This window comes from Pararhizobium sp. P1_E7, from assembly GCF_056405855.1.
Genome location: NZ_JBFUBH010000005.1, coordinates 112030 through 169700 on the forward strand (window position 1 = coordinate 112030; position 57671 = coordinate 169700).

The 57671-nt window shown below is 61.1% G+C and carries 49 protein-coding genes (2 of these 49 only partly in view); 31 read left to right on the plus strand and 18 right to left on the minus strand.

The window, feature by feature from the left end; genetic code table 11:
* Positions 1–186: the final stretch of a 5,6-dimethylbenzimidazole synthase gene (gene bluB / locus AC1D17_RS07830; protein ID WP_477564841.1), read on the plus strand. 507 nt of this gene lie to the left of the window's left edge; the window shows 186 of its 693 coding nt (coding positions 508–693); its start codon lies off the left edge, out of view; the stop codon is at positions 184–186.
* 31 nt (positions 187–217) lie between these two features.
* On the opposite strand, the gene AC1D17_RS07835 is transcribed toward bluB, so the two are convergent.
* From AC1D17_RS07835 to AC1D17_RS07850, 4 genes are all read right to left on the minus strand, one after another.
* On the minus strand, positions 218–1339 hold the full coding sequence (locus AC1D17_RS07835) for a DUF2865 domain-containing protein (protein ID WP_477564842.1): 1122 nt from the start codon (positions 1337–1339) through the stop codon (positions 218–220).
* Positions 1340–1543: 204 nt separating this feature from the next.
* Positions 1544–2188 (minus strand): acyl-homoserine-lactone synthase, encoded by a 645-nt coding sequence (locus AC1D17_RS07840; RefSeq protein ID WP_477564843.1) that lies wholly within the window; start codon positions 2186–2188, stop codon positions 1544–1546.
* Between the two features lie 199 nt (positions 2189–2387).
* Positions 2388–3125 (minus strand): LuxR C-terminal-related transcriptional regulator, encoded by a 738-nt coding sequence (locus AC1D17_RS07845; protein ID WP_477564844.1) that lies wholly within the window; start codon positions 3123–3125, stop codon positions 2388–2390.
* Between the two features lie 173 nt (positions 3126–3298).
* Positions 3299–5611 (minus strand): NADP-dependent malic enzyme, encoded by a 2313-nt coding sequence (locus AC1D17_RS07850; protein WP_477564845.1) that lies wholly within the window; start codon positions 5609–5611, stop codon positions 3299–3301.
* Positions 5612–5804: 193 nt separating this feature from the next.
* On the opposite strand from AC1D17_RS07850, the gene AC1D17_RS07855 reads away from it, so the two are divergent.
* Complete coding sequence (locus AC1D17_RS07855; RefSeq protein WP_477564846.1) at positions 5805–6650, plus strand: UDP-2,3-diacylglucosamine diphosphatase; 846 nt, start codon at positions 5805–5807, stop codon at positions 6648–6650.
* 93 nt (positions 6651–6743) lie between these two features.
* On the plus strand, positions 6744–7964 hold the full coding sequence (locus AC1D17_RS07860; RefSeq protein WP_477564847.1) for an MFS transporter: 1221 nt from the start codon (positions 6744–6746) through the stop codon (positions 7962–7964).
* On the opposite strand, the gene dgcA is transcribed toward AC1D17_RS07860, so the two are convergent.
* Positions 7916–8899, minus strand: a complete 984-nt coding sequence (gene dgcA, locus AC1D17_RS07865) for an N-acetyl-D-Glu racemase DgcA (protein WP_477564848.1) — start codon at positions 8897–8899, stop codon at positions 7916–7918. The two genes, AC1D17_RS07860 and dgcA, sit on opposite strands and share 49 nt — an antisense overlap.
* A gap of 139 nt (positions 8900–9038) precedes the next feature.
* On the opposite strand from dgcA, the gene AC1D17_RS07870 reads away from it, so the two are divergent.
* The 4 genes from AC1D17_RS07870 (at position 9039) to AC1D17_RS07885 (ending at position 13354) form a co-directional block, all read left to right on the plus strand.
* The gene (locus AC1D17_RS07870) at positions 9039–10181 is read left to right on the plus strand and encodes an MlaE family ABC transporter permease (protein ID WP_477564849.1); all 1143 of its coding nucleotides are present in this window, start codon (positions 9039–9041) and stop codon (positions 10179–10181) included.
* 17 nt (positions 10182–10198) lie between these two features.
* The gene (locus tag AC1D17_RS07875; protein ID WP_477564850.1) at positions 10199–11032 is read left to right on the plus strand and encodes an ABC transporter ATP-binding protein; all 834 of its coding nucleotides are present in this window, start codon (positions 10199–10201) and stop codon (positions 11030–11032) included.
* 124 nt (positions 11033–11156) lie between these two features.
* On the plus strand, positions 11157–12527 hold the full coding sequence (locus AC1D17_RS07880; RefSeq protein WP_477564851.1) for an MlaD family protein: 1371 nt from the start codon (positions 11157–11159) through the stop codon (positions 12525–12527).
* Positions 12528–12739: 212 nt separating this feature from the next.
* A complete protein-coding gene (locus AC1D17_RS07885; protein ID WP_477564852.1) occupies positions 12740–13354 on the plus strand; it encodes an ABC-type transport auxiliary lipoprotein family protein in 615 nt (204 codons plus the stop codon).
* Between the two features lie 14 nt (positions 13355–13368).
* On the opposite strand, the gene AC1D17_RS07890 is transcribed toward AC1D17_RS07885, so the two are convergent.
* Positions 13369–13632, minus strand: coding sequence for a BON domain-containing protein (locus tag AC1D17_RS07890; RefSeq protein ID WP_477564853.1), 264 nt, complete (start codon positions 13630–13632; stop codon positions 13369–13371).
* A gap of 156 nt (positions 13633–13788) precedes the next feature.
* On the opposite strand from AC1D17_RS07890, the gene AC1D17_RS07895 reads away from it, so the two are divergent.
* The gene (locus tag AC1D17_RS07895; protein WP_477564854.1) at positions 13789–14046 is read left to right on the plus strand and encodes a hypothetical protein; all 258 of its coding nucleotides are present in this window, start codon (positions 13789–13791) and stop codon (positions 14044–14046) included.
* Positions 14047–14116: 70 nt separating this feature from the next.
* Here the strand turns inward: AC1D17_RS07895 and hemF are convergent, their stop codons facing one another.
* Complete coding sequence (hemF, locus tag AC1D17_RS07900; protein WP_477564855.1) at positions 14117–15028, minus strand: oxygen-dependent coproporphyrinogen oxidase; 912 nt, start codon at positions 15026–15028, stop codon at positions 14117–14119.
* A gap of 212 nt (positions 15029–15240) precedes the next feature.
* On the opposite strand from hemF, the gene AC1D17_RS07905 reads away from it, so the two are divergent.
* Both AC1D17_RS07905 and AC1D17_RS07910 read left to right on the plus strand, forming a co-directional pair.
* Positions 15241–15501, plus strand: coding sequence for a hypothetical protein (locus tag AC1D17_RS07905; RefSeq protein WP_264218612.1), 261 nt, complete (start codon positions 15241–15243; stop codon positions 15499–15501).
* Positions 15502–15596: 95 nt separating this feature from the next.
* The gene (locus AC1D17_RS07910; protein ID WP_477564856.1) at positions 15597–16793 is read left to right on the plus strand and encodes an MFS transporter; all 1197 of its coding nucleotides are present in this window, start codon (positions 15597–15599) and stop codon (positions 16791–16793) included.
* Positions 16794–16806: 13 nt separating this feature from the next.
* Here the strand turns inward: AC1D17_RS07910 and soxR are convergent, their stop codons facing one another.
* A complete protein-coding gene (gene soxR, locus AC1D17_RS07915) occupies positions 16807–17286 on the minus strand; it encodes a redox-sensitive transcriptional activator SoxR (protein ID WP_477564857.1) in 480 nt (159 codons plus the stop codon).
* A gap of 74 nt (positions 17287–17360) precedes the next feature.
* On the opposite strand from soxR, the gene AC1D17_RS07920 reads away from it, so the two are divergent.
* Positions 17361–17930 carry an NADPH-dependent FMN reductase gene (locus AC1D17_RS07920; protein ID WP_477564858.1) on the plus strand — a complete coding sequence of 190 codons (570 nt, stop codon included), beginning with the start codon at positions 17361–17363 and terminating at the stop codon, positions 17928–17930.
* 16 nt (positions 17931–17946) lie between these two features.
* Here AC1D17_RS07920 and AC1D17_RS07925 read toward each other — a convergent pair whose 3' ends face one another.
* Positions 17947–18411 carry a tRNA (cytidine(34)-2'-O)-methyltransferase gene (locus AC1D17_RS07925; protein ID WP_477564859.1) on the minus strand — a complete coding sequence of 155 codons (465 nt, stop codon included), beginning with the start codon at positions 18409–18411 and terminating at the stop codon, positions 17947–17949.
* Between the two features lie 393 nt (positions 18412–18804).
* On the opposite strand from AC1D17_RS07925, the gene AC1D17_RS07930 reads away from it, so the two are divergent.
* The 7 genes from AC1D17_RS07930 to AC1D17_RS07960 all read left to right on the plus strand — a co-directional run bounded on the left by AC1D17_RS07930 (position 18805) and on the right by AC1D17_RS07960 (position 27178).
* Positions 18805–20670, plus strand: a complete 1866-nt coding sequence (locus tag AC1D17_RS07930) for an ABC transporter ATP-binding protein (RefSeq protein ID WP_477564860.1) — start codon at positions 18805–18807, stop codon at positions 20668–20670.
* Positions 20671–20712: 42 nt separating this feature from the next.
* Complete coding sequence (locus AC1D17_RS07935; protein ID WP_477564861.1) at positions 20713–21096, plus strand: hypothetical protein; 384 nt, start codon at positions 20713–20715, stop codon at positions 21094–21096.
* 111 nt (positions 21097–21207) lie between these two features.
* Positions 21208–23076, plus strand: coding sequence for an ABC transporter ATP-binding protein (locus AC1D17_RS07940; protein ID WP_477564862.1), 1869 nt, complete (start codon positions 21208–21210; stop codon positions 23074–23076).
* A gap of 369 nt (positions 23077–23445) precedes the next feature.
* Positions 23446–24024: a ubiquinol-cytochrome c reductase iron-sulfur subunit gene (gene petA, locus AC1D17_RS07945; protein WP_477564863.1), complete on the plus strand. Its 579-nt coding sequence runs from the start codon at positions 23446–23448 to the stop codon at positions 24022–24024.
* A 14-nt stretch (positions 24025–24038) separates the two neighbouring features.
* Positions 24039–25310: a cytochrome b gene (locus AC1D17_RS07950; RefSeq protein WP_477564864.1), complete on the plus strand. Its 1272-nt coding sequence runs from the start codon at positions 24039–24041 to the stop codon at positions 25308–25310.
* 29 nt (positions 25311–25339) lie between these two features.
* Entirely contained in the window at positions 25340–26224 is an 885-nt protein-coding gene (locus AC1D17_RS07955; RefSeq protein ID WP_477564865.1) for a cytochrome c1, read from the plus strand.
* A gap of 291 nt (positions 26225–26515) precedes the next feature.
* On the plus strand, positions 26516–27178 hold the full coding sequence (locus AC1D17_RS07960) for a carbon-nitrogen hydrolase family protein (RefSeq protein ID WP_477564866.1): 663 nt from the start codon (positions 26516–26518) through the stop codon (positions 27176–27178).
* Positions 27179–27307: 129 nt separating this feature from the next.
* On the opposite strand, the gene AC1D17_RS07965 is transcribed toward AC1D17_RS07960, so the two are convergent.
* Positions 27308–33691, minus strand: coding sequence for an apolipoprotein A-IV repeat region-like domain-containing protein (locus AC1D17_RS07965; protein WP_477564867.1), 6384 nt, complete (start codon positions 33689–33691; stop codon positions 27308–27310).
* A 654-nt stretch (positions 33692–34345) separates the two neighbouring features.
* Here AC1D17_RS07965 and AC1D17_RS07970 point away from each other — a divergent pair.
* Both AC1D17_RS07970 and AC1D17_RS07975 read left to right on the plus strand, forming a co-directional pair.
* Positions 34346–34714, plus strand: coding sequence for an Hpt domain-containing protein (locus AC1D17_RS07970; protein WP_477564868.1), 369 nt, complete (start codon positions 34346–34348; stop codon positions 34712–34714).
* Between the two features lie 237 nt (positions 34715–34951).
* Complete coding sequence (locus AC1D17_RS07975) at positions 34952–35272, plus strand: 2Fe-2S iron-sulfur cluster-binding protein (RefSeq protein WP_477564869.1); 321 nt, start codon at positions 34952–34954, stop codon at positions 35270–35272.
* Positions 35273–35769: 497 nt separating this feature from the next.
* On the opposite strand, the gene AC1D17_RS07980 is transcribed toward AC1D17_RS07975, so the two are convergent.
* Positions 35770–36393, minus strand: a complete 624-nt coding sequence (locus tag AC1D17_RS07980) for a DUF922 domain-containing Zn-dependent protease (RefSeq protein WP_477564983.1) — start codon at positions 36391–36393, stop codon at positions 35770–35772.
* A 206-nt stretch (positions 36394–36599) separates the two neighbouring features.
* Between AC1D17_RS07980 and folP the strand changes: the two genes are divergently transcribed.
* The 3 genes from folP to folK are packed head-to-tail and all read left to right on the plus strand — an operon-like array spanning position 36600 to position 38375.
* Positions 36600–37481, plus strand: coding sequence for a dihydropteroate synthase (folP, locus tag AC1D17_RS07985; protein ID WP_477564870.1), 882 nt, complete (start codon positions 36600–36602; stop codon positions 37479–37481).
* Entirely contained in the window at positions 37478–37846 is a 369-nt protein-coding gene (gene folB, locus AC1D17_RS07990; protein WP_264218628.1) for a dihydroneopterin aldolase, read from the plus strand. Before folP ends, folB begins: the two co-directional genes overlap by 4 nt.
* A 1-nt stretch (position 37847) precedes the next feature.
* Positions 37848–38375, plus strand: a complete 528-nt coding sequence (gene folK, locus AC1D17_RS07995; RefSeq protein ID WP_477564871.1) for a 2-amino-4-hydroxy-6-hydroxymethyldihydropteridine diphosphokinase — start codon at positions 37848–37850, stop codon at positions 38373–38375.
* A gap of 51 nt (positions 38376–38426) precedes the next feature.
* Here the strand turns inward: folK and AC1D17_RS08000 are convergent, their stop codons facing one another.
* Positions 38427–38978, minus strand: a complete 552-nt coding sequence (locus AC1D17_RS08000) for a hypothetical protein (RefSeq protein WP_477564872.1) — start codon at positions 38976–38978, stop codon at positions 38427–38429.
* Positions 38979–39238: 260 nt separating this feature from the next.
* Between AC1D17_RS08000 and AC1D17_RS08005 the strand changes: the two genes are divergently transcribed.
* Positions 39239–40102 carry a cytochrome b/b6 domain-containing protein gene (locus AC1D17_RS08005; RefSeq protein ID WP_477564873.1) on the plus strand — a complete coding sequence of 288 codons (864 nt, stop codon included), beginning with the start codon at positions 39239–39241 and terminating at the stop codon, positions 40100–40102.
* Positions 40099–40890 carry a molybdopterin-binding protein gene (locus AC1D17_RS08010; protein ID WP_477564874.1) on the plus strand — a complete coding sequence of 264 codons (792 nt, stop codon included), beginning with the start codon at positions 40099–40101 and terminating at the stop codon, positions 40888–40890. Before AC1D17_RS08005 ends, AC1D17_RS08010 begins: the two co-directional genes overlap by 4 nt.
* Here the strand turns inward: AC1D17_RS08010 and AC1D17_RS08015 are convergent.
* The 3 genes from AC1D17_RS08015 to AC1D17_RS08025 all read right to left on the minus strand — a co-directional run bounded on the left by AC1D17_RS08015 (position 40887) and on the right by AC1D17_RS08025 (position 44083).
* On the minus strand, positions 40887–41966 hold the full coding sequence (locus AC1D17_RS08015) for a YcjF family protein (protein ID WP_477564875.1): 1080 nt from the start codon (positions 41964–41966) through the stop codon (positions 40887–40889). The genes AC1D17_RS08010 and AC1D17_RS08015 overlap by 4 nt on opposite strands.
* The gene (locus tag AC1D17_RS08020; protein ID WP_477564876.1) at positions 41963–43438 is read right to left on the minus strand and encodes a YcjX family GTP-binding protein; all 1476 of its coding nucleotides are present in this window, start codon (positions 43436–43438) and stop codon (positions 41963–41965) included. The genes AC1D17_RS08015 and AC1D17_RS08020 overlap by 4 nt, the downstream gene beginning before the upstream one ends.
* 108 nt (positions 43439–43546) lie before the next feature.
* On the minus strand, positions 43547–44083 hold the full coding sequence (locus AC1D17_RS08025; RefSeq protein ID WP_477564877.1) for a SixA phosphatase family protein: 537 nt from the start codon (positions 44081–44083) through the stop codon (positions 43547–43549).
* A 483-nt stretch (positions 44084–44566) separates the two neighbouring features.
* On the opposite strand from AC1D17_RS08025, the gene dksA reads away from it, so the two are divergent.
* Positions 44567–44986, plus strand: a complete 420-nt coding sequence (dksA, locus tag AC1D17_RS08030) for an RNA polymerase-binding protein DksA (RefSeq protein WP_477564878.1) — start codon at positions 44567–44569, stop codon at positions 44984–44986.
* A gap of 105 nt (positions 44987–45091) precedes the next feature.
* Here the strand turns inward: dksA and AC1D17_RS08035 are convergent, their stop codons facing one another.
* Positions 45092–46066: a flagellar biosynthetic protein FliO gene (locus AC1D17_RS08035; RefSeq protein ID WP_477564879.1), complete on the minus strand. Its 975-nt coding sequence runs from the start codon at positions 46064–46066 to the stop codon at positions 45092–45094.
* 361 nt (positions 46067–46427) lie between these two features.
* Here AC1D17_RS08035 and cckA point away from each other — a divergent pair, with 361 nt between their 5' ends.
* Entirely contained in the window at positions 46428–49028 is a 2601-nt protein-coding gene (gene cckA, locus AC1D17_RS08040) for a cell cycle histidine kinase CckA (protein ID WP_477564880.1), read from the plus strand.
* A 340-nt stretch (positions 49029–49368) separates the two neighbouring features.
* Positions 49369–50442, plus strand: coding sequence for a D-alanine--D-alanine ligase family protein (locus tag AC1D17_RS08045; protein WP_477564881.1), 1074 nt, complete (start codon positions 49369–49371; stop codon positions 50440–50442).
* A gap of 52 nt (positions 50443–50494) precedes the next feature.
* Here AC1D17_RS08045 and AC1D17_RS08050 read toward each other — a convergent pair whose 3' ends face one another.
* On the minus strand, positions 50495–51418 hold the full coding sequence (locus tag AC1D17_RS08050; RefSeq protein ID WP_477564882.1) for a pseudouridine-5'-phosphate glycosidase: 924 nt from the start codon (positions 51416–51418) through the stop codon (positions 50495–50497).
* Between the two features lie 135 nt (positions 51419–51553).
* Positions 51554–52501, minus strand: a complete 948-nt coding sequence (locus tag AC1D17_RS08055) for a carbohydrate kinase family protein (RefSeq protein WP_477564883.1) — start codon at positions 52499–52501, stop codon at positions 51554–51556.
* 236 nt (positions 52502–52737) lie between these two features.
* Between AC1D17_RS08055 and recA the strand changes: the two genes are divergently transcribed.
* From recA to AC1D17_RS08070, 3 genes are all read left to right on the plus strand, one after another.
* On the plus strand, positions 52738–53829 hold the full coding sequence (gene recA, locus AC1D17_RS08060) for a recombinase RecA (RefSeq protein ID WP_477564884.1): 1092 nt from the start codon (positions 52738–52740) through the stop codon (positions 53827–53829).
* A 222-nt stretch (positions 53830–54051) separates the two neighbouring features.
* Positions 54052–56715 (plus strand): alanine--tRNA ligase, encoded by a 2664-nt coding sequence (alaS, locus tag AC1D17_RS08065; RefSeq protein WP_477564885.1) that lies wholly within the window; start codon positions 54052–54054, stop codon positions 56713–56715.
* Between the two features lie 163 nt (positions 56716–56878).
* Positions 56879–57671, plus strand: partial view of an AraC family transcriptional regulator gene (locus tag AC1D17_RS08070; RefSeq protein ID WP_477564886.1) — the 5' portion only. It continues 59 nt past the right edge of the window; the window shows 793 of its 852 coding nt (coding positions 1–793); the start codon lies at positions 56879–56881; its stop codon lies beyond the right edge, outside the window.

Consider the following 57671-nt stretch of genomic DNA (forward strand, 5'->3'; position numbering starts at 1 on the left):
CACGAGCGCGATATCAAGGCCGTGCTCGGTATTCCCGATCCTATCGAGATCATCGCCTGGCTGTGCCTTGGCTATGTCGATACGCTTTATGCAGAGCCGGAACTGGCGGTCAAAGGCTGGCGCCAGCGGTTGCCGCTCAAGGATCTCGTCTTCGCCGATGCCTGGGGCGTCAGCCCCGCGGAGTGATTGGAGCGCTTCCGGTTGAGGATGAAGCGCTCTAGTTTGTCTGTTGCTGTTGCTGTTGGTATCCGGGGCCGGCCGGATGCCTCAGGTCGATCGAGGTTTCCTGCGAAGGCAGGAAGCTCGGACCGACGACGCGGACCTTGCTGTCCCGCGGATTGTAGGGGCGGTCCGCAATCGCGCTCTTCACCTCAGCCGGGGTAGCCTTATTGCGCGTGCGAAACTCGATAACGCCCTTGCCGTTGTCCGGCGTACTCTGTTGCGTCGCCGTGCGCCCGACCGGAGAGCAGCCGCACTGGCCGGGCTGGCTGAGGTCGCGGGTCTTGTAGGCGAAAGCCGACGGCAGATCGGCATACGGTTCGCCGGTGGCTGCGGAGACCATCTGGTCGGTCTCTTCGGTCGCCAGCGCATGATAGTAGAGCGCCGTCTCCGCTCCCGGGCACCGCCGCTGGCAGGCTTCGGCATCGCGCTGGAAATCGGCCGGGGACGCATTTGAGGAGATCGGGAAGAACGCCCCGTCGCAGGTGCGCACGCACAATGTCCGCAGGCTGCCGGGGTAATCGTCGCTCGGCGCAAAGCCATCATCCGGCGTTGTGAAATCGGATACGTCATTGCTGTCGCGCATATCGAGATAGTCTTCGCTGATCGGCGGCAGGTCCTTCAGGATATTGCGACGGGTTTCCGGTTCCTCGACGGCGGCGCTGACGACTTCATCCTGTTCTTCAGAGCAGCGATTGACGTCGAGGGCGGCGAGGATCCGCCGCCGGGCGATCTGGCTGTCGCCTCCCGTTGCGAGGTTCTGGCGGCGTGCCTTCAGCGTTTGGAGGTCCATTTCCATCTGCGAGATTTCAGCAGCCAGGCTCTCGCAGGCTCCGTCATTCGGCCCACCGACAATGACGACGCTGTCTGAGCTGCATCCCATCCGCCTGAGATCGCTACGGGCTTGGCGCAAATCCAGGTTCTGGCGCGAGATCGCGCCGGTGTAGTCGCGCAGATTGGCATTGGAGGCGACGATTTTCGGCAGGCTGGCAAGGCGCGCATTCAGCCGTTCGCACACCGCCGAGGCGCCGGCCGTGGCCGTCATGGCCAGAAGAAGCGGGGCTATCAGCGCCGCGAAGGATATCGAACGGAGGATCACGTGTTTCTCTCGCCTGAGCATACCGGCACCTTGGCCGTGTACGAAGGAATATCCTGCGCACTCTGACTTTAGGTCTATCATAGCGCCATTCGAAGGTGGCGCAACGCAGTCCGTGCGCCAGCGTTAATGCGATGCGGGAGAATCATGCCGGGCGAGGCGGGAGAGCCACAATCGGCGGCTCTCCCGGCGCAAGGCAATTATATCAAGTCTCGACGATAGAGACCATTAAGCCGCCCGGGCGGTTTCCAGGGACATTGGCCGCTCCAGCACCGATCCGTCGATCTCGGCGACAGCCTTCATCGTCTCCAAAAGATCGGGCGTGACCTCCCAGGCTACGGCAACGGCGTAGACGGAGCCGATGCGCTGCGGTTCGCCGATGCGTTCGCCAGGGCAGCCCATCCGCCGGAACATGCGCTCCAGAAAGACGTCGGTGACGGTGACGATATGGCTGAGACCGGATGACAGGCCGAGCTCTCCGACACCGCACATCAGTTCTGCTGCGGCGATGGTCACCTGATTGGAACCGCGATCCTGCGAGATGGCCGGATCGATGCAGAAGCGGCTGGATTCCCAGACGGTGGCGCTGCGCACCTGCGGATTGCCGCCGAGCAGGATCGGAAACGTATCATCCAGCATGTTCGGCCCAAGCGTCGGCAACAGCCGCAGCGCGCCGCGCAGACGCCCCGTCTGGTCCGAATAGGACAGCACGTAGAGCGGATTGGCGTCGTCATAATGATCGATCTCCCAGTCGCCGCGAACCGATACGTCCCATTTCAGCACATCGTGAAAGACGCGCTTGCGCAGCTGGAACATGGCGTCGATATCGCGGGGATGCAGTTTGCCGGTGTTGCGGTTGAAAATCCTGATCATTGTCTGCTCCTGTGTTCGTAGGCGAGGAGCAAATGCTGTCAGGGATCTTCTGTTGTCGTAACTGTCGGTAGTGACAGGTTTCGAATGCACGCGGACTGTGCTTCCTTTGACAGGACGTCCGAGAGGACGTCCTGTCAAAGGAAGCACTTGCGGGGGAAGGTGGTGTGATTGCTGAACCGGAGCCTTGCCCGGGGGGAAATCAGAATGTCTGGATGAGATCACGCCGCACGGCCTGGGCGACGGCCTGCGTGTTGGAGACGACATTCAACTTGCGGCGGGCGTTGGTCATGAAGAAACGAACGGTGCGTTCGGAAATGCCGAGGATCGTGCCGATCTCCCAATAGCTCTTTCCCGCTGCGGTCCAGCCGAGCACTTCTGTCTCACGATGGGTCAACGTCTTGGCGCCCTGCTGCGAAAGCTCGATCCGGTTGTCGTTTTCCAGGAGGGAGGCATGGAAGAGGTTGGCCAGCAGTTGAAAGTCGCGCAGATGGTTGCGCCGGTAGGCCGGCCACTCTTCAGCCGAGACATCGGCATGGATTGCCAAAAAGGCCAGGCGGCGTGTGGGGGTCGCAAGTGGCAGCGTGACGCCATCTACGCCAAGCCCCAATCGCATAGCGGCGGAAAAGAGCGGTTCGCTTTCGGGGTGGAGTTCGCGGGCGGTCGCCCAGTCCACCGGCCGGATGCCGCCCATGGTGAGCCGAAGGACAGGATCGATCCGGTAAAATCCTTCATCGAGATAGGTTCTCACCGCACAACCGCTGAAGGTATAATGTAGCCGGTGAAACGCGAAGCCCGTCGCCAGAATGTCGACATCGGCGTAAAGCAGATTTGCAATGCTGAATGTGCTGCGCATCAGGGCGAAAAACCGTTTTGCTTCAACGAGTTTCTCGTTTTCCATAATGTCCAGCAGGTCAAAGAATGCCTGTTGGTCAGTCATGTTGCAAATACCCTGTTATTTAAGGGAATTTACCATGATAACTGTTTTTAATGTTTGTCTAGCGCAATCTTTGGTTAACAGAAATTTCCTAAATTTTACAATTTTAAATTGTAATTTTGAGCAAAATTATAACCAGATTGAGCCGGGACTCGACCGACTCAATCTGGTTCGAATCAAGCCGGGTATGAGGCTTCCACCACAGCCAGCGCTGCCATGTTGACGACGCCGCGCGATGTCACCGATGGCGACAGGATATGCGCGGGCAGGGCTGTTCCGAGCAGGATCGGCCCCACATGCAGGCTGTCGGTCATCGTCTTGACCACGCCGAGCGTGATGTTGGCGGCGTCAAGATTGGGGAAGACCAGCAGATTGGCTTCACCGGCCAGCGTACTATCGGGCATCACCCGCTTGCGCAGAATTTCCGAAATGGCGGAATCGCCGTGCATTTCGCCGTCCGCTTCGAGATCCGGCTCCAGTTCCCGGACGATCTGCATCGCCTTGCGCATCTTGAAGGCGCTTTCCGAATCCCGCGATCCGAAATTCGAATGCGACACGAGGGCTGCACGCGGCGTAATACCGAAGCGGCGGATTTCCTGCGCGGCCATCACCGTCTTCTGGGCGATTTCCTCGGCCGTCGGATCGAAGGTCACATAGGTATCGGTGAGGAAGGTGGCGCCGCGCTGCGAGATCAGCAGGCTGAGCGCCGAGAAATCCAGGACGCCCTCGCGCTTGCCGATGATCTGGGAAACGGCCCGCAGATGGGCGCTGTAGCGGCCTTCGACACCGCAGATCAGCGCATCGGCTTCACCGCGCCGGACAGCGAGCGCGCCGATGACGGTCTGGTTGGTACGGACGATGGTACGGGCAGCTTCCGGGATGACGCCGAGGCGGCCGACCAGTGCGAAATAGTCATCGACATAATCGCGGAAGCGCGGATCGCCTTCCGGGTTGACCACTTCGAAGTCCACGTCCGGGCGAATGCGCAGGCCGTAGCGCTTCAGTCGCGTCTCGATGATGTGAGGACGGCCGATCAGGATCGGGCGGGCCGTGCCGTCTTCGAGCAGCACCTGGGCGGCGCGCAGCACGCGCTCATCCTCGCCTTCGGAGAAGATCACCCGGTTCTTCTGGGCATTCTTGGCGGCGGCGAAGATCGGCTTCATGATGAAGCCGGAGCGGAAGACGAAGCGGTTGAGCTGGTCGAGATAGGCGTCGAAATCGGCAATCGGCCGGTTGGCGACGCCGCTGTCGGCGGCCGCCTTGGCAACGGCCGGCGCAATGCGCAGGATCAGGCGCTGATCGAACGGCGAGGGGATCAGGTAGTCCGGGCCGAAAACCGGTGTCTCGCCGGAATAGGCACGGGCAGCAACATCCGACGGCTCTTCGCGGGCGAGGGCTGCGATGGCGCGCACGGCCGCCATCTTCATTTCCTCGTTGATCGTGCGGGCACTGCAGTCGAGCGCGCCGCGGAAGATATAGGGGAAGCAAAGAACGTTGTTGACCTGGTTGGGAAAGTCCGAACGGCCGGTGCAGATCATCGCGTCGGGGCGGGCAGCGCGCGCCACTTCCGGCATGATTTCGGGATTGGGGTTGGCGAGCGCCATGATCAGCGGCTTTTCCGCCATCTGCACCAAAAGCTCGGGCTTCAGAACGCCTGCGGCCGAAAGGCCGAGGAAGACATCGGCACCGGCAATGCTGTCGGCCAGAACGCGGTTTTCGCTGTCCTGCGCATAGATCGACTTCCACTCGTCCATCAGCACTTCGCGGCCGGCATAGACGAGGCCTTCGAGATCGTGGACCCAGATGTTTTCGCGCCGCGCACCGAGCGTCACCAGAAGATTGAGGCAGGCGAGTGCGGCAGCACCGGCGCCCGACGTGACGATCTTTGCCTTGGCGATGTCCTTGCCGGCGAGTTCGAGGCCGTTGAGGATGGCGGCGGCGACGATGATCGCGGTTCCGTGCTGGTCGTCATGGAAAACCGGAATGTCCATCTTCTCGCGCAACCGGCGTTCGACCTCGAAGCACTCCGGCGCCTTGATGTCTTCCAGGTTGATGCCGCCGAAGGTGGGTTCCAGCGCTGCGATGACATTGACCATCTGGTCGATCTCGGGCGCATCGATCTCGATATCGAAGACGTCGATCCCTGCGAATTTCTTGAACAGGACGGCCTTGCCTTCCATGACCGGCTTGGATGCAAGCGGACCGATATTGCCAAGCCCGAGCACCGCCGTGCCGTTCGAAACGACCGCGACAAGATTGGCGCGCGCCGTGTAGTCGGCGGCGGTCGATGGATCGTCGCGGATGGCAAGGCAGGGGGCTGCAACGCCCGGAGAATAGGCGAGCGCCAGGTCGCGCTGGTTGCCGAGCGGCTTGGTCGGCTGGATCTCGAGCTTGCCGGGGCGTGGATAACGGTGGAAGAACAGCGCCTGCTCATCGAGGTCGCCGCTTGCTGGAGCCGCTGGTGTCTTGGCCTTGTCGCCGGTGCTCATTTTCTTATTCCCTACGTGTTCGTCGCGGCTCTTTTTGCATGAAACGGCGGTTGCGTACAGTTTCGAAACGGGCGTTTATCACCGGTTTTCGGGAACAGGTGTTTCGCCGGGACCGCGGCTCGTTCCACAGGCTGTCATTCTCCTGAAACAAGAGTCTGTTTTTGAAGGCTCTTAAGAGAGGCACGATAGACCGTTGCGAGGCAGCATGACCGAGAAAGAGCAAGAACCCCAGCGTTTCAGGACCCTGTTCATTTCCGACGTTCATCTGGGATCGAAGGCCGCGAAGACCGACTACCTCCTCGATTTCCTGCGTGTCACCGAGGCGGAGACGATCATTCTGGTCGGCGATATCGTCGACGGCTGGCGATTGAAGCGCAGCTGGTACTGGCCGCAGGCTTGCAACGATGTCGTCCAGAAGCTGTTGCGCAAAGCGCGCAAGGGCAGCCGCATCATCTACATTCCAGGCAATCACGACGAGTTCATGCGCGATTTTCCGGGCGTGCATTTCGGCGGTATCGAGGTTGCCCAGCGCCACATGCACGAGGCTGCCGATGGCCGCAAATATCTTGTGCTGCATGGCGACGAGTTCGACGTCGTGGTGCGCAATGCCCGTCTGCTGGCCTATCTCGGCGACTGGGCCTACGACATGGCGATCGTCATCAATATCGGGCTGTCGGCCATCCGCCGCCGCCTCGGCATGCCCTACTGGTCGTTCTCGGCCTGGGCGAAGCTGCAGGTCAAGCACGCGGTGAATTTCATCGGCGAGTTCCAACGTGTCGTTGCCGACGAAGCGCGACGGGAAAATGCCGACGGCGTCATCTGTGGCCACATCCATCACGCCGTCATCGAGGATATCGGCGGCATCCGCTATATCAATACCGGCGACTGGGTGGAGAGCTGCACAGCCATTGCCGAGCATCACGACGGCACGATGGAACTGATTACCTGGCGCCAGTTGAGCGGAGCACCCGTCGTGCGTGAGGACACATCCGAGGTCGAAGTGATGATGGCCCGGGTTCTTTCGCAACAGGCGGCATAAAACCGCCGACGTCGAAGACAGTAGGGAAATCTAGCTTCTAGCGCCGCACTCCGGCGCCGTGATAAATCATGGACGCAACTGTCAGGTCCTTCCATGATTCCCTCATCTCCGCCTCCCTTTCGCGAGGAAGCGCCGGCCTATTTCGTGCCGCGTATCGCCTTGCTCTTCTGCGCGCCTCTCGTCGTCAACGGTTTCGCCATGCCGTATTTTCCGGTCTGGCTGACGACGTTGTCGCTGAGCGATTTCGAAATCGGCATCATCCTTGCCGTGCCGATGTTCGTGCGCGTCATCACGGCACCGCTGGTCGGACTTCTGGCCGACAGGATCGGCGAGCGCGCCGAAGTTCTGATCTGGTCGGCGGTGTTGTCGCTGCTGACGGCGCTGGCGCTGTTCGTTTCCCACAGTTTCTGGTTCGTCCTGATCATCTATGCTTTGCAGGGCGGTGTCTATTCGCCCTATGTTCCGATCGTCGAGGCGATTGCGCTGACCGGCGTGCGCCGCTGGGGCTACGACTATGCGACCATGCGCGTCTGGGGGTCCGTCGCCTTCATCGGGGCGACGATGCTGGGCGGCGTGATGATCGGCCTCTACGGCGGCTCGATGGTGCTGCCCGCCATGGCCGGCGGTTTCCTCTTGATGATCCTCATGACCTTCATCGCGCCGCGGGTCGGGCGGCCACGCCGGCCCTCGACACTGACGACGCTGACGGAGCCGCCGCCAAAGGCGCTGCGCAAACTCGATCTGCAACTGCTTTTGATCGGCGTGACGCTGGTCAACGGCAGCCATGCGATGCTGTTCGCCTTCTCGGCGATCTACTGGCAGCATATCGGTTTTACCGGCACTGAAATCGGCCTGCTGTGGAGTGCCGGGGTCGCCGCCGAGGTGGCGATGTTCTTCTGCGCCAGGATGATCATCCGGCGGTTCAGCCTGTGGACGATGATCTTTTCAGGCTGCGTCCTTGCGGTGGTGCGCTGGATCATCTTTCCGATGGATCTCGGCTTTGGGGGCTATTTCGCCCTGCAATGTTTCCACGCCTTCACCTATGCGATCATGCACACCGGCATGCAGAACATTCTGGTGCAGCGCGTTCCTGAAGAACAGGAATCCTCCGCCCAGGGGCTCTACTTCTTCTATACCGGCGTGTTCTCGGCGATTTTTACCTTCACATCCGGATATTTCTACACTTGGTTCGGCGTCCACGGCTTCTATTCGATGTCCGTCGTTGCCTTCGTCGGGTGCTGTTCGGCGTTTGCTGCCTGGTATCTTCAGCCCCAAAGAGCCGGAAGAGGCGGGAAGACCAGAGAATCGTCATAGCGCAGGCCGGGCTCGCGGTCGCGCGACAGCAATAGCGGCCCGTCGAGATCGACGAAATCAGCGCCCTGCGCCAAAAGCACCGCCGGCGCCATGCCAAGCGATGTGCCGACCATGCAGCCGACCATGATCTTGAGGTTCAGTGCCCGTGCCGCATCGCGCATGCGCAACGCCTCGGTCAGGCCGCCGGTCTTGTCGAGCTTGATATTGACGGCGTCGTAGAGCCCCGCGAGGCTCGGCAGGTCTTCGGTCTTGTGCACGCTTTCATCGGCGCAGACCGGGACGGGGCGGAGAACGGACGCCAGCAGGCCGTCCTGTCCTGCGGGCAGGGGCTGTTCGATCAGGGCGACACCCGATTCGGCGCAGACTGCAAAGTGATAGGCCAGATTGGCCTCCGTCCAGCCTTCATTGGCATCCAGAATGATGGCACTGCTTGGTGCAGCAGCCCGGACGGCGCGGATGCGCGAGGCGTCGTCAGCCGTTCCGACCTTGATCTTCAGAAGCGCCCGATGGGCATATTGCGCCGTTTGCGCGGCCATGGCCTCCGGCTCACCCAGCGAAATCGTGTAGGCGGTGGTCAGCGCCGCTGGCTCGGCCGGTCCTGTCAGCGTGAAAGCGCGATGTCCGGTCTTCTTGGCCTCCAGATCCCAAAGCGCGCAATCAACGGCGTTGCGCGCCGCGCCGGCCTTCATCGTTTGCCGCAATTCTTCGCGGTCAATGCCTGCCTCGATCTGCGGCCGGATCGCCTCGATGCCGGCCAGCACGCTGTCGATGGTTTCGCCGTAGCGTCCATAGGGAACACATTCGCCCACGCCGGCAAAGCCACCGTCCGAAAGATGACAGGTGACCACGGAGGCGGTGGTCTTGCTGCCGCGCGAAATCGTAAAACTGCCGGCGATCGGAAAATGCTCGATGGCGGTTTTCATCTGGCGGGTCATGGTATTCTCCTGTGGCATCCATATCGCAGCCATCAACCGTTTGGCGCGGAAACGTTTCAATCGGTGACAGACCGGGCTCAAGCGGCTATGAGTCGCTGAGTTTTATCAAATGCAGCCATCTCCGGAAGACCCAACAGACGTGACGCGTTCCCAAGTGAAAACCGACACCGACGTGCAGCTTGACGAAGCTGCGGATGGCGGTACCCGGACTTATCGTTTTAGCGGCGATTGGCGCAGCGTATCCATTCACCTCGGCACGCCGAAGCTGAATGAGCTCGCAGCCAAGCGCGGCAAGGCGGGCGCGGTCGATCTGAGCGAGATCACCGCCATGGATACGGCTGGCGCCTGGGTCATTCGCCGTTTCATGACGCAAATCGGCGATGCGAAGCTGACGAGCGACAAGCCGCGTTATCTCGAACTTTTGAACGCCTTGCCGCAGGAGTTGCCCGAGCCGGCCGACGACGAAAAGAAATCCGGCTCTCTTTTCGTCCGGTTATTCACGCCGATCGGCAATGCCGTGGTCTCCGCCTGGGAGGACACCGTCGCGGCGATGTTCATTCTTGGGTCCGCCGTGCGCGGCGCGCAATTGAAGCTCGGCCGCCATAGCGGCGTGTCGCCGGCGGCGATCGTCAATCAGATCGATCGCATGGGCGTGCAGGCGGTGCCGATCATCCTTTTGATGTCGTTCCTCATCGGTGCGATCATTGCCCAGCAGGGCGCGTTCCAGCTGCGCTATTTCGGCGCCGAGCTGTTCGTCGTCGATCTGGTCGGCATTTTGCAATTGCGCGAAATCGGGGTTCTGCTGACCGCAATCATGATCGCCGGCCGTTCCGGCAGTGCGATCACGGCCGAGATCGGCTCGATGAAGATGCGCGAGGAGATCGATGCGCTGAAGGTGATGGGGCTGAGCCCGATCGGCGTTCTGGTGTTTCCAAGGCTTGTCGCATTGACGGTGGCGCTGCCGCTGTTGACCATCATCGCCAATTTTGCCGCCCTGACGGGGGCTGCCGTCGTGGCCTGGAGCTATTCCGGCATTACCTTTGCGACGTTCCTGGCGCGGCTGCAGGAGGCGGTGGATTTTTCCTCGGTCCTGGCCGGTATGATCAAGGCGCCGTTCATGGCGCTGATCATCGGCGTCGTTGCCGCCGTCGAAGGTCTGAAAGTCGGCGGCAGTGCCGAATCGCTTGGCAAGCATGTGACCCAGTCGGTGGTGAAGTCGATCTTCGTGGTCATTCTCGTCGATGGCCTGTTTGCGATTTTCTACGCGTCGATCGATTTCTGATGGAAGAGGATTTGCCGGTGGATCCGAGGCAAGACGTGACAGCGGGCGCGGACAAGAAGGCCGGCGAAAACGGCACGGAGGTCGTCCTGTCGGTGAAGGACCTGACGGTCGGTTTCGGCTCCAACATCGTTCTCGACAAGCTCAACCTCGATATCTATCGCGGCGAGATTCTCGGTTTCGTCGGCGCGTCCGGCACCGGAAAATCCGTGCTGATGCGCACGGTGCTGCGCCTTTTGCCGCGCCGGTCGGGCTCGATCGAGATTCTCGGCGTCGAATATGACGCGGTCAGCGAAGAAGAGCGCATGGCGCTGGATATGCGGCTTGGCGTGCTGTTCCAGCACGGCGCGCTGTTTTCCTCTTTGACGGTCAAGGAAAACATCCAGGTGCCGATGCGGGAATATCTCAACCTGCCGCAGGAGCTGATGGATGATCTCGCACGGCTGAAGATCGACATGGTCGGGTTGGCGCCTGAAGCGGCCGATAAGTTTCCCTCCGAATTGTCCGGCGGCATGATCAAGCGGGCGGCTTTGGCGCGGGCGCTGGCGCTCGATCCGGACCTTGTCTTTCTCGATGAGCCGACCTCCGGGCTCGACCCGATCGGGGCTTCGGAGTTCGATAACCTGATCGCCAAACTGCGCGACACCCTTGGGTTGACCGTGTATATGGTGACTCACGACCTCGACAGCCTGTTTTCGGTCTGTGACCGGATTGCCGTGCTCGGCAAGAAGAAGGTTCTGGTCGAAGGCACGATCGAGGACATGCTCGCCTGCGACGATGAATGGGTGAAGTCCTATTTCCAGGGCAAGCGCGCGCGTTCAATCGTTCGCGAAGACGAAAAGGCGGCTCCCTGACGGCGTTTCGCTGCTCAGGCGCTGCACGCAGGATTTGATTGAAGCCCGACTTATTAGTTGAAGCCGACTTATTAACTGAAGCAAGGAGCCGCGTTGGCGGCCTCCCCCAAGGGTACCGGTAGCAATGGAAACAAAAGCCAACTACGCCATCGTCGGATTTTTCACGGTCGCGGTCATCTTTGCGGCCTTCGGTTTTGTCTACTGGATGTCTCAATATGGCCGCAGCGGCGAAATGGCGGAGTTGGTCATCAGCATTCCCGGATCGGCCAACGGCTTGAGTGTCGGCTCGCCGGTGCGCTTCAACGGCATTCCCGTCGGCTCGGTTCGCAACCTTGCCATCAACTCCAACGATCCGCGCTATTCGGTTGCCGTGACCGAGGTTTCCGCTGACGCGCCGGTGTTGAAATCGACGACGGCGACGCTCGAAATCCAGGGCCTGACCGGGGCTGCCTATATCGAACTCAGCGGTGGCAACAAGGGCGAGGAAAACATCCTGCGCAAGGCGCTCGACACCGGGACATCCGCCCAGCTGACCGCCGATCAGTCCAGCGTCACCAGTCTTCTGGCGACTGCCGACAAGATTCTTGACCGGGCGAACAATGCGATCGGCGACATCCAGGGTTTCGTCAAGGACGTGCGCGGACCTCTGACCAGCACGATAACCAACGCCGACCGCTTTACCAGGTCGCTGGCCGACAATTCCGAAGGCATCGACCAGTTCCTCAAGAGCGTCAGCGCATTGTCGGCCTCGATCACGGCTGCCAGCGGCAAGCTCGATTCGACGCTTTCGGCAGCAGAGGTTTTGGTGAAATCGGTGGATACGAAGAAGATCGACCACATCGTCAGCAATGTCGAGAAGATGAGCAATGACCTGAGTGCCGCGTCCGTCGGCGTGGCCGACACCATCGCCTCGTTCAAGAAAACCGCCGAGACCTATGAACGGTTCGGTCAAAAGGCGACCGCGTCGCTCGATCGCGTCGATACATTGATCGCAGCCATCGACACGCAGAAGGTCTCAGGCGTCGTCAACGACGTCTCGGCGGCAAGTGCTGATGCCCGCAAGGCGGTTGCCTCGGTCGCGGACTTTGCAGAGCGGATCAAGGGCCGCCAGAACGATATCGACCAGACGATCACCGACGTCACCCAGATGGCCAACAAGCTGAATGCCGCCTCCAGCCGTGTCGACGGCATCCTCGTCAAGCTCGACGGGTTCCTCGGCGACGCGGACGCGCCCTCGCTGTCAGCGGATGCCCGCGCGACGCTCGCTTCCTTCCGCAAGGTTGCCGACAACCTGAATGCGCAGATCGGCCCGATTGCCGAAAACCTGAAACGCTTCTCCGGGTCGGGATTGCGTGATATCGAGGCTCTGGTCAGCGACACGCGGCGGACCGTCAATACGCTCGATACCACTATCTCGACTTTCGACAGGGATCCCCAGCGTCTGCTGTTCGGCGGCGAGACGGTAAAACAGTATGACGGACGCACGCGCCGCTGAGCCAAAGGTACCGCGCGGTTATACGGGGCCGGAATTGCCGGTGCCAGCGGAGCCGAATCGGGTATTGCTTTCCGACACGTGACGTTTGCGTGGCAAGGCTGCAAGCCTTGGCGGTTTATTGCTGTGTCTGCACCGGGTTGACTGTCTTTTTGGCTTGTCTTGACCGGGTCAGCCTCTAAGTTGCTGCCGATTGGCAAAGGATAGTGTTTGAAATGAATTTTCCCGGTGATTCGTGTGGTCGAAAGGCAGGTTTGATCCGGGCCTGTTCTGCATTTCTCGTCATCGCCGCGCTTTCCGCCTGCGCCAGCAAGCCGAACAACGACACCTATAGTCTGTCTGCCTCGCCGATCATCGAAGGTCCGCCTTCAAGCAGCAAGCAGATCCTCGTTCCCGAGCCGGCCGCACTGAAAGCGCTCGGCGGCGACCAGGTGGTGATCCGCCTATCGGGTTCGGAAATCCAGTATCTCGCCAAGTCGCAATGGAGCGACCGCCTGCCGAAGATGGTGCAGGCAAAGCTCGTTCAGGCTTTCGAGAATACCGGCAAGATCGGTGGCGTGGGCAAGCCGGGCGAGGGGCTTGCCATCGACTATCAGATCATCACCGACATCAGGTCGTTCGAAATCTCGACCGAAGGCGCTGATACCGCCGTCGTCGAGATTTTCGCCAAGATCCTCAACGACCGCAACGGCACTGTCGGTGCGCAGAAGGCCTTCCGCGCGACCGTTCCTGTCCGCGGCAGCGGCGCAGTCGCCTTCGTCGCCGCGCTCGATGGCGCCTTTGCCACGGTTGCTGCCGATATCGTCAGCTGGACCTTGAAGGCGATCTGATCAGGTAGGGCAGATCAGGCAACGGCAATCCGGTTGACGATTTCGGCGACGCCCTCGATGGTTCGTGCGGCTTCTTCCGCCCGCTCGGCCTCTTCGATGGTTGCGACCGTGCCCGCCAACAGGATCGTGTTTCCCTTCGAGACGACCGAAACATCCGAGGCATCGAGCCCGTCCACCGTTGCCAGGCAATTGGCGACGCGTGTTTCGAGGTCTGCGTGATCCCGACCGGCAAGGCCTTCGGGTGGCTTCCCGTAAAATGTGCGTTCCTTGAAGACCATGGTTGCGTTCTCCGGTTCGGTTCACTGCCAACAACGCCTCGGGAACGCTTTTGTTCAGGCCTGTTCCATTAGAAACAGCGGAGATTAGCGGCGCGTGAGAGTGTTGGGTCACTGGATGAGACGAACTCAACAGCAACCAACAGAGGAGAAACCATCATGCGCAAGTTCATCATTTCCGCCGCAGTTGCAGGCCTCGCAGCCCTCTCGTTTGCTGCTCCCTCGCAGGCCGGCGGCTACGGTCATCACGGCCACCATGGCCACGTCGGCTTCTCGATCGGGTTCTACGACACCGGCTACTATGGCGGCGGTTACTACGGCGGCGACTACTATGAGCCGTCCTGCTACATCAAGAAGGTGAAGCGTTGGGACAAATGGGGCAACCTGCACATCCGCAGAATCAAGATCTGCGACTGACACGCATTCTCCAGACAACAAAGATCCGGCCGTCCGCGCGGCCGGATCTTTGTATTTTGCCAGGTTTGCCTCAGGGCCAGCGGACCACTGGCGGCAGCGACGACAGGATCGAATCGACGTTTCCGCCGGTTTTCAGTCCGAAAATCGTGCCGCGATCGTAGAGCAGGTTGAATTCGACATAGCGGCCGCGGCGCACCAGTTGCTCGTCGCGGTCTTCCTCGGTCCAGGGCTTGTTGAAATTGGCGCGCACGATCTTCGGATAGATCAGGCTGAAGGCCTTGCCGACATCCTGGGTGAAGGCGAAGTCGGCATCCCAGCCGCCTTTCTCGTCATCCGAATGCAGCCAGTCGTAAAAGATACCGCCGGTGCCACGGGGTTCGTTACGGTGTTTGAGGAAGAAATACTCGTCGCACCATTCCTTGAAACGCGGGTAGTCGGCGACGGCATGCCGCTTGCACGCAATCTCCATGCCCTTGTGAAACAGCAAGGTGTCCGGATCGGTCTGGGTCCGGCGGCTGTCGAGGAGCGGCGTCAGATCCGCGCCGCCACCGAACCAGTGGCTGGTGGTGACGACCATGCGGGTGTTCATGTGAACGGCCGGAACGTTCGGATTGACCGGGTGGGCGATCAGCGAGATGCCCGACGCCCAGAAGGCCGGGTCTTCGTTGGCGCCAGGTATCTGACTGCGGAATTCCGGCGAGAATTCGCCGTAGACCGTCGAGGTGTGAACGCCGACCTTTTCGAAGACACGCCCTTCCATCATCGACATGCGCCCGCCGCCGCCGGCCCCTTGGTCGCGCAGCCAGTCCTTGCCGACGAAACGCCCGGGTTCGCGGTCAGACAACGGGCCTGCCAGTTCGTCCTCGATGGTTTCGAACGCGGCGCAGATGGTGTCGCGCAACGATTGAAACCATGCCGTGGCTCTGGCCTTCTTGTCTTCGATATCTGCAGGCAATCCCTGCGGCAGATTGGGTCGTTCCATGAAAAGCAATCCTGTTTGGCGCAGCCTCAAGCGGCAAAAAACCGCCGATTCGCATATTGGCTGACAGTTCATATTTTTGCCATGTCTGGCAACGGCGCAGGCGTTACCCGGTCAGTCTGACGCAGGCGGTCCGCGTGGAAAATCGGACTGGCAAAAACAGGACTATCTCCCTATCTTGTTTGTGAGAGGCTCAACTGGCGAAAGGTGAGCTCATGGCAAGATTTCCGGCAGGACCGCCGCTTGACGGCCTGAAACGTCAGATCGCCCGGCATCGCAACAGCAATCCGCGCGGAAACGACGGGCTGTTCGTGCGCGAGACATTCCGGCTCGATCGCGTCCACGCGCGCCAGAAGGCGCAGGAATGGTTCGATGCCTGGCCCAAGGCCGCCTACTGGACCGAAGTGGAGAGCTGGCGCCAGCTTGAGGGCGACCAGATCGAATTCACGATGCGGCGCCTCCCAAGCGCGGATTGATGTTGCCAACGGCTGGTTTTCGGAACCGGCAGGCTGCATAGGTGGTCCTGATTTCAGCTTCGCCCGATTCGGGCCCTTTTCCACAAGCGTCCGCCATGCAGTTTCTGCGCTCGCCCGTTTCGCGCTCCGTCCTCATTCTTTCTATCACCCAGATCATCGGCTGGGGTGCCTTGTTCATGGCGATTTCGGTGACCGGCGAGGCGATGGCCGCTGAGCTGGCGCTCAGCCGCGCGACAATCTTTCTCGGACCGACCGTGATGCTCGTGGTGATAGCGCTTTGTTCGCCGCTTGCCGGGACACTCTACCGCAAATACGGCGCCCGGCTGGTGCTGGCAGGTGGCGCGCTTGTTGCAGCCCCCGGGCTCTGGCTTCTGGCCGCTTCGGGTGGGCCTGTCAGTTATTTTATCGCCTGGGGCGTCTTCGGCATTGCCGGCGCTGCGTGTCTGACGACATCGGCGCATGTCTTTCTGGCGGAACTGGCGGGCGAGGGAGCCCGGCGCGCGATCGGCGCACAGATGCTGTTCATGGCGCTGGCGCCAAGCCTGTCCTGGCCGGCGACTGATTTTCTTGAGGCGCAGTTTGGCTGGCGCGGCGTTTCGGTCATCTATGGCTGTGTGATGCTGTTCATCTGCCTGCCGTTGCATCTGTTTGCGCTGCCGAAGACGAAATCGTCCACGTCCCAGCCGGGCAATGCTTCGGTGGATGGCGTGGCGCATCGGGCGAACCGGCGCATCGTGCTGCTGATCACCGTGGCGATTGCGCTCAACGGCTTCATCACCTGGGGTTTTCAGCTTGTCGTTATCGACCTGTTCCGCAGCTTTCACGTTGCCGATTACCTGGCCGTCGGCTTCGGCTCGGCCATCGGCGTGGTGCAGATGTCGGCCCGCCTGTTCGATTTTCTCGGTGGCAACCGGTGGAACGGACTGGCGACGGGGCTCGTCGCCGCGTTGATCATGCCGGTCTGCCTGATCGTGCTGACGCTTGGCGGCGGAGCCGAATGGTCGATCCTTTTGTTTCTCTTGCTTTACGGGCTTTCCAGCGGCGCCATGTCCGTCAGCCGGGCAACGCTGCCACTGGTGTTCTTTGCACCTGCCGACTACGCCGCCGTCGCCGCCCGGCTCGCCCTGCCGCTCAACCTTGCCTTTGCCGCAGCGCCGCCGTTCTTCACCTATGTTCTCACGAGCTACGGCAATCGCGCCGCGCTGACCATCGCGTTCGCCAGTTCGCTCGGCACGCTTGCCAGCATGCTGGCTCTCCATCGGCTGGCGAAATCCCAAAGGCTATCCAGCTAAGGCCACGGACGGGTTAGTCCAGTTCCTCGCCGGCATGCTCGATCAGATAGGCGCCGGCACCTTTTTGCGACAGCGCGTCGTAGGGGTTGCGCAGCGGACAGTCGCGCATCGACAGGCAGCCGCAGCCGATGCAGGACGTCAGCTGGTCGCGCAATGCCGTCAGCTTGTTAATGCGCTCGTTCAGATCGGCCTTCCAGTGTTCCGACAGATGCGCCCAGTCGCTCGCCAGCAATTGCCGGTCGTCTGGCAGGGCTGAAAGCTCCCTTTGAATATCGGCGAGCGGAATGCCGGTGCGCTGGGCAATCTTGATGACGGCGATGCGGCGCAGCACGCTGCGCGGATAGCGGCGCTGGTTGCCGCGGCTGCGCACGCTCTTGATCAGGCCTTTTGTCTCGTAGAAATGCAGCGTTGATACGGCGACGCCGCTGCGCGCGGCAACCTCTCCGACCGTCAGTTCGCGGCGCAGCAGGTCGGCTCTTTCTTTTTCCGGCATGTCTATTGACCTCAAGTTTAGTTGAGGTTCTATACCATGAGCTCCATCGCATCAACAACGGAGCATTTGCAGACATGAACGAGAAAATGACCATCGCCGTCGTCTATGGCAGCGCGCGGCAGGGGCGCTTCTGCGACACGGTCGTCAACTGGGCCCTGACGGAATTGTGGGCCGAAAGCGGTTTTCGCGTCATTCTCATCGATCCCCTTGAGCTCAAGGGCGCGGCCGAGGACGCGGCATTGAACGAGGCATCGCTGGAGACAAAGATTGCCGAGGCCGACGCCTTCATCGTCGTCACGCCGGAATACAATCACGGCTATCCCGCCCCCTTGAAGGCGCTGATCGACAGCTGCTACGAGCCGTGGCACGCAAAGCCTGTCGGCTTCATCTCCTATGGCGGCGTCTCGGGCGGGCTGCGGGCTGTCGAGCAGCTGCGCCAGGTGTTTGCCGAGCTGCACACCGTCACCATCCGCGATACCGTCAGTTTTGCCAATGTCTGGGCGCAGTTCGATGCGGCGGGCAATCCGTTCAAGGCCGCAGAAGCCAAGGCCGGGCTCATGGTGATGCTGCGGCGGCTGAAATGGTGGGCGAGGGCGCTGAAGACTGCCCGGGCCGAAAACGCCTATAGCGGGGTTGCCGCGTGAGGCATGCCGGCCGGTGTCAGCCGGAAACCTGCCGGATCGCCTCGCCGGCGATCATCGCCACCGACATGGCAACATTCAGCGACCGCTGCCCCTCGACCATCGGAACGATGATCCGCCCGTCCGCCCTGTCGTGGACGTGATCCGGAACACCGGCGCTTTCGCGGCCGAAAAGCAGCGTGTCGTTCGGTTGAAACCTAAAGCGTGTGTAGGGTTCGGCGGCCTTGGTGGACGCCAGCACCAATCGGCGGCCCTGTGCCAGCCGTACCTCTTCGAACCGGTCCCAGTTGATGTGACGCGTCAGTGTGACTGCGGCAATATAGTCCATGCCGGCGCGCTTGAGGTTCTTGTCCGAGAGATCAAAGCCCGCGGGCTCGATGATATCGACGGCCAGACCGAGACACGCGGCAAGGCGAAGGATCGTCCCGGTGTTGCCGGGAATGTCGGGCTGGTAGAGGGCGATGCGGAGTGAATGTGGCGACATATCAACAAGTCTTATGGGGTTCATCAATGCCCGTAATCAATCTGTGCCGTAATGGCAACAGGAACCGGTGGCCGCAGCAAGTGCTGAAAAAAGTGGCTGCGGCAATCTGGCATATTCCGGCAAATCACTCTATGTCTTCAGCATGTTCAACGCGAACCACAGGAGGCATGCATGGATATTCGAATGATCACCAGCCTCCAGGCTGTGCCTCCAGTCTTTTTGGGCTGACCGGTTTCGCGCTTTTTCTTTTTCGGCACCTTTGCGCACGACCGCCCGCTTTCCGGACGAACACGTCTCGTGTGCAAGATTGAGCTGTTTTCCGGTTTTTAATTTCTAATCGATGAATGCGGGGCTTCCCGCCTTCCTTCACTGGATTCCTGAAGGAGCTTTATAATGTTCGGCTGGTTTGAATCCCGCCTCAATCCCTATCCCGTCGAGGAGCCCAAGGTTCCGCCGCAGGGTCTGTTTGCCTTCTGCTGGCACTATACCAAGCCGGCGGCACCCTGGCTGTTGACCATGTCGGTCTGCACCATGCTGATCGCAATCGGCGAAGTGGCACTGTTCCAGTTCCTCGGCAATGTCGTCGACTGGCTGTCTTCGGCCAAGCAGGATACTTTCCTTGAAAGCGAAGGCACGAAGCTGTTCTGGATGGGTGCGCTCATCCTGATCGGCCTGCCGTCCGTCGTCGCCTTCGATTCGATCATCATGCACCAGATTTTGCTCGGCAATTATCCGATGATCGCACGCTGGCAGATGCACCGCTATCTGTTGCGGCAGGGCATGACCTTTTTCGCCAACGAGTTTGCCGGCCGCGTTGCCACCAAGGTGATGCAGACCTCGCTTGCCGTGCGCGAAACGGTGATGAAGATCCTCGATGTCTTCGTTTATGTCGTCGCCTACTTCATCTCGATGCTCGTCGTCGTGGCGGCGGCCGACTGGCGGCTGCTTGCGCCGCTGATCGTCTGGATCATCGTCTATGTCTGCATCGTGACGTACTTCGTGCCGCGCCTGCGCAAAATCTCCAAGGATCAGGCAGATGCGCGCTCGATGATGACCGGCCGTGTCGTCGACAGCTATACCAATATCGCCACCGTCAAGCTGTTCTCGCATGCCGGCCGCGAGGAGGTCTATGCCAAGGAAAGCATGGATGCGTTCCTGCAGACCGTGCACCGGCAGATGCGCAAGGTGACGCTGTTCCATGTGCTCGTCTATACCAATAACTGCATCGCGCTTTTCGCGATTTCGGCGCTCGGCATCTATTTCTGGATGACCAGCGGCATGTCGGTCGGTTCGATTGCCATTGCCGTGTCGCTGGCCATGCGCATCAACGGCATGTCGCAATGGATCATGTGGGAAGTGTCGGCGCTGTTTGAAAACATCGGCACGGTCTACGACGGCATGAGCATGATGACCAAGGCACACGACATCGTCGACAATGACGATGCCAAGGTGCTGAAGGCGCCGCAGGGCGCAATCGCCTTCGAAAACATCGGCTTCCACTACGGCAAGAACAAGGGCGTCATCGAAAACCTGTCGCTCGCCATCAAGCCCGGCGAGAAGATCGGTCTGGTCGGACGCTCCGGTGCGGGCAAGACGACGCTGATGAATGTGCTGTTGCGCTTCTACGATCTTGAATCGGGCACGATCCGGATCGACGGGCAGGACATTTCTGCGGCAACGCAGGACAGCCTGCGCTCCCAGATCGGCGTAGTGACACAGGATACATCCCTGTTGCACCGCTCGATCCGTGACAACATCGCCTATGGTCACCCCGAGGCTGACGATGCCGACATCATTGCAGCCGCCAAGCGGGCCAATGCCTGGGATTTCATCGAGCTGCTCGAGGACAACCAGGGCCGCAGGGGGCTCGATGCCCAGGTCGGCGAACGGGGCGTCAAGCTTTCCGGCGGCCAGCGGCAGCGGATCGCGATTGCCCGCGTCTTCCTGAAGGACGCGCCGATCCTGATCCTCGACGAGGCGACCTCGGCGCTCGATTCGGAAGTCGAAGCCGCGATCCAGGAAAACCTGTTTGCGCTGATGAAGGGCAAGACGGTGATCGCGATTGCCCACCGCCTGTCGACGCTGACGGAGATGGACCGGCTGGTGATCCTGGAGGCCGGCAAGATCATCGAGACCGGCAGCCATGCCGAGCTGATCGCCAGGAGCGGGCTTTACGCCGATCTCTGGTCGAGACAGTCCGGTGGTTTCCTCGCCGACGATGCGGAAGGCGAAAACGAAAAGGGGGAGGCGGCCGAATAGGCCGCCTCCAAGCTTCGCATGCTATCTCCCGGGACGATCAACGTGAGTGCCATTGATTTTGAATTCGACATCCTGATCAAGGGTGAGCGCACGGATGCTTTCGATGTCTTCACCACCAGCAATCCGGACTGGCGATGCCGTTGCGGAAAAAACGGCGGCTTCCTCGCCGAGCCGCCGCCGCTGACGGTTGATGCGCCGGATGCAAGCGCCTTCGCAGCGCTGCATGTCGATGTTTATGCCGCCCAGCTTTCGGCATTGCGGGCCCTCGGGCATGGCCATGCCATCCGGATTGCCGTCTATTTCGATGCAGCGCGGATGACGGCCTTGAGCCTTGGTCTCAAGCCATCGACCATGGCGCTGGTTTCGGCGCTCGGCTACGAGGTCGATTTTTGCCTTTACCCTTCATCCGATCACGAAGACGGCTGAACATTGGATCGACGCGTTTTTCTGGAAACATGACGGATTTGTAATCGACATCACTGGCATTCCAAGCCGATTGCCGATTGTCCAGCCTGCGAATCCGCCTATATCGGACATATGTTTTTGCGCGCTCTGTTTGCCTTTTTCGAAAACTGGATACAGTCCTTCGCGGCGCGCGACGGATTACAGCCGCCGCAACGGCTGGTGCCCTATGTCTGGTTTTACATAAAGCAGGCAAAGGCGCCGTTCATCGCCATGCTGGTTCTCGGCGGCATGACGGCTGCGATCGAGGCGACGCTGTTCTGGTTCGTCGGCCGCGTTGTCGATATTCTTTCCACCGTCAAGCCCAGCGATGGCTGGAGCGGGCTGCTTGCGGCGCACGGCGCCGAGCTGTTCGGCATGCTCGTTCTGATCGGCATCGTCCGCTTCGTCGTTTCGCTTATGATGGCACTGGTCGATCAGCAGGTGATCACGCCCGGCTTTTATAATCTGGTTCGCTGGCAGTCCTACCTGCATGTCTCGCGGCAGTCGCTGTCCTTCTTCCAGAATGACTTTTCCGGCCGCATCGTCACCAAGGTCTGGTCCGGCGGGCAGGCGGTTGGCGATGTCGTCACCTCGCTGATGGAAAGCGTCTGGTTCGTCGGCATCTATTCGGTGTCGACGCTCGTGCTGGTCGGCCAGCTCGATATGTCGCTTGCCGTCGTCGTTCTTCTCTGGCTGATCGGCTTTGCCTTTCTGGCGCGTTATTTCGTGCCGCGCATCCGCCGGCATTCGAAGGAAACGGCGGAGGCGTCCTCGATGCTCAGCGGCCGCATGGTCGATGCCTACAGCAATATGCAGACCTTGAAACTGTTTGCCCGCGACGAGGAAAACGACCGCTACATGCGGCAGGGTTTCGATATCTTCCAGGATACGATCATCCGCTTTACCCGCTTCATCACCGGAGTGCGCGCCTCGATGGCGCTGCTGTCGGGCATCATGATCGTGACGATGGCGGCGCTGAGTGTTGATCTCTGGCTTTCGGGGGCAATCAGTTCCGGCGCCGTCGCCTTCACAATGGCGCTGATCCTGCGGCTGAATTTTCTGCTGAGCCGGATGATGGTGCAGTTCAACGGCATCATGCGCAATATCGGTACGATCCAGAATGCGGCCGAAATGATTTCGCAGCCGGTGCAGCTCATCGACCAGCCGAATGCGCCAAGCCTCGTCGTCAACAGCCCGGTAATCCGCTTTGAAAATATCCGCTTTCACTACGGCAAAGGGCAGGGTGTCATCGATGACCTGTCTCTGGTCGTCAGGCCCGGTGAAAAGATTGGTATTGTCGGCCGGTCGGGGGCGGGAAAGACGACGCTCGTCAATCTTTTGCTGCGCTTTTACGATCTGGAGGCCGGCCGGATCCTGATCGACGGGCAGGATATCGCCGCAGTCCGGCAGGAGACGCTGCGCATGCAGATCGGCGTCGTCAGCCAGGATACGTCGTTGCTGCACCGGTCGATCCGCGACAACATTCTCTTCGGCCGCCCGGATGCGGATGAAAACGGCCTGCGTGACGCAGCAAGAAAGGCCGAAGCGCTGGATTTCATCGAGAACCTGCAGGACCAGCGCGGCCGCAAGGGTTTTGACGCCCATGTCGGCGAGCGCGGCGTCAAGCTGTCGGGCGGGCAGCGGCAGCGGGTGGCGATCGCGCGGGTCATGCTCAAGGACGCGCCGATCCTCGTGCTGGACGAGGCGACCTCGGCGCTTGATTCGGAAGTCGAGGCTGTTATCCAGTCGAATCTCGACCGCTTGATGCATGGAAAAACCGTCCTTGCCATCGCGCACCGGCTATCGACCATCGCCGCGCTCGACCGGCTGATCGTCATGGATCAGGGCCGGATCGTCGAAGACGGCACCCATGAACAGCTGATCGCTGCCGGCGGTCTTTATGCCGATCTCTGGGCGCGCCAGTCCGGCGGATTCCTCGCCCGCGAGGCTGCGGCCGAATAGCGCAGCAGGCGCGATCAACGGGCCAGGCAAAAGCCCTGTTTTGACCGCGTCGGAGGTTGAAAATCGGTTTGCGAACATTGACTTCGGTTTTCCCGCGACATTGTGGCTCACCTCTTGCGCCCAAGGCTAGACATCCCCAACGATCAAGCATAGAACGCGCCGGAATGCCGGGGAATCTGCCGTTTCTTATACGCGTGGGGTTCGCCCGGTTTTGATGTATGACGCGGGAAGGCGAAAGTTTTCTTCGAATCGTGCATAGAGGCTTATTGATTTGGCGCTGTTCTTTCGCTCAAGTGTCTGCACGGGGCGCGGATCGACGCCGGGGATAGTGCGGTTTCCGCAAACATTGCGTGAGAGGATGGTTTAGCCGTGAGCGAACACGAGACAGCAAGCGAAACCCTGGGCGAGCCCACTCGCCGCGATTTCCTGTACTTGACCACCGGCATGGCCGGTGCGGTCGGTGCGGCTGCGGTCGCATGGCCGTTTATCGACCAGATGCGGCCCGACGCCTCGACGCTGGCGCTCGCTTCGATCGAAGTGGATGTTGCAAGCCTGCAGCCGGGCATGTCGTTGACGGTGAAATGGCGCGGCAAGCCGGTGTTCATCCGCAACCGCACCGACAAGGAAGTCGAGGAAGCCAATGCCGTTGCGCTGGCTGACCTGAAAGACCCGGTTGCGCGCAACGCCAACCTTCCGGCCGACGCGACTGCGACAGACCTTGATCGCTCCGCCGGCAAGGAAAAAGAAAACTGGATCGTCATGATTGGCTCCTGCACGCATCTCGGTTGCGTTCCGCTCGGCCAGGCTGGCGATTTTGGCGGCTGGTTCTGTCCGTGCCACGGCTCCCACTACGATACGGCCGGCCGTATCCGTAAGGGCCCTGCACCGCAGAACCTCGCCGTACCGACCTTTGCGTTCGCTACCGACACAGTCATCAAGATCGGTTGAGGGGAATACTGATTATGAGTGGTGATCATTCAACCTACATGCCGACAACCGGTATCGAGAAATGGGTGGATTCGCGTCTGCCGCTGCCGCGCCTCGTGCATGACAGCTTCGTTTCCTACCCGGTTCCGCGCAATCTGAACTATGCCTACACCTTCGGCGCCATGCTTTCGGTCATGCTGATCGTCCAGATCCTGACCGGCGTCGTTCTGGCCATGCACTATGCCTCGGAAACGACGGTCGCTTTCAATTCCGTCGAAAAGATCATGCGCGACGTCAACCAGGGCTGGCTGCTGCGCTACATGCATGCCAACGGTGCGTCGTTCTTCTTCATCGCCGTCTACCTGCATATCGGCCGCGGTCTCTACTACGGCTCCTACAAGGCGCCGCGCGAAATCCTCTGGATCCTCGGCGTTGTCATCTACCTTCTGATGATGGCTGCCGGCTTCATGGGCTATGTACTGCCCTGGGGTCAGATGTCCTTCTGGGGCGCGACCGTTATCACCGGCTTCTTCTCGGCCTTCCCGCTGGTCGGCGAATGGATCCAGCAGTTCCTGCTTGGTGGTTTCGCTGTCGATAATCCGACGCTCAACCGCTTCTTTGCGCTGCATTACCTCTTGCCCTTCATGATCGCTGGCGTCGTTGTCCTGCACATCTGGGCTCTGCATGTCGTTGGCCAGACCAACCCGACCGGCGTCGAAGTCAAGACCAAGACGGATACGGTTGCCTTTACCCCTTTCGCCACCCTCAAGGATGCGCTTGGTGTATCGGTGTTCCTGCTGGTTTACGCCTGGTTCGTCTTCTATATGCCGAACTTCCTTGGCCACCCGGACAACTACATTCCGGCCAATGCGCTGAAGACGCCGGCTCACATCGTTCCTGAATGGTACTACTTGCCGTTCTACGCGATGCTGCGCGCCATCACCTTCAATGTCGGCCCGATCGATTCGAAGCTCGGCGGCGTCCTGGTGATGTTCGGTGCGATCATCGTCCTGTTCTTCCTGCCCTGGCTCGATACGTCGAAGGTTCGCTCCGCCGTCTACCGTCCCTGGTACAAGCTGTTCTTCTGGCTCTTCGTGATCAATGCCATCATGCTCGGCTGGCTGGGCTCGCGTCCTGCCGAAGGCCTGTATGTGGTGATGTCGCAGCTCGGCACTCTCTACTACTTCGGTTTCTTCCTCGTCATCATGCCGGTCCTCGGCCTGATCGAGACGCCGAAGCGCATCCCGAATTCCATTACCGAGGCGGTTCTGGAAAAACAGGCTGCGAAAAAGCCCGTTGCTGCGTGATGTCTGCGAAGATCAAGGAACCCAAAACAATGAAAAAGCTTGTTACAGGCATTCTTTCGCTCGCAGTCGTCGCCGGTCTTGGTGCAGGCATGGTGTTCGCCGAGGAGACTGGCGAACACAAGGCTGCAGGCGCCGCGGAAGAACATGGCGGTACGCCGCACTTCCCGATCCACAAGCCGGAACAGCAGGAATGGTCCTTTGCCGGACCGTTCGGCCACTATGACAAGGGCCAGCTGCAGCGCGGCCTGAAGGTCTACACCGAAGTCTGTTCCGCCTGCCACTCGATGAACCTCGTCTCCTTCCGGACGCTCGAAGGCCTCGGCTATTCGCCGGCTCAGGTAAAGGCCTTTGCTGCCAACTACGAAGTCCAGGACGGCCCGAACGCCGAAGGCGAGATGTATACCCGCAAGGCCGTGCCTTCGGATCATTTCCCGTCGCCGTTCCCGAACGTTGAAGCGGCTGCTGCTGCCAATAATGGTGCCGCTCCGCCGGACTTCTCGCTGATCGCCAAGGCGCGCGGCATCGAGCGTGGTTTCCCGACCTTCATCTTCGACATGTTCACCCAGTATCAGGAAGGCGGCCCGGACTATATCCACGCGCTGCTGAACGGCTACCAGGAAGCCCCGAAGGGCGTCGAGATTTCCGAAGGCACGCACTACAACCCGTACTTCGCCAATGCCGCAGCCCTTGCCATGGCAAAGCCGATCTCCGACGATCAGGTCACCTATGACGACGGTTCGCCGCAGACGGTCGAACAGTATTCGCACGACGTCGCCGCGTTCCTGATGTGGGCAGCAGAGCCGCATCTGGAAGCCCGCAAGCGCACCGGCTTCATGGTGATGATCTTCCTTCTGATCTTCACCGGCCTGATCTACCTGACGAAGAAATCGGTTTACGCCAACAAGGAACATTGAGGCCTTTCAGGCTTTCGAACGGAAAAGGCGGCCCGGGTGGCCGCCTTTTTTTGTGCCTGCTCGTTGTCCGCATCGATCATTGGAGAGATGATTTGATTCGTACATAAGGAGGGCGTTCATGAAGCTTGCGATGGCACAGACCGTTGTCTCGACCGACATTCCTGCTAATGGGACGGCAATACGCGCCATGATCGCTAAGGCGGCGGCGCAAGGGGCGCAGCTTATCGGGTTTTGCGAAGGGGCTCTCTCCGGTTATTTGAAATTCCAGATCGGGAGCCCTGCCGAATGGGAATGTTTTCGCTGGGCGGCGCAGGAAGCCGAGCTTCGCTCCATCGCGGCCCTTTGCGGCGAGCTTGGTATTTCGCCGTGGTCGGCGGAGCGCACCGTCTGCCGGATGGCCATCCGCCGCACAACAGCCTCTATATCCTTTCCGATTCCGGATCCTTGCTGACGCGGTATGACAAGAGATTTCTATCCAACAGCGAACTCGGCGGCTGGTACACGCCGGGAGCCATGCCAATTGTCATCGAGGTCGATGGGTTCCGTCTTGGCTGTGCAATCTGCATCGAGTCGCAATTCTTCGAGATATTCAGTGATTACGAGAGAATGGGCGTCGATGGCGTGATTTTCTCGTCCTATGGACTGGCGCCCTATTTCCAGATCGCGTTGCGTGCCCATGCCGGATTGAACTGCCTCTGGATCGGGGCGGCTACCCCAGCCCAGAAGGCTGGCAAGGGACCTGCGGGCATCATTGGCCCGGATGGCGAATGGATGGCACAATGCGCCCAAACGCCGGAGCCGGGCCTGGTCGTGGCCGTACTGGACCGGACCGATCCCACCTATGACATCCCGCTGCAAAAAGGCCGGCCTTGGCGCGCCAAGGCGAGGCAAGGGGATACCTAWCGCGGCAAGCAGGTCGACGATCCACGTAGTCATAACAGAGATGAATACTGACGGGAGCTTTTATCCCAGCAGATCAACGGCGATTAGGTGTGCGCTGTTGTAAGTCATTCATTGGCTTCGATCAAAAAAAAGCCCCGCAGTCTCCTGCAGGGCCTGTGTCTCAGATCGTGTTCAACTCTTTCAGCTGAACCGTCCGGCCGCGTGCGCCAGCATCGTGTAGACCTTGCCGGTATCCGACGTCAGGTAGGTCTGGGTCATCACCTTGTCGCGGTCGTTGCGGGCGACGTCGCCGAGCAGCTTTTCGAAGTCGGCGATGTAGCGATCGACGGCGGTGCGGAATTCCGGTTCGCGATCATACTTGCGCTTGATCTCGTCGAAGGTCTGCTGGCCCTTGAGCGTATAGAGGCGGCGTGTGAACACGTCGCGCTCGCCGCGCTGATACCGGCGCCACAGGTCCACCGAGGCGTCGTGGTCGATGGCGCGGGCGATATCGACCGACAGCGAGTTCAGCGATTCCATCACATGACGCGGGTTGCGATTGTCGCCGGCGCGGCTGGCAGCAGCAGGCTGTGCTTCTGCGGCACGCTGTACCGGCGCTGCCGGCTCTTCGTCACGCGATGCGCCGCGCAACAGGTCACGCATCCAGCCGCTGCCTTCTTCCGGCCGCTGGCGGCTTGCTGCCTGCGGCTCCGGCTGGCGAACAGCAGGCTGCTGGGCGAGGGGACGGGGCTGCTCGATGCCAAGGCTGCCGCGGAGGGTGGGTTCCGGCTCCGGGCGGCGTTGCTCAACGGCCGGCTGCTGGGCGACGGCGCGAACCGGGGCGGGTGCCACGGCCTGCTGGACGGCCTGCTGTGCTGCGGTCGGCTGCTGGCGCGGCTGGGCGATCTCGAGCTGGCCGGAGGACTTGCCGATGATGTCGGAAAGCTCCTGCAAGGCCTTGATCTGCTCGGCGACCGCACGGCGCATGACCGAGGCGTTTTCCTTGGCTTCTTCCGGCAGGTCGAAGGCGCCGCGCTTCAGCTCCTCGCGGGTCATGTCGAGTTCCTTGCGGATCTCGTGGGCCGAGCGGCGGATCTCGTCCGTGGCACCGCTGAAGCGGCTGACCGCTTCTTCGACGGCCTGGCGGATGGCTGAGCCCATGTGCTCGGCTGCGCCGTCCGATTTCTTGCTGGTTTCGGTCATCAGGCGATCGATGTCCGACAGCGACGCGCCGACGCTGCCGCGCAGGCGGGAAGCGACTTCCTTCGAGCGCTCTTCGGCGCGGACAAAGGCGCCTTCGACCGAAAGGCTTGCGTCTTCGCCCGCCTTGGTGACGGCGGCGCGCATGGCGTCGCTGGCCGATGCGGCGCGGGCTTCGGCTTCCGACAGGGTCTTGCTGACATTGGCGAAGGACGACTGAACACCGGCGCGCAGGTTGCTGGCGATCTCGTTGGAGCGTTCCTCGGCCCGCACGAACACGGATTCGACCGACATGCTGGCTTCGTCGCCGGCCTTGACCACGGCATTGCGCATGGCCTCGGCCGCCGAGGCGGCACGCTGCTCGGCTTCGCTCAGAATGCGGCCGACATCGCTGAAGGACGACTGGATGCCGGAGCGCAGGTTGCTTGCGACCTGCGCCGAGCGGTCTTCTGCCCGCTGGAAGGCGCCATCGACGAAGCCCTCGAGGGCATGCATGGTCTTTTCGATCTCTTCGGAGCGGCTGACCAGCCCGACGGAAAGTGTCCGCAGGGCATCCTGGCGTTCCTCAAGGGTGCTGACCAGATTGGACTGGGCGGCGGCCAGAAGATCGGACGCCTGACCGAGCACCTTGGAATGGTCCTCGAAGCGGCCGACGATGCCGCCGATCTGCGACAGGGTGGAGCCGGATATATCCGTCAGCTTGTCGACCTTGCCTTCGAGAAGGCGGGTCGAGGTGGACAGCATATCGGATGCGCGGGTGGCGGATTCGGAGAACCGCGCGGTGGTCGTCTCCAGCTGCTGGTCCATGGCACCGAGATTGGCACCGGCCTGTTCGATGACGCTTGCAATCGAGCTGTTGCTTGCTGCCAGCTGGTCGATCAGGCCCATGGCCGTCGATTGCAGACGGTTCTCGACCATCTTCATCGCCTTGGCCGTTTCTTCTGCGCGGCTCGAAATCGCGTTCAGCGTCTCGCCGGTGCGCGCGCTCAGGCTGTCGAGCAGGGTTGCATTTTCGGCCCGCAGGCGGTCGGCGCTCTCGCGCGCCACTTCGCTGATGCGGTCGGCGGCTTCCTTGCCGGTCGCGGCATACTGATCGATGATCGGGCGTGCCTGTTCATCGATGATGCGCGACAGTTCGGCCGAGCGGCCAGCCAGCATCGAATTGAGCTCGCGGGTGCTGTCGTCGAGGGTGGTGCGGATGGTGTTGCCCCGGGCCTCCAGGGCCTTCTCCACATCCGTGAGGCTCTGGCTCAGCGACGATGCCTGTTCGGCAACGCGCGACTGGGTCTGGGCGATCCTGGCTGCTGCGCCATCGGTTGCTTCGCCGACGGAACGGGCCAGCTCGGCGCTGCGCATTGCTGCGGTCGCCGCCGTCTGTTCCACGGCGGACTGGAAATCGGCCTGCCTTGCAGCCATTGCCTGGGCGAAATCGTCGCCAGCCTTGGCGAGCAGTTCGGCAGAGCGCAGCGCTTCGGCATCAATGCCCTGGGCCGCTTCGCCGACAGCGCCGCGCAGATTGGTGACGAGACCTGCGGCCTTGCCTTCGATCGTCCGGCTGACATTGTCGAGGCCGATCGAAAGGGCGCGGTCCATCGTGCCGAGGCGTTCTTCGATGCGGCCTGTACCGCCTTCAATGCTGGCTTCGATCCGTGTGGCGGCAGCGGCCGTAACGCGGTCGAGTTCAGTGGTGTGGGTGGTGAGCGTGTCGGCGATACGGTTGGCGGCGGCACCACTGATCCGGTCGATCTCGTCGGCGCGGCCTGCCAGGCTGCCGGCGATCCGGTCGGCGGCTGCGGTGCTGACGCGGTCCAGCTCTGCCGTATGTTCCGACAGGGTCGAGGCGATACGGGTCGCGGCAGCCTCGCCGACGCGGTCGATCTCTTCGGTCCGGCCAGCCAGGCTGTCGGTGATCATGGCGGCAGCGGCCGTGCTGATCTGATCGAATTCAGCCGTGTGGGCAGACAGCGTTTCGGCGATGCGCGCTGCGGCGATGCCGCCAATACGGTCGATTTCGCCGGTGTGGCCGGCAAGGCTATCGGCGATGCGCGCGGCTGCACGGTCGCTGACGTGATCCAGTTCGGACACCTTGGCAGACAGCGTATCGGCGATCCGCAGGCCGGCATTGTCGACGAACTCGCTGACGCCGCCGACGCTGTCACGGATGCGGTTTTCCAGCACGCCGAGGCTGCTTTCAATACGTGCGCCGGTCTCATCGACGCTGCTGTTGATGTTGGACAGCGATGTGTCCATCCGGTGTGTCAGCGTGTCTGCGGCGCGGCTGATCTGGTCGGCGGTTTCGCCAAGCTGGGTGGCGATATGGCTGGTGCTTGACAGCATGCGCTGCTCAAGCGCGGCCGCGCTCTTGTCGATGGCGCCACCGAGTTCCGCCTGGCGCTCTTCCAGCGTCATTTCCAGCATGCTGGCGCTGGTGGCAAGCGTCGTGGCAATCGACATCGACTGTTCGCCCAGGACGCCGGAAAGCTGGTCGGTCCCATGGGCCACCGCGACGTTGATCGCGTTGATCCGGTCGTCGAGCGTTGCCCGGATCTGGTCATGCGTTGATGCAAGCGATGTCGCCAGCTGGCCGGCATGGCCTGAAAGGGTCTGCTCGATATCGGAAGCCCTGCCTGTCATGGCCAGGGCCAGTTCGGAAGCGTGGCCGGAAAGGGCGCTGGCAATCTCGGCCGATGTGCTGGTCATCGTGCCGGCGATATCGCTGACGCGACCGGAGAGATTGTCGGCGATTTCCGCAACGCGGCCGGAAAGCTGCTTTTCGATATCGCCGATCCGGTCAGCCATCGTTTCGGCAATCGCGCTGGCACGATAGGACAGGCTGTCGGCAATTTCCTCCGTGCGGCTGCTGAGCGTATCCGTCATTTCGGCTGCGCGCGCAGACATCGTGCCGGCGATTTCGGCGGAGCGTTCGGACAGAAGCGTGTCGAGCGTGGCGGTCTGGGTGGCGAGCGTGTCGCCGAGCGCACGGCCATGTTCGGACATTGCGCTTTGCAGGCGCTCGCTGGTGCCGCTGATGGCCTGTTCGATCGCGCCGGCCGAGGAGGTCAGAACATTTGCAAGCGCGCCGGTGCGGTGCGACAGGATGGTGTCGATCCGTTCTGCGGTGCCATCAAATGCGCTGTCGATTGCCGTTGTCGATGACGTCAGCACGTTTGCAAGGGCGCCGGTGCGCTGCGACAGGATCGTATCGATCCGTTCCGCCGTGCCTTCAAAGGCGCTGTCGATGGATTCCGAGCTTGCGGCAAGCAGGCCCGAAAGCTCGATGGTTCGTTCCGAAAGCGTGTTGTCGAGGCGCAGCTGGCTGGCGGCGATCGAGGTGGTGATCTCGTCGGCTCGGTTGGTCAGCGTTTCCTCGATACGGCCGTGGATCGCCTGCAGGCCGTCGATAAAGCCGGTTGTGTGCGTATCCAGGTTCTCGGCAAGCTGCTGGTTGCTTGCAGCGATCGCACTGGTGCGGGCGTCAAGCGTTTCGGCAAGCCGCTGCTGGCTTTCGGTGAGGGCTGCCTCCAGCGAGACGGCCCGGTTGGCAAAGCCGGTTTCGAGCCGGTCTTGTGCTGCCGTCAGGGCGCCCATCAGGGTGCCTGCGCGTTCCGACAAAACGCCGTCGATGCGGACATGCGCATTGCCGATCGCGTCGCTGAGTTCGGCAGTCTTGCCGCTGATGGTCTGCTCGATGAAATCCTGGGTGGTGCCGAGCGCCGTCGCCAGTGTCAGCGATTGATCCGACAGGGCGGTTTCAAACCGTTCGATACCGCCGTCAAGAATGCCGCCGATGGAATCGGCGCCGCCGGTGACCGACTGGTTGATGCGGGCGAGGCTTTCCATCAGCTTGGAATCGAGCATGCCGGCGCGCCTGTCGAAGGCTGTGGCAAATTCGTGGAAGCGGGAATCGAAGGCCGTCGCCAGATGACCGACTGTCGTCTGCAGCTTTTCGTCGAAGAAGCCGGTGCGCAGGTCGATATCCATGATCATGTCGTCGGCGCTGGACTTCAGGCTCTGGCGGAAATTCGCGCCCTTTTCGTCCAGCGTGGCGTTCAGCGTATTCAGGATGTCGTCGAGACCGCCGGTAATGGCCTGCTGGCCAACGTTCAGGCTCTCGTTGAGATCGCGGGTGCGGGCGATCAGGGTCTCGTTGAGCTGGCGGGCCCGTTCATTGAGCGCTGCGTTCAGCTTCTCGGTATTGGCATCGAGCGAGGACGCGCGGGTCTCGAACTGTCCAAGCAGCTGCTGGCCGCGCTTAGCCAGCGTCTGGCTCAGATTGTCCAGGCGGGTATCGAATTCGTTGCTGAGCGAAACGCCGGCGGTGGTGAGACCCGAAAGCAGGGCGTCCGTGCGGGTCGACAGCATGGCGCCGATGGTCTGGGTGGCGCTGTTGGAGCGCTCCATCAGGGCGGCGGCACGGGTCTCGATCATCGAGGCAAACGCTTCGCCGGATGTGGCGATGCGGTTGGAAATATCGTCGCCGGCAATCGCCAGCTCGTCCTTGAGCTGGGTATGGGCGCCTGAAATCGACGAGCGGATGCGTTCGGCATGGCCGACGATGGATTCGCGCTCGAGGCCGAGTTCCTGAACCAGGGTACGCACCCGCAGTTCGTTGTCGCTATAGCTGCGTTCAAGCGCGTTGACTTCGGAATGAACCAGCGTTTCGAGTTCGGTGGCGCGCGCGATCGTCCGCTCGATACCCTCGTTCATCGCCGACACTTCGCGCCGGACGGCCTGACCGACCGTCATGATGCGCTCGGAAGCGGCGGTTTCAGGCTCTGCAAGGCGCAAGGCGACTTCAGCCATGGAGCGGGCGGCGCTGCGCAATTCCTGGGCGCGCGAAATCATGATGGCAAAGGAGAAGAACAACATCACCGGCAGGATGATGAAGATCGCCACGCCAATGGCGCCCGGCATGGCCGACAGGTCGGCCAGCGAGCGAATCTGCCAGATTTCCGGGCCATAGAGAAGGTTGGCGACACCAAGGCCGCCGATGATCCACAGGGCCGAGACGGCTGCGGCCATGCGCATCGCCGAGCGGCTGGAGCGCACGTCCAGCGATCGCAGGATCGCGGCCGGCGTCCTGCGGCCATCGTCGTTTGCCGGAGCAAACGAGGGGGCTCTGGGGGCGGGCTCCGGAGACAGGTTTCGTTGCGTTTCGGCGGCGCGGGCAGCTTTTGCAGTCTGCTCCTGCTGAGGTTTGGCACTTTTGGCCTGGCCCGAAGCGGGTGCCTGCTTGACGGGGTCAGACACTTTTTCCTCCGGGTGGTCCAGCGAAGTCTTGTCGTTGAGGGCGGACTTAAGCTCGTCAAAATCGATTTTCAGAGCGTCTTCCAACGCCTGAAATGCCTTGTCGTCGATCGACTCATTGCTTTTATTTGTCGCCATGCGGATACGCCTCGTTACCAAACTGTCCTTTCGGAAGGATCCGCCGCAACACCGCCTGCATTGGGAACACCTCCGAAACTCGGACGGTGACATGAGGATACGCGCATCACATCTACGCAGAACCCTGACATGCACCCATTTCAACCACGCACCGACGGACAACGCATTGAGACCCGTAGGTGCTTCATTCAATACAGTTTTCCGTCAGGACCGTTTACACCCGAAGACGTAAACATATCCCTCAACGTACCGTAGTGACACATTCACCGGTTTCTTACAATTAACGCCCTCCGGCATTCGTTAAAATCCTAACAAGTTCTTAATGAAATTTGGAGGCGTTTTCGCCAAAAACCCTTGTAATCAGGCGGTTTAATGGCCGTTAACCATGCCAACCGAAAGCTGCCCTCATTGCGCCGCGTTTTAATCAGATAGCAGCGCCGCTCCGGCCTAATCAGCCTCAGAGATGACTGGAATATCGGCCTTGTAGGGATCACACGGTCCACACCATCTTGAGGCCATATAATAAACAGACGGGTCAAGCACTTCCAGACAAATCCGGGAAGGCCGGGTGTCTTGGAGGGCGAAACAGAAAAAAACGGGACGGCCGGTTGCGAGCTGGTGCGTCAGAAGAAAACACAACAAGGACATTGGCACATGGCGGCTCTCAAGATCGCGTTCGAAGCACCCGACAATTTCGGCGGGTCCTGCCCTTCCACATCGAGACCCATCGATTTCGTGCATCTGGCGACGCAGACGATGGGTGACAAGCTTCTCGAAATCGAAGTGCTGCAAATGTTTGCGCGCCAGGCCCGGCAGCTGATGAAGGATCTGTCTTCCGACAGCGCCGATGCCCGGCTCTCGACCGCGCACCGGCTTAGGGGCGCTGCTCTGGCCGTTGGCGCGTTCGGCGTGGCCGAGACCGCAGCCGCCGTCGAAGCGTCGCCAGAGGATGCCGGCAATCTTGCCGCGCTCGGTGCAGCCGTGCTCGAGGCCGAGCTGTTTATCCTGAAACTCTGCCGGTAGGCGGGGCTTAAACCCTCAGTCACACAGGGTCATGGGGCAGGCGGGCCCCAGCCCAGACCCCTTCGGCCAAAACCCCTTCGACCAAAGCCCTTCTGTCAAAGCCCTGCGAGTTGACTGGCGATGGGATTTGTTGGAAGAAACCGGATGAATTTGCCGCGCTCCGCCGCCGCCTCTGTTTCGGGGCGGCGCGACTGTTCTTGCGGCAAGCCGAAACAACGCCAAGCATCCGGAAAAACAATGCCAAAACTGAGTATCATCGCCTTTGACGGCACCCGCCACGATTTTGAGGTTCAAGCGGGTACGACCGTCATGGAAAACGCCGTGCGCAACTCGGTGCCCGGCATCGAAGCCGAATGTGGCGGCGCCTGCGCCTGTGCGACCTGTCATGTCTATGTCGATGACGAATGGTCGGCGGCGGTGGGTGCACCGGAGGCGATGGAAGAAGACATGCTCGATTTCGCCTACGACGTGAAGCCGACCTCGCGTCTGTCCTGCCAGATCAAGATGAGCGAGGGCCTTGACGGGCTCGTCGTGCATGTGCCGGAGCGCCAGGCCTGAGTTCAGGCCCCTCCTAAAGCGGGCCGCGATCTTTCAGATTCATTTCCTGCGCTTTAAACTGCGCACTTTTGCGCGACATGCTTTAGCCGGTCGCTGTCAAAAAAAGCCCCGCTTGTCGTGATTGACGGGCGGGGCCAGGAGGGCGCATCGCAAACAGATGAGGGAGGGAACATCTGCTGCATCAAGACACGCCAGGAGAACACAACCTGCGCAACGGCCCTGGCCGGTCGAACATCAATCCAGAACGGGACAGTCAAGCGCGAAACAATACTTCCGGTTTGGCGCACCCGTCATGGACGCGCATTCAGTATCCGGACGAGAATGAAGCTGGTTTGTTTTCCTGTTCTTCACTCTATGCTTGCACTGTACCTCATCTTCCGCCGTTGTTGTATCGCTAGAAATCACCAATGAGATATTGTTGACACGCAAGCTTGGTACAAGCCGGGTGATTCGCCGCTTAAGATTGTGTGGGAACGCGGTACTGCGCCGATCTGGCGTTACCGCTTGGTCAGTGTATCCAGCCGATACTGCAGCAGCCGGACCATCCGGCGATCGAAATTGGCGGCTTCCATCCTGTCGAAACGGGCCTGATCGCGATCATGGTCCTGGATGGCCGTTTCGCTGAGCCGTGCAACGCGGGCCTGCATGCGCTCGCAATCGGCCTCGGGCTTCAGCAACAGGAAGTCCTTTTCCAGCTTGCGCGCATGGTTGCGGGCAATTTCGGCATGGCGCTCCTCGTGACGCTTGATGTCGCTTGATAGCGTATCCCAGACGAGGGCGAGGTCGCGGTTTGCCTTGCGGCGATTTTTCCAGCGCGGCAGGATCAGCCGGGTGCTCAGCGTCACTTTGGCGCTGCCGACAGCGCAGCGATTGCCACGTTTGACGTAGGTGACCGTGCCGCCGAACTTGATCTTGGTGGCGCCGGGATGGCGCGAGCCGCTGGCTTTCATCATCGGCCCGTGTACCGACAGCGCCTGGTCCAGCTCCTCAGCCGTGCGGCCGCCGATGGAGAAGTACGTAATGCTCTTGTTCACGACGGTTTCGGCAAAGGCTGTCGAAGAAGGGCTCGCCACGAAGCTTGCTATCAGAAGCGCGGCGAATGAAATGCGGCCAATCGGCATATTGTCACAGGTCTCGGCAGTTGAACTTCCAGAGAGCTTGGGGCATAGCCAGCCGGAGCGCAACAGTAAATAGGCAACAGCCCGCGGTAAACCGGAAAAGCCGATGAATTTCGGATATTTGCGTTCACGCAATTGTATTTATGCTTTTAGCGCCGTCCACCGCCAGCCGGGTGACGGCCCCGTGCAAGAAAGGGAGTGAAACCACCATGATCGATCCTTTCCAGCCGTTCGAATGGGCATTGGCGCACGGCCGGACGTTGACGCTCGGTCCGAAGGGACGGCTGATGGCGATCATCAACGTGACGCCGGATTCGTTTTCCGACGGCGGCAGCTACAATGAAACAGAGGCCGCGGTAGCACAGGCATTGCGGTGCATCGAAAACGGCGCAGAAATCCTCGACATCGGCGGTGAATCGACCCGCCCGGGTGCGGCTGCGGTGACAGCTGCGCAGGAGCAGGACCGGGTCCTGCCGGTGATCTCGGCGCTTGCCGGCCGCACCGATGCGATCATTTCCGTGGACACGTACCGCGCCGAAACCGCGCGCCTCGCAGTCGCTGCCGGCGCCCATATCATCAATGACGTGCACGGGCTGCAGCGCGAGCCCGATCTTGCCGGTGTTGCGGCTGCGACCGGGGCGGGCCTGTGCATCATGCATACCGGCCGCGACCGCGAAAAGCTCGCAGATGTGGTGCACGATCAATATCATTTCCTCGAACGGTCTCTGGAGATCGCGGCGGCAGCCGGTGTCGAGCGCCAGCGGATCATTGTTGATCCGGGTTTCGGCTTTGCCAAGGATACCGACGAGAACATCGCGCTGATGGCCCGGTTTGACGAGCTGTCCGGTTTCGGACTGCCGCTTTTGGCCGGCACGTCGCGAAAGCGCTTTCTCGGGGCCATCACCGGCCGTGAGGCGCAGGAGCGGGATGCAGCCACTGCGGCGACGACGGCGTTGCTCAGAATGGCGGGTGCTGCGGTTTTCCGGGTACACGATGTCGCAATCAACAGGGATGCGCTTCTGGTGGCGGATGCTATGCTGGCGGCAAAAAGAAATATAACGGGACTGCCTGGGAAGGACAATCGACCATGAAAGCGCTCTACACGATCACCCTGAAGAACTGCGCCTTCTTTGCGCGTCACGGCGTCCATGACGAGGAGGAGTTCCTGGGGCAGCGGTTCTTCGTCGATGCGGAGCTGGATGTCGAGCAGGGGACGGCGCTGGTCGACGATTCGATCGATGATACAGTGCATTACGGTATTGCCTTCACCGAGATCGAGAAGATCATCACCGGCCGCCGGCGTTACCTGATCGAGGCCCTGGCGCTGGAGGTGGCAACGACGCTCTGTTCGGTTTTCCCACAGATCCGCCGGGCGAAAATATCGATCCGCAAGCCGAATGCACCGGTTCCCGGTGTGCTCGACTACGTCGAAGTGACGGTCGAGCATTTTGCCTGATATGGATAAGCATCTGGCGACGCTCGGCCTCGGCGGCAATATCGGCGATCCGGCCGCGTCGATGGCGCGGGCGCTCGTTCTTTTGGATGGGCGGGCGGATTGCGCGGTGACGCATGTCTCAAAACTCTACCGCACGCCGCCCTGGGGGAAAATCGACCAGGCCTGGTTCTTCAATGCCTGTGCCGCGGTTGCGACCACACTGTCTCCGGACGATTTGCTGAATGCCTGCCTGTCGATCGAACGCCAGATGAAACGGGAGCGCCTGGAGCGTTGGGGTCCGCGCACGATCGATATCGATGTGCTGACCTATGACGACCTGACCCGGCATTCGGAGACGCTGGAAATACCGCATCCGCGGATGACCGAACGCGGTTTTGTCCTGAAGCCGCTGGCGGATTTTGCGCCGGATCTTGCTGTTGCCGGCCGCTCGGTCGCTGATTGGCTGGAGGACGCCGATATTGCAGGGATAGAAATTGCCGATCCGCGTAGCGACTGGTGGCGGCAGATTGCCGAAAAACCGGCGCCGTGAACGCAAAAGAGCCAGACAGGCCGGCTCTTTGACTTTTCCGATCGATTAATTCTACTCGATTGAGCCGACCGCGATGTCATCGACCTGGCGGCTGAGGCTGACACCGATCACCGGAACCATCGTCTCTTCGACCTTGACCGAGATGGTGATATTCAGAGTGGAAGGATCCTGCAGGCGCGCGATCATCGCGCCGTTCAGCTTCTTGCGATTGATGCCGACGACGACCTTGTCCTTGGCGACGTTGCCCGAGACGATATCGAGCCCCTTGCCGTCGGCGCCATCGAGGAATTTGCCGGTATAGGTCTTGCCCTTCTGGGTGATCAAGGCCGACATCGGCTGCTTGAAAACGCCAACGCGGCAGGTGCCGTCGAGCTTGATGCCTGCGGATGAGCCTTCTGCCGGTTCTCCGGTCAGGTCGCAGGTGAATTTCGTACCCTTGTACTTTCCGGCGACAATTTCGCCCGGGCCTTTCCATTGGCCGGAGACCTGTTCGAAAAACGCCTTGTCGTTCCCGCCCGAAAATGCCGGGGTGGCTGCGCAGGTCAGGGCTGCGAGTGAGGCTGCGGCGATGCCGCGAGCGATCAAAGAGGGGCGCGAGAACATGAACGATCCTTGATGGTCGATGTCAGGAATGTGAGGTTACATTTGCACTTAAATGGTTAATGGAGCGTTTCGCCACCTTGATTGATGACGGTAAAGGACGCTCACGAAATGTTTCATAGGTGAGTTTTCAAGCCGTTGAAAGTGCTGGAAATGCGGTGCTTTCACACATGGATCACCATGACGTGTGCGCCGGTGACCGGATGTGCTTTTGAAACTGCCTGAGGGTTTGTTACGTATTTGGGCATACAGGGAGGCCGAAGATGACCATCATGGACGACATCGAGTCGCGGTCTGCGCCAAACAGCGATGAGAGCACGGTCATCTACCGGCACCGGATCGCTACGCGCGTGACCCACTGGACCTGGGCGGTTGCGCTGTTCTTCCTGCTTTTGAGCGGGTTGCAGATATTCAATGCCCATCCTCAGCTCTATATCGGCAATCAATCCGGTTTCGAGTTCGAAAACAGCGTCCTGTCCATGCGCGCGATGCGGGCACAGGACGGCACGGTTGGCGGTTATACCACCGTTCTCGGCCGCACATTCGACACGACCGGCGTCTTTGGCATGAGCGGGCCGGCGGACAATCCGTCCTATCGCGGTTTTCCGGCATGGGCGACGTTGCCGTCCTATCAGGATCTGTCGACAGGGCGCGTCGCGCATTTCTTCTTTGCCTGGTTTTTCGTTGCCGCCTTTCTGGTCTGGTTTGTCAGCAGCCTGAGCAATGGGCATTTGAAGCGCGATATTCTTCCCTCCATGGCCGATGTCAGGGCTTTGCCGCGCAGCATCGCCGATCACCTGCGCTTCCGGTTCCATCATGACGGCCGTTACAACGGCCTGCAGAAGCTGGCCTATGCCGGCGTGCTGCTTGTCGTCTTTCCGCTGATCATTGCGACCGGCCTCACCATGTCACCGGGCATGAATGCGGCCTGGCCGTGGCTGCTCGACATTTTCGGCGGCCGGCAGACGGCGCGATCCATCCACTTTCTTTGCATGGCGGCGCTGGTGGCCTTCTTCGTCATTCACATCGTCATGGTTGTCGCGGCAGGGCCGCTCAATGAAATGCGTTCGATCATTACAGGCTGGTACCGGACGGACGGGAAGAAGAACGAGGAGCACCCGCTATGAGCCAGTTCATCGTCAACCGCCGAAAATTCCTGACCATCGCCGGCGTTGCCGCTTCCGCCATTCCGCTTTCGGGCTGCGATGCCTTCGATAGCTTACTGTCGGGGCAGAGCCCGGTGCGCGACTTTCTCGCCTCGGCAAACGGTCTGACCTACCGGGCTCACCGCGCGCTGATCGGCGCCGATACGTTGGCGCCGGAGTTTGCCGCAAGCGAAATCCGCCAGGGCCAGCGGCCGAACGGATCTACCGATCCGGCCGATGCCGGCTATCTTGCGCTGAAGGACACGGCTTTTGCCGGCTACCGGCTGGCGGTTAGCGGGCTGGTCGAAAAACCGGTGAGCTTCAGCCTCGACGCGTTGCGCAACATGCCGGCGCGTACACAGATTACCCGGCACGACTGCGTCGAGGGCTGGAGCTGCATCGCCAAATGGACCGGCGTGCCGCTGCACCGGATCCTCGATGAAGTCAGGGTGAAGCCGGAGGCGCGTTTCGTGGTCTTCCACTGCTACGACACCATGAACCTCGGACTGCAGGGTGCCGTGCCCTACTACGAATCGATCGACCTCATCGATGCACGCCATCCGCAGACGATCCTTGCCTATGGCTGCAACGATCAAGCTCTTGCCGTTGCCAATGGTGCGCCGCTCAGGGTCCGTATCGAACGGCAGCTCGGCTACAAGATGGCCAAGTACATCAAGGGTATCGAGGTTGTTTCGTCTCTTGCGCCGTTCGGCAGCGGCAAGGGCGGCTTCTGGGAAGATCTCGGCTACGAATGGTATGGCGGCATTTAGCCGTCGCCTTCCGGCGTTCTCGCCTTGGATGTTCCTGGCGTCAGGTCGCTGAGGAAATCGCCGATACCGGGGCGTTTCAACGCCCGGAACGGCATTGGCCGGCACAGATCCATCGCGGCGATGCCTATGCGTGCGGTCATCAGGCCGTTGATGACACCTTCGCCAAGTCTTGCCGACAGTTTCGAGGCAAGGCCATGACCGAGCACCTGCTGGATCAGGCTATCGCCGGCGGCAATCGAGCCGGTGACGGCCAGATGGGCAATTACGTCGCGCATCAACCGCAACAGTCCCAATGTACCCGGCCGGCCGCCATAAAGGTCGGCCATTGCCCGGATCAGCCGCGCCGATTCATAAATCACGTAGCCGAGATCGACGAGCGCGCGCGGACTGACGGCGGTGACGATCGAAACGCGCTTGGATGCGTTGAGGATCAGGCCTCTGGCTTCGCGATCGAGTGGCGTCAGCAGTTCGCGCTCAGTCAGGTCGAGCAGGTGGGGGCCGTCGATGATGTCGGTCTCGGTTTCCTTCAGCCGCAGGCGGCCGCGCGCCGTCTGCGGCTTGGCGGCAAGCAGATGGACAAGATGGGCCATCACCTGCCGTGCGGGCTTTGCCGTTTGCGACAGGCTGGCATCGATCGCTTCCTGTTTCAGGGCCTGGACGGCATTCAACCGCATCAACCCCGACAGTTCGCGGGCGACAATGACCAGGAAGGCGATCAGGCCGATCGCGACGGCGGCGATGGCGAGATAGCCGAGCCAGTCGGCCCGCGTGAAAAGATCGCGCACGAGACTGTCGATCCAGAGGCCGACCGCCAGGGATACCAGAACGCTAAGGGCGCCGGCGGCAAGCTTGGCGAACGAGAAACGCCGCTTGCGCGGTGCTGCTTCAGGCAGGTCGGGCAGGGCGCTCGTGGTTGCCGCGAAAGGATCGTCGGCATCGGCCGTCATGACGACGTTGCCACTGAAACTTGCCGGCGAACGTTTTGTGGTGGCGGGCCTTTCGGCCGGCGCGGATGGAACGTTGCCGATCGTGAACGCAGCGGGTTTTCGCGGTGGAATCTTAGGTGTGTCGCTCATGCAAGCCGGTCTCCGAAAAGGAACTGCATGGCCCGGTCGAGCCGGATATGCGGGACGGACAGTTTTAAGCCGCCGCCGGTCTCCTCGATGTGCGGTGGCCGGAAGCGTACAAAACTCAGATCAGGCACCAGACTTTCTTCCGGCCTTGATTCAAGGTCTTGAAAAAGTGCATCCGGATTCTTCGGTAAGTCGCCGGTAAATATAGCTGTTTTCCGTTCGCCATCAAAGGTCTCGCCGTTGATCGTTTCGCCCGCAATCGGCGTCCCGACGATGACCGGCAGCGTGTGGCCGTCGTGATTGACGGTCGCCTCGCGGGTCGCCCGGACAGAGGCGATGGCCATGACCTCAAGGCCGGCGCCACTCATGCCGATACGCTCGACCGCACGCCGGACAAGGCGCTCGGTGATCCGCTCAAGCCGGTCGTGACTCTCGTGGTGCAGATGGTCGGCCTTGGTGGCGGCGATCAGCACCTTGTCGATCCGCTTGGTGAGAAAGGACGACAGGAAGGAATTGGTTCCGGGCTGGAAGCTGGCCAGGACGTCGGCCAGTGCGTTCTCCAGATCCAGCAGCGATTCCGGCCCGCGGTTGATCGCCTGCAGGGCGTCTATCAGCACGATCTGCCGGTCGAGCCTGGCAAAGTGCTCGCGGAAGAACGGTTTGACCACATAGGTTTTGTAGGCCTCGTAGCGTCGCTCCATCATCGCCCAGAGCGAACCTTTTGGCGCCCGGCCTTGCGGAAGGGCAGGCAGGGGCGAAAAGGTCAGCGCCGGCGAGCCTTCGAGATCGCCGGGCATCAGGAACCGGCCGGGCGGCAGCGTCGATAGCGAGCGCTCGTCGGACTTGCAGGCCTGAAGATAGCGGGTGAACACTTCGGCCAGCCCACGGGCGTCCGCCTCGACGGCGGGCGCCGTGATGTCGAGCGAGGAGGCCAGCGACAGCCAGTCCACTGAGAGTTCCGCGCGAACCCCGGTTTTCGCCCGATCCGCCGTGCGGTCGCTGAAGGTGCGAAAATCCTGGGTCAGCAGCGGCAGATCAAGCAGCCATTCGCCGGGATAGTCGACAATGTCGATCGACAGCCTGCCGGGCGAAAAAATCCGGTTCCAGCCGCTGGCGCTTTCATAGTCGAGCGTGATGCGCAATTGCGAGATCGCCCGCGTCGAATCCGGCCAGTGCCGGTCGCGCACAAGCGCTGCGATATGGTCTTCATACTGGAAGCGCGGCACCGCATCGTCCGGTTGCGGCTCGAGCCGGATTTTCGAGACCCGCCCGGAGCGAACGGCTTCGAAGACGGGCAGCCGGCCGCCGTTCAGGAGGTTGTGGACCAGCGACGAGATGAACACGGTCTTGCCCGACCGCGAAAGGCCTGTGACACCGAGGCGCAGGGCCGGGTTGACGAAACCCGATGCGCGGCCGGTCAGTGTGTCGAGCGCAAGTCGTGCGTCATCGGTGAAACGGGTCATGAATGGCGGCAAGATTTCAGGCCTTAGATACGCGTGGGATATGGCTTCACGGCCATGCATGTCATCTGCGATATAGTGCGCCGGAGCGGCTGAATAAAGGTTGCACCCGGCCGTCGACGATTAGTGCTCAGCAGGTGTGACATCGGGATCGAGCCACGCCGTCAGCCTTCCCCGCGGCAGGACGCCGCCGGACGGGCGCATGTCGAAGTCGATCGCTGCCAGCGCACCCGGCGGATAGCCGGCCGGGATAACGTCGCCGGCTGTATCTTCGCCGAGGATTTCGCGCAGGATATCCTCGATCACGGGATTGTGCCCGACGACCATGAGCGCTGAAAGGGTAGGGTCCTGGCTGCCGATGATGTCGCGATAGACATTTTCTCCACCGACGTAGAGCCCGTCGATATAGCGAATCTCCAGGTCCTCGGTCATCGCGCGGCGCAGCGCGTCTGCCGTCTGGCGGCAGCGCACGGCGCTGGAGCAGAGAACGAGGTCGGGCCGCAGGCCCTGGTCAGCCGCCATGTCCGCAACGATCTCGGCGTCGGCAAAGCCGGTATCATCCAGCGTCCTGTCGAAATCCTTCTGTCCCGGGAGCGCCCAGCCGGCCTTGGCATGCCGCAGAAGGTAAAGGCGAAAAACCGGAGCAGGCGCAGCGGGCATGGGGATATCCTGGAAATGGTATTGCCGCCTGAATGGCGGCGTCGATCGTTCGGCTCCGTATGCGCTTTTGTCCGCCGGGACCGTTGAAAGATCAAGCCACCACGATCTGTTTTTCAAAGTGGCGCGGCCGGGCTTGCTCGATCGCGTTTCAGGGCGGCGAGGCGATGAATGAACGTGCGGCGCAGTCGATCCGAAGAATGGAGAAAAAGTTGTGCCTATTTCTTGTGCGACGGGGAATTGCACAAAAAACGCACCCGCATCTTTGCGGTGCCTGACCTGCGACTTTGGCGACGAATACGCGATGCCGGCCACAAGACAATTTTGCAAAAAATCCAAAATCTGTAATTTTGATGAAATATTAGCCTGTTAGCCTTTCTCGTAAGCAAGGCTTAAAAAACGGTGGGCTGTTTTTCAAAGACTTGAAACGGCGCGTGCATGGGTCTATACACCGCCGCACATGAGATGTTCTTCAGGAGAATCGCGTTGAGTGAGAAGATCGATCTTAGTTCCTTTGTCTTGTCGGAGACTGAGGAATTCATGAATACCAGCCAGCGTGCATATTTCAGAGCAAAACTGAACGCCTGGAAAAACGACATCCTCCGCGAGGCGCGCGAAACGCTCGGGCACCTGGCCGAGGAAAGTGCAAACCACCCAGATCTTGCAGACAGAGCATCGTCGGAAACCGACCGGGCCATTGAGCTTCGGGCGCGGGACCGGCAGCGCAAGCTGATCTCCAAGATCGATGCGGCCCTGCAAAGGCTTGACGAGGGAACCTACGGTTACTGCGAGGAAACCGGCGAACCGATCGGACTGAAGCGTCTCGACGCAAGGCCGATCGCCACCTTGTCGATCGAGGCGCAGGAGCGTCACGAACGTCGGGAAAAAGTCTACCGCGACGAGTAATCGTCTCAGTCCCAGACATTAAAAAACGGCGCGACATGATCGCGCCGTTTTTGCTTTTATCGGTTTTACAATTGACGTGTCCCGCCGCCCGCTATCTCGGCCGGCTCAGTTCTTCCGGTTGACGGCAATCTCGTTCAGCATGCGGTTCATCTCGTCCTCGAGCGTCGGTTCGGTGCGATTGCCTTGCGCTGCGCCAAGCCGTGGCTCCGGCCGTGCGCCAGGGGCAGACAAGGCGGCATTCGTCCGCGTGTCGCTGTCGACGCGGACGTCGTCTGCCGTCAGCTTGCCGAGATCGCCGCTGATCTCAGCGTCGAGAATGCGTTCGAATTCAAGGGCGGAGGTATCTTTCTGGTTCCGGAGCTCTGGTGTCTGCGCGGCCGCTGCGACCGGTGCTGCCTGAACAGGGCGCTGCACCGCAACGGGCTGGTTGGCTGCAAGAACGCGTGATCGTGCAGCATCCAGAACATCTTCCGGCGATCTGGCCGTTTCAAGCGACACGGAAGGCGCTGCCCCAGAGGCGGCGGGCTGCGGACGCGGCTGAGGCTGGACCGGGACCTGGCGTTCGGAAACGGCCTGGCGCGCGGCCGCCATGGTGTCCGGCTGCGGCCTGACCTGTGCGGATCGCGTCAGCGGCGGGCCTTCGGAGCCTTCGCCATAGAGAACCTGTCCCATGGCAGAAACCGGTGCTGCCTTGGTTTCCGGCTGGGGGGCAATGCGGCGTTCGGCGGCAGGGCGCGCGACCATCGTTTCCGGCGCGGCGGCTGCGACGGCAGCCTGCTGCGCTGGCACGCTTTGCGAGGCGATCCGGCTCTCGATGACCACGTCTGTCGGTCCGCCGATCATGATCAGGTGCTCGACATCGTCGCGGCGCACCAGCACCAGCCGTCTGCGCGTATCGATCGCCGCCGCATCCAGCACGGCAAGCCGCGGCTGGCGGTTCTTGCCGCCGCGGATGAAGGGCGAGGACGGCCTGTTGCGCATGAACCGGAGCACGGCGACCAGGCAAAGCAGGCCCAGAGCTACAGCGCCCGCCGCAATGATGAAACGGGTACCGTTGTTGCCAACGATATCTTCGATCATGTGCCGTACTCCTTCGTGAAATCGTGACCTAGGCCTATTTGACGGCTTTTTTCAGGCTGATACAAGCCGTGACGGAGACCGTGACGGTATTGTCCAAGTCTGATTGTCCTATCGCGAATGCCGGCCTGTTTCTACCGGCGGCGAGGTGTGGCGGGACATTCCCTGTGAATTGACGTCAATGCCCTTCACAGAGATGCTTTGTGCTCTTCCCTGCGGCTGTTAAAGATGATTCTTGCTTGGTGTTTCGCGGTCCACCGGCGCGGATTGCAGATTCGCCCGGGCTTGCGTTGAGCGGAGCATAGAGACCAAACCTGCACGCTCATTCCGGGCGCGCCTGGCACGGTTGAAAAACGAGGGCCTTATGACGAAATTGCGGCAGGCAGGTGACTATCACATGCCGATTGTAGACCGTGGAACCCGGCCCGGCACGGTGCTGCGGATCATCCTGCTTGCCATTGTCCTGACCGCTTCGGCTGCCGCCTTCGTCGTCTTCAAGAACCAGCTCGAAAACCAGATCGTACTTGGTATTCTCGGCGTTTTGGCCATGGTCGGGATTTTCTTCCTGGTCTCTTCTGTCATCGGCTTCATCGAGGTCATGCCCCAGTCCCGGCCGGACGAACTGGCGCGCGCCTTCCTCGATGGACATCAGGATGGCACGCTGGTGACCGACCGCAAGGGCCGGATCATCTATGCCAATGCTGCCTATGGCGCGCTCACCGGCGCCACCAAGGCGACCGAGATCCAGTCGCTCGAAACCATCCTGTCGCGCAACCGGGAAGCGACGGAGGCGATCTACCGGTTGACCAACGGCCTGCATGAGGGCAAGGCCGGGCATGAGGAGTTCCGCCTTTCGAAGCCTTTGCGATCGGGCGGCGGCTCGGCCGGATCCGGCGCGCATTGGTTTCGCCTGAAGGCGCGCGTCCTGCCGCTCGAGGACGGCGAGCGTAACCCGCTCTACATCTGGCAGATTTCCGACATCACCTCCGAGCGCGACGATCAGGAGCGTTTCTTCAAGGAATTGCAGAACGCGATCGATTATCTCGATCACGCCCCCGCCGGCTTTTTCTCGGCCGGCAAGAAGGGCGAAATCTTCTACATCAACGCGACGCTTGCCGACTGGCTGGGCCTGGATCTGACCAAGTTCCAGCCCGGGTCGATGACAATCGCCGATCTCGTCGCGGGCGAGGGGCTGGCACTGGTCCAGTCGGTGCAGGCCGAACCCGGACTGAAAAAGACCAAGACGCTCGATCTCGACCTGCGCAAGGCCAATGGCCAGAGCTTTGCCGTGCGCCTGGTGCACCGCGTCTCATCCGCCCGCGATGGTGCGCCTGGCGAAAGCCGGACGATCGTGCTTGCGCGCTCCAACGACGATGAAAGCGATCAGTCGGCCTCGATCGCCGCCATGCGCTTCACCCGCTTCTTCAACAATACGCCGATGGCGATCGCGTCCGTCGATGGCGACGGCCGGATCCTGAGAACCAACGCGCCATTCCTGAAACTGTTTTCCGCCGTCGTCTCGCAGGACGACATGGAGCACGGCGCACTGCTGGAGGCCGTCGTCCACGAAACCGACCGGACCCGCCTGCGCGATGCGCTGGATGCCGCCAGGGACCGGCAGGGCGATATCGCCCCGATCGATTCGCTTCATCCGACCGACGAAGCGCGGCATTTCCGCTTCTATGTGAACGCGGTCATCGACCAGAGCGACCAGGCGCCGGAAGAGGCGGCGATTGTCTATGCGGTCGAGATCACCGAGCAGAAGGCGCTCGAAACCCAGATGGCGCAGACGCAGAAGATGAATGCCGTCGGGACGCTGGCAGGCGGCATCGCGCATGACTTCAACAACGTGCTGACGGCGATCCTGCTTTCCTCCGACCACCTGCTTTTGTCGGCAAGGCCATCGGATGCGAGTTTTGCCGATCTGATGGAGATCAAGCGCAACGCCAATCGTGCGGCCGTCCTGGTGCGCCAGCTTCTCGCCTTTTCGCGCAAGCAGACGATGCGCCCGACCGTGCTTTCCATGACCGATGTCGTCGGCGACCTGCGCATGCTGGTCGATCGCATGACCGGAACCAATGTCAAGCTCGAGGTCGACTATGGCCGCGATCTCTGGCCGGTGCGCACCGATCTCGGCCAGTTCGAGCAGGTCGTGCTCAACCTTGCCGTCAACGCCCGCGATGCCATGCCCAATGGCGGCGTCATCACGTTGCGCACGCGCAATCTGCCGTCCGCCGAAGTGGCGGCGCTGAACCGTCGCGAACTGCCCGAAGACGATTATGTGATGGTCGAGGTCTCCGACCAGGGTACCGGTATTCCGCCGGAAATCCTCGACAAGATTTTCGAGCCCTTCTTCACCACCAAGGAAGTCGGCAAGGGCACCGGGCTCGGACTGTCGATGGTCTACGGCATTATCAAACAGTCCGGCGGCTACATCTATCCCGAATCCGAGGTCGGCAAGGGAACGACGTTCCGCATCCTTCTGCCGCGCTATATCGAAGAAGCGCCATTGCCGGGCGAAGCCGGCGAGGTTCCGGCTGCGGCAGCACTCACCGCAAAAGCGCCAGCCAAGGAGGAACCAACGGATCTGACCGGAAACTCGGCCGTGGTTCTTCTGGTGGAGGACGAAGAGGCCGTGCGCCGGGGCGGCAAGCGCATGCTCGAAACCCGCGGCTACACGGTGTACGAAGCCGGCTCCGGCGTCGAGGCACTCGACGTCATGGAAGAGCTGAACGGCGCCGTCGATATCGTCGTTTCCGACGTTGTCATGCCGGAAATGGATGGACCGACCCTGCTCAGGGAAATTCGCAAGACCTATCCGGACCTGAAGTTCATTTTCGTCTCCGGCTATGCCGAGGATGCCTTTGCAAGAAACCTGCCTGCCGACGCCAAATTCGGCTTTCTGCCCAAGCCTTTCTCGTTGAAGCAGCTGGCTGTTGCCGTCAGGGAAATGCTCGACAGCTGACCAGAACCGGCGAATATCGATACGATGCCGCTGCGCAACTCCCGGTATGTCAAGCGCGACTACCAAACGGTCGAAGTTGCGGGGCTACAGCGCCGCGCGTCATTCATGGCGCGCAAAGGTCGCTGTAGCGCTTTAATCGGTTGCATAATTTATCCTTAGATCGATTCCGATTTAGGGAATTGTGCAGTCCGCGCGCAGATATTTTCCGCCGGATGTCGATTGTCGCAAAAAGGCCTGTTTCGCGATTGCACTGTGGAGGCAATGCGCTGCGCTGGTGGCCGGATCGTGTCTGCCGCCGTTCCAGAGCCAGCGTTCCGTTTGCTGATTTGCGAGAGCTCGAATGATGTCCAAGCTAAGGGTTGCAGTTCTTTTCGGTGGGCGCTCCGCTGAACACGATGTCTCGATTTTGTCGGCGCGCAATGTGTTCAAGGCGCTTGACGCTGAAAAATACGATGTCGTGGCCATTCTGATCGACCGCGACGGAAAATGGTTCCTCCAGGATCTCGTCGACGGAAACCTGCCGGACCGGCTGCCAGCCGTGGATACACAAGTTTGCCTGTTGCCAGGCGGCCGCGGCCGCGTTTTCAGTGTCCCGGAAGACGGGCGCGCGCGCGAACTGCCGCCGATCGATATCCTGTTTCCGGTTCTGCATGGGCCGCATGGTGAGGACGGATCGGTACAGGGGCTTGCCGAGGTGGCGATGGTGCCGTTTGCCGGATGCGGGATTCTGGGCTCGGCCACCGCGATCGACAAGGATGTGGCAAAGCGACTGCTGATTGAAGCCGGATTGCCGGTGGCGCGCGCATTGACCTTTCATCGGGACGCCGCTCCCCGCTTCGATGACATGGCCGCGGCGCTCGGCCTGCCGGTTTTCGTCAAGCCTGCCCGGCAGGGTTCATCGGTTGGCGTCAGCAAGGCTCAAACGGCAGACGGCTTCCGGGCTGCGCTTACGGAAGGCTTCCGTCACGATCAGAAACTCCTCGTCGAGGAATTCATCGAGGGGCGGGAGATCGAATGCAGTATCCTTGAACAGGCCGGCGGCACGCTTGTCGTCTCTCTTCCAGGAGAGATCATTCCCGCCGGCGGCCACGGTTTTTATAGCTATGATGCCAAATATATCGACCCGGACGGCGCCATTCTCAGCATTCCGGCGCAGCTTCCCGTTGAAACCACGCAAAAGCTCAGATCGATGGCGCAAAGCGCTTTCAGGGCGCTCGGATGCGACGGCATGGCCCGTGTCGATTTTTTTGTGCGGCCCGACATGAGCGCCGTCATCAACGAGGTCAACACGATCCCCGGATTTACCGATATCAGCATGTATGCCAAGGCTTTGGCGGCAAGCGGCATTGCCTATGCCGATATCATCGACCGGCTGATCGAGCATGGGCTTGCGCGGGCGCGACAGCAGGGCTGATGCGCGACGGGGGCTGGCTGCCAGCCCCCGGTTTTCCAACAGTCTTTTTAAATCAGACCAGTGCGACGGCAATCTCGGCCGCGAGCCGGGCATTGTTCTCGACCAGCGCGATATTGGTCTCGAGGCTGCGGCCGTCCGTCAGGCGGAAAATGTTGTCGAGCAGATAGGGCGTAACCTTCTTGCCGGAAATCTCGTCGCGTTCGGCATTGTCGAGCGCCCGGGTGATGTAGATTTCCATTTCGTCGCGCGGGATCTCGTTTTCTTCAGGCACCGGATTGGCGATCAGCATGCCGCCATCGACGCCGAGCAGGTCGCGCATCTTCTGGAAATTGGCGATTGCTGCCGGGCTGTTCAGCATCAGCGGGCTCTTCAGGCCGCTATCGCGCGACCAGAAAGCCGGGAAGATTTCGCTGTCATAGGTGACGACCGGAACGCCGCGCGTTTCTAGAACTTCAAGCGTCTTTGGAATGTCGAGAATGGCTTTTGCGCCGGCGCAGACGACGATGACGCCGGTGCGCGCCAATTCATCAAGATCGGCAGAGATGTCAAAGCTCTCCTCGGCCTTGCGATGCACGCCACCAATGCCGCCGGTGGCAAACACGCGGATGCCGGCCCGGGCTGCCGCGATCATGGTTGCGGCAACGGTGGTCGCACCCGTGCGGCGCTCGGCAATGGCAAAGGCGAGGTCGGCGCGCGACAGTTTCATGGCGCCTTCCGTCTGTGCCAGCGCTTCCAGCTGGGCGTCTTCCAGGCCGATATGCAAGGTCCCGTCGATGACGGCGATGGTTGCCGGGATGGCGCCTTCCTCGCGGATGATCGCCTCGACGCTGCGGGCCATGTTGAGATTGCCGGGGAAGGGCATGCCATGGGTGATGATGGTCGATTCCAATGCAACGATCGCCGCGCCGCGAGCCTTGGCGGCCGCGACTTCGCTGGAATATTCCATCGGCAGAAGAGGGGAGAATGGCTTGGTCATCGCGGGTCCTTTTTGGCAGTTTTACTGCATAATTCCCTAGACCGGTATCGATTTCAGGAAGAATTATGCTGCAAATTTAAAGCGTTACAGCGACCCTTGCGCGTCATGAATGACGCGCGGCGCCGTAAGGCGCGTTCATGACAGGATTTCGGCCGGCGGCACAAGCCGAATTGCTTCCTTAAGCATCGTCCGCGACATTTTTTCCGATACGGCCAGCGGCGAACGCACGGTGATGCCGGCAGCGGCGACACCGGAGCGAAGGCACATGTCGAGCGGTTCGCCCTCGATAAATGCCGACAGGAAACCGGCGGCGAGCGCATCGCCGGCGCCCGTGACGTCGGCAAGCGTATCGAGTTGTGGCGGCGTCACCGCAACCGCCCGTCCATCTCGAAATGCAATCGCCGGCCTGCCGCCACGGGTGATGACGCCGCCGGAAAGTCCGGCTGCCTGCAGCAGGATGGGCCATTCCGCCGCCTCTGCGCTGTCGCGGCCGGTCAGCGCCCGTGCTTCTGCCTCGTTCATGAAGAGAAAGGTCAGTCCAGGCAGGCATTTGACCAGACGCACGACCTTTGCCGGGGAAATCGCGATGGCGGCGATCGGCTTTGTTTCTTGCGCCGCGCGGGCGACCAGACCGGTCAGCGTCTCCTCGGGCAGGTTGGCATCGGTGACGATCAGGTCGCTCACTGAAACGATCTCGCGCATTGCCCTTTGTTGCAATCGCCTTGCAGAAAACAGCTGGTAGAGCTCCATGTCGGCCAGCGCGATCACCAGATTGCCGTCGTTTTCCAGAATGGCCGTATAGCTCGGCGTCTTGCGGTCGAGGAAGATGAAGGGACAATCGATAACGCCGGCCTCGCTTGCTGCCTGGGCGACCGTTTCGCCGGCGGCGTCGCCGCCGCGCGGGCTGATCATGCGAACGTCAAGTCCAAGCCGCGCCAGATTGCGGGCCGCGTTGAAGCCGCCGCCGCCGGCTTCTTCGAACCAGCTGCCGGGATTGCTCGATCCCGGTACGGTGGCGCCGAAGATGCGTGCCCGGCGGTCGATATGGGCGCCGCCAAAGATGGAAACTTGTCTGCGTGTCATGCGTTTTCCTGTGTGCCGATCCCGGGCGATTCGCTGCGCTGCGATCAATATTCGCTTTTTGTTTCAGTCAGTTCCGTTGAATGTGAAATATATGGAACAGGAAAGGAACACGCATTGTTTTACCTTGTGAATTCAACTTCATAGATAGCTCTTGCGGAATGAGAACAAAAAGTGTACATAGCTTTCATCGGCGGCTTCATTGCCTCAGCGGCTTCCATAACCTAAAGGTGGATCACATGGCACAAAACTCTTTGCGGCTTGTAGAGGACAAATCGGTGGATAAAAGCAAGGCACTTGAAGCGGCACTCTCCCAGATCGAACGTTCGTTCGGCAAGGGATCGATTATGAAGCTCGGTGGAAAAGACAGCATTGTCGAAATTGAAACCGTTTCGACGGGCTCCCTGAGCCTGGATATTGCGCTTGGCATCGGCGGGCTGCCCAAGGGGCGTGTCATCGAAATCTATGGGCCGGAAAGCTCGGGCAAGACGACACTGGCGCTGCAGACCATTGCCGAAGCCCAGAAGAAGGGCGGCATCTGCGCCTTTGTCGACGCCGAACACGCGCTGGACCCGGTCTATGCCCGCAAGCTCGGCGTCGATCTCGAAAACCTTTTGATCTCGCAGCCCGATACCGGCGAACAGGCGCTGGAAATCACCGATACGCTGGTGCGTTCCGGCGCCATCGACGTTCTTGTCGTCGATTCGGTCGCAGCGCTGGTGCCGCGCGCTGAAATCGAAGGCGAAATGGGCGATAGTCTTCCGGGTCTCCAGGCGCGTCTGATGAGCCAGGCGCTGCGCAAGCTGACCGCCTCGATCTCCAAGTCGAACTGCATGGTCATCTTCATCAACCAGATCCGCATGAAGATCGGCGTCATGTTCGGTTCACCGGAAACGACGACAGGCGGCAACGCCCTGAAGTTCTATGCCTCCGTTCGCCTCGACATCCGCCGCATCGGCGCGGTCAAGGAGCGCGAAGAGGTGATTGGCAACCAGACACGCGTCAAGGTCGTCAAGAACAAGATGGCGCCGCCCTTCAAGCAGGTCGAATTCGACATCATGTATGGCGAAGGCGTGTCCAAGACCGGCGAACTGGTCGATCTCGGCGTCAAGGCCGGCATTGTCGAGAAATCGGGTGCCTGGTTCTCCTATAACAGCCAGCGTCTCGGCCAGGGCCGCGAGAACGCCAAGTCGTTCCTGCGCGACAATCCCGATACGGCCAAGGAGATCGAACTGTCGCTGCGCCAGAATGCCGGCCTGATCGCCGAGAAATTCCTCGAAAACGGCGGCCCGGAAGCCGGAGACGACGATGACGATGCCGCTCTGGCATAAGAACCTCTGATTTTTCGCAGGTTTCGCCGGCTGCTCCCTCCAGGGCGGCCGGTTTTCTTTTGCCGTCTGGACAGGGATTGGCCTGGACGATAAAAGCCTGTGTTCCAATGGGGCGGAGAGGATCGGCGGATGCCCGGTGATCCGCGATTTTCAAAAGTTTTCCGGTTCGCGGTTCGGCCAGGCAGGCTGCGGACGGTCCGATGCAAGAGGTAAGGGCGCACTATGAACGGCGTGAATGAAATCCGGTCGACGTTCCTCGACTACTTCAAGAAGAACGGCCATGAAGTCGTATCGTCGAGCCCGCTGGTTCCGCGCAACGATCCGACCTTGATGTTCACCAATGCCGGCATGGTGCAGTTCAAGAACGTCTTTACCGGCCTTGAACAGCGCTCCTACTCGACGGCTGCGACCGCGCAGAAATGCGTGCGCGCCGGCGGCAAGCACAACGACCTCGACAATGTCGGCTATACCGCGCGCCACCATACCTTCTTCGAAATGCTCGGCAATTTCTCCTTCGGGGACTATTTCAAGGAACAGGCGATCGAGCTTGCCTGGAACCTGATCACCAAGGATTTCGCCATTGATGCCAAGCGCTTGCTGGTCACGGTCTATCACACCGACGACGAGGCCTTCGGTCTATGGAAGAAGATTGCCGGCCTGAGCGACGACCGGATCATCCGCATCCCGACCAGCGACAATTTCTGGGCGATGGGCGATACCGGTCCGTGCGGTCCGTGCTCGGAAATTTTCTACGATCACGGCGATCACATCTGGGGTGGCCCTCCGGGGTCCAAGGACGAGGATGGCGACCGGTTCATCGAAATCTGGAACCTCGTCTTCATGCAGTACGAGCAGGTGACGAAGGAGGAGCGCGTCGATCTCCCGCGTCCGTCGATCGATACCGGCATGGGTCTTGAGCGTGTCGCAGCGCTTTTGCAGGGCAAGCACGACAATTACGATATCGACCTGTTCCGCGCCCTGATCGCCGCTTCGGAAGAGGCGACCGGTGTCAAGGCCGAAGGCGATCGCCGCGCCAGCCACCGCGTCATTGCCGACCATCTGCGCGCCTCCGCCTTCCTGATCGCCGATGGCGTCCTGCCGTCGAACGAGGGCCGCGGCTACGTGCTGCGCCGGATCATGCGCCGTGCCATGCGCCACGCCCAGCTGCTTGGCGCCCGCGACCCGCTGATGTGGAAGCTCTTGCCGTCACTGATCGGCCAGATGGGGCGCGCCTATCCCGAGCTTATCCGCGCGGAAGCGCTGATTTCGGAAACCCTGAAGCTGGAAGAGACCCGTTTCCGCAAGACGCTGGAGCGCGGCCTTGGGCTGCTGTCGGATGCAACGACGGATCTCGTCGAGGGCGATCAGCTGAACGGCGAGACGGCTTTCAAGCTCTACGACACCTTCGGTTTTCCGCTCGATCTGACACAGGACGCGCTGCGCGCCCGTGGCATCGGCGTCGATACCGATGCTTTCTCCGCTGCCATGCAACGCCAGAAGGCGGAGGCCCGCGCCTCCTGGTCCGGTTCCGGCGACAAGGCGACGGAAACCATCTGGTACGAACTGAAGGAAAAGTTCGGCGCCACCGAATTCCTCGGCTACGACACCGAGACAGCCGAAGGCGTTGTCCAGGCGATCGTCCGCGACGGCAAGGCGATCGACGCGGCCTCCAAGGGCGACACGGTGCAGCTGGTGCTCAACCAGACGCCGTTCTATGGCGAGTCCGGCGGTCAGATGGGCGATACCGGCGTCATCTCGACCGATCATGCGAAACTGACGGTGACCGACGTGCAGAAGCGCGGCGAGGGGCTGTTCGTGCACTCCTGCGTCGTTGACGACGGCACCGTCAAGGCCGGCGATGCTGTGGCGCTCAACGTCGATCACGCCCGCCGCTCGCGCCTGCGGGCCAATCATTCGGCGACCCATCTTCTGCATGAGGCACTGCGCGAAGTGCTCGGCACCCATGTGGCCCAGAAGGGCTCGCTGGTCGCACCCGAACGCCTGCGTTTCGACGTCTCGCATCCAAAGCCGATGACGGCCGACGAGCTGAAGGTTGTCGAGGACATGGCCAACGAGATCATCGTGCAGAACAGCCCGGTGACGACGCGGCTGATGAGCGTCGACGACGCGATTGCCGAAGGCGCCATGGCGCTGTTCGGCGAAAAATACGGCGATGAAGTCCGCGTCGTGTCGATGGGGCAGGGCATCCATGGCTCCAAGGCCAACCGCCCCTATTCCGTCGAACTCTGTGGCGGCACCCATGTCGGCGCCACCGGCGAGATCGGCCTGGTGCGGATCGTCGGAGAAAGCGCCGTCGGCGCCGGTGTTCGGCGCCTCGAAGCTTTGACCGGTGTTTCGGCGCTGGCCTATCTCAACGAGCAGGACGAACGGGTCAAGACACTGGCGACAACGCTGAAGGTTCAGCCGGCTGACGTCCTGACGCGCGTTGAAGCCCTGATGGATGAGCGCCGCAAGCTGGAGCGCGAACTCAACGACGCCAAGAAGAAGCTGGCGCTCGGTGGCGGCGACGCCGGTGGTTCTGCCGATCAGGTGCAGGAGATCGGCGGGGTCAAATTCCTCGGCAAGGTCGTCACCGGTGTCGAGCCGAAGGACCTGAAGAGCCTGGCAGATGACGGCAAGACGAGCCTTGGCTCAGGTGTCGTCACCTTCGTCGGCGTCTCCGCAGACGGCAAGGCGAGCGCCGTGGTTGCCGTGACCGACGACCTGACGCCGCGTTTCAGCGCGGTCGATCTGGTCCGTGTCGCCTCGGCGGCACTGGGCGGCAAGGGCGGCGGCGGCCGTGCCGACATGGCGCAGGCCGGCGGCCCGGATGGCAGCAAGGCAGCGGAAGCGATCGAAGCCGTCAGCGCGGCACTGGGCGGATAATCCGGGTTCTTGCCATTGCAGATGTTTGAAAACCGGGCTGAAAGGTCCGGTTTTTCTTTGGCCAGTTCTCCTTTCCCGTGCTCAGATCGAGCGGTCAAGTCAGCAGGATTTGTCAAATCCGGATGTGGTTCTGTCCGGTTGTTCGGCTTGTATGAGGATCGGCATGAGGGAAGACAGCATCTGGGCGGTTTACGAGCGGCGGCTGCGGCGCGTATCGGCCTATATTCACGATCACCTGGACGAGGAGCTTGATCTCAATCAGCTCTCCGGCATTGCCTGCCTGTCGCCGCATCACTGGCACCGGGTTTATAGGGCCGTGCACGGCGAGACGCTGGCAGCGACCGTCAAGCGGCTCAGGCTGCACCGGGCAGCGGGTGATCTGGTGCGCACAGACCTTTCTGTCGAGGAAATCGCAAGACGGACCGGCTACCCCAATCTCCAATCCTTCAACAGGATTTTCAAATCGGTGTTCGGCATGCCGCCGGCCCGATACCGGAGAGAGGGGAGCCACACGGTCTTTCAACCGACAAACGGCAAAGGATTTGACGAAATGTACAATGTCACGATGAAAACGGTTGCCCCGCGTGCGCTGGTCGGGGTCAGCCATACCGGCTCCTATATGGGTATCGGCCGCGCCTTTGAAACCCTGGGAGGCACGCTGCAGGCGCGCCAGCTCTACAGACCCGAGATGAAGATGATCGGCGTCTATCTCGACGATCCGGATCTGGTGGCGGAAGACAAGCTTCGGTCTTTCGCCTGTGTGACGGAGGGCGAGACTGTGCCTGCGGAAGCGCCGCTGGTGCACAAACATCTCGACGGCGGCGAGTATGCGGTTCTGCGGCACAAGGGGCCTTATGCCGATATGCACAAGGCGTATCAATGGCTCTATGGCGAATGGCTGCCGAAATCGGGCCGGGAAGTCCGCGATACGGTGATGTTCGAGGAATACGTCAACA

What these genes read in the sequence shown, in the direction of transcription:
- AC1D17_RS07835 (WP_477564842.1), bottom strand. Translation starts at nt 1,339, where the DNA reads ATGCTCAGGCGAGAGAAACACGTGATCCTCCGTTCGATATCCTTCGCG.
- AC1D17_RS07885 (WP_477564852.1), top strand. Translation starts at nt 12,740, where the DNA reads ATGAATTTTCCCGGTGATTCGTGTGGTCGAAAGGCAGGTTTGATCCGG.
- AC1D17_RS07840 (WP_477564843.1), bottom strand. Translation starts at nt 2,188, where the DNA reads ATGATCAGGATTTTCAACCGCAACACCGGCAAACTGCATCCCCGCGAT.
- AC1D17_RS07965 (WP_477564867.1), bottom strand. Translation starts at nt 33,691, where the DNA reads ATGGCGACAAATAAAAGCAATGAGTCGATCGACGACAAGGCATTTCAG.
- AC1D17_RS07850 (WP_477564845.1), bottom strand. Translation starts at nt 5,611, where the DNA reads ATGAGCACCGGCGACAAGGCCAAGACACCAGCGGCTCCAGCAAGCGGC.
- AC1D17_RS08015 (WP_477564875.1), bottom strand. Translation starts at nt 41,966, where the DNA reads ATGAGCGACACACCTAAGATTCCACCGCGAAAACCCGCTGCGTTCACG.
- cckA (WP_477564880.1), top strand. Translation starts at nt 46,428, where the DNA reads ATGACGAAATTGCGGCAGGCAGGTGACTATCACATGCCGATTGTAGAC.
- recA (WP_477564884.1), top strand. Translation starts at nt 52,738, where the DNA reads ATGGCACAAAACTCTTTGCGGCTTGTAGAGGACAAATCGGTGGATAAA.
- AC1D17_RS07905 (WP_264218612.1), top strand. Translation starts at nt 15,241, where the DNA reads ATGGCAAGATTTCCGGCAGGACCGCCGCTTGACGGCCTGAAACGTCAG.
- AC1D17_RS07895 (WP_477564854.1), top strand. Translation starts at nt 13,789, where the DNA reads ATGCGCAAGTTCATCATTTCCGCCGCAGTTGCAGGCCTCGCAGCCCTC.
- AC1D17_RS07940 (WP_477564862.1), top strand. Translation starts at nt 21,208, where the DNA reads ATGTTTTTGCGCGCTCTGTTTGCCTTTTTCGAAAACTGGATACAGTCC.
- AC1D17_RS07890 (WP_477564853.1), bottom strand. Translation starts at nt 13,632, where the DNA reads ATGGTCTTCAAGGAACGCACATTTTACGGGAAGCCACCCGAAGGCCTT.
- AC1D17_RS08025 (WP_477564877.1), bottom strand. Translation starts at nt 44,083, where the DNA reads ATGCCCGCTGCGCCTGCTCCGGTTTTTCGCCTTTACCTTCTGCGGCAT.
- AC1D17_RS08050 (WP_477564882.1), bottom strand. Translation starts at nt 51,418, where the DNA reads ATGACCAAGCCATTCTCCCCTCTTCTGCCGATGGAATATTCCAGCGAA.
- folP (WP_477564870.1), top strand. Translation starts at nt 36,600, where the DNA reads ATGATCGATCCTTTCCAGCCGTTCGAATGGGCATTGGCGCACGGCCGG.
- AC1D17_RS07880 (WP_477564851.1), top strand. Translation starts at nt 11,157, where the DNA reads ATGGAAACAAAAGCCAACTACGCCATCGTCGGATTTTTCACGGTCGCG.
- AC1D17_RS08000 (WP_477564872.1), bottom strand. Translation starts at nt 38,978, where the DNA reads ATGTTCTCGCGCCCCTCTTTGATCGCTCGCGGCATCGCCGCAGCCTCA.
- AC1D17_RS08005 (WP_477564873.1), top strand. Translation starts at nt 39,239, where the DNA reads ATGACCATCATGGACGACATCGAGTCGCGGTCTGCGCCAAACAGCGAT.
- AC1D17_RS08055 (WP_477564883.1), bottom strand. Translation starts at nt 52,501, where the DNA reads ATGACACGCAGACAAGTTTCCATCTTTGGCGGCGCCCATATCGACCGC.
- soxR (WP_477564857.1), bottom strand. Translation starts at nt 17,286, where the DNA reads ATGCCGGAAAAAGAAAGAGCCGACCTGCTGCGCCGCGAACTGACGGTC.
- AC1D17_RS07930 (WP_477564860.1), top strand. Translation starts at nt 18,805, where the DNA reads ATGTTCGGCTGGTTTGAATCCCGCCTCAATCCCTATCCCGTCGAGGAG.
- alaS (WP_477564885.1), top strand. Translation starts at nt 54,052, where the DNA reads ATGAACGGCGTGAATGAAATCCGGTCGACGTTCCTCGACTACTTCAAG.
- AC1D17_RS07845 (WP_477564844.1), bottom strand. Translation starts at nt 3,125, where the DNA reads ATGACTGACCAACAGGCATTCTTTGACCTGCTGGACATTATGGAAAAC.
- AC1D17_RS07955 (WP_477564865.1), top strand. Translation starts at nt 25,340, where the DNA reads ATGAAAAAGCTTGTTACAGGCATTCTTTCGCTCGCAGTCGTCGCCGGT.
- AC1D17_RS07970 (WP_477564868.1), top strand. Translation starts at nt 34,346, where the DNA reads ATGGCGGCTCTCAAGATCGCGTTCGAAGCACCCGACAATTTCGGCGGG.
- AC1D17_RS08010 (WP_477564874.1), top strand. Translation starts at nt 40,099, where the DNA reads ATGAGCCAGTTCATCGTCAACCGCCGAAAATTCCTGACCATCGCCGGC.
- AC1D17_RS07980 (WP_477564983.1), bottom strand. Translation starts at nt 36,393, where the DNA reads ATGCCGATTGGCCGCATTTCATTCGCCGCGCTTCTGATAGCAAGCTTC.
- folB (WP_264218628.1), top strand. Translation starts at nt 37,478, where the DNA reads ATGAAAGCGCTCTACACGATCACCCTGAAGAACTGCGCCTTCTTTGCG.
- AC1D17_RS08045 (WP_477564881.1), top strand. Translation starts at nt 49,369, where the DNA reads ATGATGTCCAAGCTAAGGGTTGCAGTTCTTTTCGGTGGGCGCTCCGCT.
- AC1D17_RS07860 (WP_477564847.1), top strand. Translation starts at nt 6,744, where the DNA reads ATGATTCCCTCATCTCCGCCTCCCTTTCGCGAGGAAGCGCCGGCCTAT.
- AC1D17_RS07910 (WP_477564856.1), top strand. Translation starts at nt 15,597, where the DNA reads ATGCAGTTTCTGCGCTCGCCCGTTTCGCGCTCCGTCCTCATTCTTTCT.
- folK (WP_477564871.1), top strand. Translation starts at nt 37,848, where the DNA reads ATGGATAAGCATCTGGCGACGCTCGGCCTCGGCGGCAATATCGGCGAT.
- AC1D17_RS07975 (WP_477564869.1), top strand. Translation starts at nt 34,952, where the DNA reads ATGCCAAAACTGAGTATCATCGCCTTTGACGGCACCCGCCACGATTTT.
- AC1D17_RS07925 (WP_477564859.1), bottom strand. Translation starts at nt 18,411, where the DNA reads ATGTCGCCACATTCACTCCGCATCGCCCTCTACCAGCCCGACATTCCC.
- AC1D17_RS08035 (WP_477564879.1), bottom strand. Translation starts at nt 46,066, where the DNA reads ATGATCGAAGATATCGTTGGCAACAACGGTACCCGTTTCATCATTGCG.
- hemF (WP_477564855.1), bottom strand. Translation starts at nt 15,028, where the DNA reads ATGGAACGACCCAATCTGCCGCAGGGATTGCCTGCAGATATCGAAGAC.
- AC1D17_RS07920 (WP_477564858.1), top strand. Translation starts at nt 17,361, where the DNA reads ATGAACGAGAAAATGACCATCGCCGTCGTCTATGGCAGCGCGCGGCAG.
- AC1D17_RS07950 (WP_477564864.1), top strand. Translation starts at nt 24,039, where the DNA reads ATGAGTGGTGATCATTCAACCTACATGCCGACAACCGGTATCGAGAAA.
- dgcA (WP_477564848.1), bottom strand. Translation starts at nt 8,899, where the DNA reads ATGACCCGCCAGATGAAAACCGCCATCGAGCATTTTCCGATCGCCGGC.